Raw genomic sequence first — 57,671 nt, forward strand, 5'->3', positions numbered from 1 at the left:
GTTATTATAGCACCTGCAAGCTTTCCTGAGGATTTTCCCTCCTTAATGCTGTTATCAAGCTCAGCTGCCTGCTCCAAAACCGCTTTTTTATCGTAACAAATAACAGCATTACAGGATTTATGCCTTTCCAACAGCGAAAGTCTTTCTTTAACAATCTCGAGAACCGTTATCTTTTTTTCTTTAACATTTTTTATCTGCCATATCATTTTTGATTCCAAAAAAAACACCTCCCTTATTCAATTTAATGAATCCGGAGGTATATCGCTATTCATTTCTTGCTATTTTTTGTTGGCACACAGAAATTAATATAAATATCTCCATCCGGCATCCTTTCATAAAATTCCACAAACGGACGGTTGTCAGGCGATAATTTATGCGCCACCATATAAAATCCATAAAGATAATCCATATGTCTAAAAAAATACGTTGCAAAGTCCTTTATACTTCGGTTTATTTTACAGCAAATATACTTTCCGGATGTTTGAAAAACTCTGTAAGCCAAACATTCATCAAGAATATATGATTCTGAAGCAGCACAGGCATAGTACCTGCATGAAGATAAATTTTGCACCTCAGGGGTATCCATGGTAACCCCAAAAATTTTTGTATTTTCTGTTAACCTGTTACTTTCTTTCAGCCATGTAAAAATCATTTCGTAAGCCCTGTTAATCTCAGGATTTTCCCACACTTCCGACAGCCCGTTTACACCAATACAAACAGCCTTTAAATCGGGAAGCACTATTTCATCAAAGTGCTTTTCCAGTTCCGGATCAAATGAAACCTGTTGTATAGGTATTTCTGCAAACGCAACCGGATACTTGCGCTCTTTTGTTTTTTTATACTGAGTCGGCGTACATCCAAAATATTTCTTAAAACTCCTTGCAAATGAACTTGATGATGAGAATCCAAAATCCATAGCAATATTAGTAATATCACCTTCTTCATATAGAAGCCGACTGGCACAGTTGTTTAATCTGCGTTCCAGGATAAACTGATGCAAGCTTTTCCCTGTGACAGAATGGAAAATACGGTGAAAATGGTAAGGTGAAAATCCGGCAATTTTTGATAAAGTATGCAATGATAAATCTGAACAAATATTATGTTCTGTAAATTCCATTACCAACTCAATCTGCTTTTTATATATAAGATTATCTGTATTCACATTAAAGTCTCCTACGTGTATTCATCAAGCTATCTTATGTTTACGAAATGAATTATAGGCAAAGGGTAATAATATAACAGCTAATGTGCCATATAAAACAGGAAGCACTTCATAAGGTGTAACTACTTTTCCTCCGATATCATAAAGTATGTACGTTCTGAATATATTCCACCCTAACAGCATCTGATGTGGTAATATATCAATTATTTTATTCCATACGCTCTCAGTAATCAGGGACTTACCTATTGTAGCAGGAACCATGATAAATATGAATATCAGGATAATTGTTGCAAAGGAAGTTTTTACTTTTGAAGAAAGAAACATTGTCAGGCTGCCAATAAACATACAACCAACATAACCCAAAATCAATACCATCCAAAAAGATTGGATATTCGTAACATGATAAAAACTTTTCCATCCTGAAAAAGATGCTTGAATAGGGCAATCACCACCTTCAACTCCAAATACCGTAAACATAAAGCAGTAAACTACGCCTGCAGTAATCCAATACACAAGTGAAGCTGACAATAATCCGGCAATCAGCTTATATACAATTCCTTTTCTCTTTCCATGCTCAGTGGAAAGTAAAATTGCATCACAGCAGGTTTGATACTCTACAGAGAATATTGGTGCCAACAAAATACAAATAACAAAGGCCAAAGCGAACAAAACTGTTGCGCTCCTCTCCAAAGCGTTCAACCAGCCATCTGCATAGGAATAATTAAATGGTGTAAATAGCGTTTGAGCAGAATTAATCAAATAATTTTTTTCGTTTTTTGTAAGGTAGTCTGCTTCCTGAGAAGTCGCTAATGTTTTTATCTGGCCAACCCGATTTGTATAAAACGTATTTGCTACATCGGGACTCAACCTGTCAATTAAGTAATAATCATATGAATGAACTTCTCCATAAGATAAATTGATGAGCTCACGGATGTCCATAAATCCTTGCTTTCTTGAATATTGCATATTGGAAAGCTTAATGTCTGATTCCTTCATACCTTTGTATTGACTGTTTGAATTGATGGCGCTGTTTTTTGTTATAACTTTTCTCACAGTCTCAGGTGATATAATCCCATTCCACTGCATTTTTTCACTTTTCAGCAGCCGTACTGCCTTAATTCCATTAATATGATTTCCTTCAGCATCAGTATATGAAATCTCTGACAAACAGGAAAACAACATAAATCCCATGCAAATCCCCAGTACTGCCAGACTAATAATTGAACTTTTTTTATAAAATATTTTTTTAAGCTCATATTTCAAAATCTGCAATTTCATTCACCTCACCAAAATAATATATAAATAAATCTTCCAAAGCAGGCTCAACTTGGATTGCAGAATTTGATGGTTTTGTATCTGATATAATTCGGAGTTCGACCTTGTCACCACAATTCTTCTCATTACTGAATAAATAATTGGAACGCAATTCTTTCACCTCTTTGAAATCAGTAAGGCAAGTCCATGTCTTGTCTTTTACTTCTGATAGTAACTTTTCTACATCCCCCTGTGCTATAATACTTCCTTCTTTCATTATAAGAATTTCTTTTGCTGTAGATTCTAAATCTGACACAATATGTGTAGACAATAAAACTATCCTCTCCTCTGCAATATGGCTTATAAGTGTTCGAAAACGTATTCTTTCTTTTGGATCAAGTCCTGCAGTTGGCTCATCCAGAATTAAAATTTCAGGATCATTAAGTACTGCCTGTGCAATTCCCAGCCTTCTCTTCATTCCTCCTGAAAAGGTTTTAATCTTCTTTTTTCTTACTTTTGTCAGCGAGACTACTTCCAGCAGCTCATTTACACGCTTCTTTGCAGTTAAACGTTTTAATCCTTTTAGTGAAGCTATGTATAGCAAATAATCCTCTGCTGAAAACTCCGGATAATATCCAAATTCCTGAGGCAGGTAGCCTATAATTCTTCTATACCTTTCATCCATAGTCCAAATATCTTCCCCATCGTACTGTATTGTTCCACCGGTAGGAGTAATTAAGGTGCACAGCATACGCATGAGTGTTGTCTTCCCTGCACCATTAGCCCCTAAGAGACCGTATACACCTTTTTCCAATGTAAAGCTAGTACCTTTTACAGCTATATTTTCTTTAAAGCTTTTACATAAATCCTTTACTTGCAGCTTCATTTACACACCTCCAAATAACTTCTGCCGGATTCCACAAATCTTTTGCAGGAAAAAATAATATATACTAATGAAAGAATTAAAAGTACACACCAAGTTTTAGTCTGCAGTAATTCATAAACATGATAATCCTTAACCAGTACATACCAAAAGACTGCACCGCCTATACAGCCGCTTGCAGCTACAAGTTCTGAACTTATTCTTCTGATGCATAGTAGGGAAAAGCAGATACAACTATTGAAATTAAAAGGGACAAAGAAATAAATTATAGCTTCATAAGGTGAAAATCCACCTGCTTTCACTGTTATTACAGTTAGTATGGTCGCTAAGATTAAATCAAGCATACCTACCAGTACAATTCGTGAAAAATATATCTTATTCAAATTAAAATATGTTGAATTTTCGATTTCATAGGTTTTAGCAGATATATTTTTCCATAGTTCGGGTATAGAAAATATAATTAGCATAGGAGCATAAATTGCGCAATAGGTTATTTTTTTATCATTCATACCCTCATAAGAGTTCAAAAACCCCAAACTAATAGCAGCCGCAAAAAATACAACAAGCTGCATAAGCCAATATCGTTTACTCAAAGACAGCATTTGCTCAAATAAAAACTCCAGTCCGCTCATGGGTTCAAGCAGCATTTGTCTGTGATACTCCTTTTTAGCAGCATGGATTGTTTCCAGCAGTTTTTTTTCATCATACGCCGGAACTTCATACTTAGCTGCTACTCCACGGTCAATATGTGTATTCATAGAAGTCCTCCTTGTCCAACATTTTTTTAAGCATTTTTTTACTTTCGGAGAGACGATATTTTACTAATGAAATACTTATGCCAAGTATTTCAGAAATTTCTCTTATCTTAAGATTCTGAAAATAATATAAAAGTATTATTTCTCTGAATTCCTCTGGAAGAGCTGACATCTCCTGCTCAATATATAGCTTAAGAACAATTTCCTTTTGGCCTTCCTTTGTATCAGCCATGGATTCTTCAATGTCAATGGCTGACAGGTCCTTACGCTTTTTATACTCATTTTTGCACAAGTTTCCGGCAATAACATATAGATAATTTTTTGCCTTCCCTTTATGACTATAGTTGTTAAAGTGTTTGAATAAATTGATAAATGTCTCCTGTGTAACATCTTCTGCTTGATATTTATCAGATAATTTATAATAACAATACTTATATACTTGTCCATAATATTGCTTAACGAAATCATTGACCGCTGTTTCGTCACCCTGCTTCATTCTTAAAATCAGGAAAAAGTCCTTGTCCACCATTTACCTCCTTTTTTGAAGATTAAAAAGTACTTTTCATTATGTATAACAATTTATTTTTAAAAAAAGTCAGAACAAATAATAATTTTTTCAAATTAATAAAAAGGCTAAGCCAATAGGTCGTTTGCGTTCACCTAAAAACTCTGCCTCTTAATTTATAACTTATACATTAGTACATACTTATTTGTAGTAGTATATATCAAAATTATTCGAATCAAAGTAAACTACTTCCTTATCAGGATATATCTTTATAGCTTGCATGACGCCAGGTATCAGCACACCATTCTTCCCTTTGTAATTTTCATATTTAGCCTTCCAACCTATGGGAGTCATAACTCCATTTATCTCCTCTACCTGTCTTTCATCACTTTCAAAGCCCAATAATCTTCCTTGCTCATCGAAGCTAAATACTCCTTCTCCTTCTACTCCATTATATTTAATCTTTGCTTTTACATGAGTGGAATCAATTTCTTCATATGTTACATAATCGGATAATAATATACTGGGATTTACACCCGCACCCTCTGCCAACCAAGATATCAATCCAGCTTTGTACATTTGTTCATTACTGACATCAAATATTTCAATAGCTTTTCCAAGCATGCCTTTCATTCCACCCACCCTGTCATCAGAGCAATAATCAATACCGTCAAAAGGAACCCCAAACATACTGGATTTACAAAAAGCACTCCTGAAGGGTTTATCACAGAGTAACCATAAATTATATTCCATATCAAGTATAGTACCTTTATTACTGTCAAATACAAACTTTGTGTCGTGAAACACTACATTTACTGCATTATTTTTTTTACTTCCAACCAATCCAATGTACTTGCAGTGCCTTTTAAAGGCTTCAGGTAAACTATCCACTTCAGCTTGAGTGCAAACTTCTTCATTTATCGCAATTTCTGAAATCCGCCTTTTCATATCCTTGTGAAAGGAACTTTCAAACGGAGAATATGGTATATTCCAGTATATTAAAACGATTCCGATTAATACGAAAACAATTCCGATAAAAATTATGATTTTATTTCTCCTTTGTACTTTCATCCGATAACTCCTTATATATTTTTATGTTAAAGAACAAAGCAAATCCGCCTAATGCCACAAAGGACAGAGACTTTGTAACTAATACCGGCATTGCAATTTCAGCTCCTGAAGCAACCTGTAATATGGTTTGTGGAATCATCATGATTCCAACTATAATGCAGGTCTTAAGAAGAATTGCTAAGAGCATTGTCCCCAAGCTTTGTTTCTTCACCAGCAAATACAGGCAAACAAAGCACAAAGGGCTAATGATTCCCATATCTAATACATATGTTATTTCTGTTGTGTAGACCTCTATAAGCGATAATGTTCCTCCACCAATTAATGTTGGAAGAATATCCGGCAACCATGCAACTAAGAGTGCTAGTCCGCTTAAAATCAAAAATGCTTTTAATCCTTTTGTAACTTGAATTGTTTGATTCCATTCTATTTTTTTTATATGCTTGAACATTCCAAATAGAGATACTGAAAATAAAATGATATATGCTATAAATAATCTGTTGTATGTAACTCCAAAGGCAATACTTGCTGCATAATATAAAGCTACCGAGTATACAGAAATCAATTTTAATTCGTCTAGTGAATTACTACTTTGGGGATATTTAATATATGTATATAAAAACATGGGCACCAGTATAAAAAGTATACAAAAATCTGTTCCAATTAAAATAGGTGCCTTAAAATAGCTATCAAACGCATATATCCCATATCCATAAATTGATACTGTTTGACCATATTGATTTGTGAAACTGTGGGCATGAGAGAAATCTATGGACAAGATACCATGAATCGCAGTAACACATAAAAACAGTAATGTAATTACTGCCAACAAATCTTTTCTTTTTGTCATTCTATAATACCTCCAATATTCTTGTCCATTTTCATTAATGTATTTAAGGTAGTCACAAGATCTTCTCTGGGAATGTTTTTATAAAGCTGTGACATGAAAACTATCGTTTTTTCAGGGTTGGAATCTGCCATTCCTTCTAATTTTCCCGTGGACACAAGCAACAATTTCCGTTTGTCCTTGCTGTCCTGTAAAATATTTAAGTACTCTCCTTTGTGTAGATGCTCTGCCATTCTTTTTACATTCTGATAAGAACAACCAATTAGCTCAGCCATTTCTTTTAGTGTAGGTGGTTCTTCAAACATTCCAAGTGCTATCATCAAAAAATGTTGTTTCATTGTAATATCTGTAAACTCTTTGTCACCAATTGTCTGAATTCTGTTTGATAGAGAAAATAGAGTCCCATAAATTGCATATTCTTCACTTATACCTTTTAACTTCATATGTCCCCCGAATACATAACATGTTATGTATTTAATATAGAGCATGTTATATATTATGTCAATATTTAAAAAATTAAATATAACAGTGAACAATGCTGTTGCAAGTGTATTCAAAGCCTGCTCCATAGCGAACTTTCACCGCCTAGCTATGTCCCCGGGTGACACAAAAAAAGAACAGGAGAGATATGATTTATACCTCTTCTGTTCTTTTTGTAATATTATTTCACTTTACTTAAAACTTCTTTGCCTTTTTCATCTAAGATGTATTATTTGTTATCTACGAATAAATCTGGCAATATATTGTATAAATAACGATCCACGCAGGTCCAGTTATGAGCTCCGCCCTTCAAGGTTATGTAATAGAAGTTACCCTTTCTAAGATCTGCTGAATAAACAAACGTATCAGTAAGTTTCTTCATTTCAGCAATTTGGGTATTCATTCCACCGTAAGCTAAATCAGCTGTACCTGTTGCACAGAAGATTCGTATATCATCTTTTGTATAACCCGCTCTTTTAGCGACTTCAGCTAAATACTTAGCTTTGATCTCATCATCGGTTCCTGTGAAATTATATCCTTCTTTCTTTATTGAGTCTATATCCTGCCAGCACCACAAACTAATTGGAACATAGTATTTAAAGTAGTTTATACTGTAAATGTAGTTATACCAAGTGCAGGCTGAACCCATAGAGAATCCGGCAACAGCTCTGTGATTTCTTGCTGCAAGCAAGTCTTTTTCACTGTTGGACTTAGCATATACATTAAATTTTCCTTCGATTGTAGGTATGATATCCTTCACTAATTCATTATGGAAATTCTTAATACGGAACATTCCATCTTCCTTCTGTCTTTCAGGAGTGTATGGAGCTGTATTATACCAAGTAGGAGTAACGATAATCATTGGCTTCATCTTACCGGCAGCAATTAAATTATCAACTGCTCTCATAAGCTCGGAATTCTGACCAACACCGCCAAAAGCAGTATTCTGACTCTCAGCATTACCATGAATCAGGTATAATATATCATATTTCTTAGTTTTATCGTTGGCATCATATCCGTGAGGAAGGTAAACAAGCATATTCTTGTCTAAAGCTTTTGCTTCTTGATCGTAAGTATTTGTTTTGTAGTCAACTTTTACGATAGATCCTCTTATGTTCTCAGGATCTGACATCTTGTATGCCTTTGGTATATCTCTGCACTCTTTTTCATCAAAGGATAAGTCGTTATGTACCAAATTATCAATAGTAGCTTGTAATTTAACGCACAACTCGTCAAATTTTGCTTGTGTTGAAGCTTTATCAGCAATAGCTAATTCTGAATCTTTAATTAGTTTGTCAACTACATTACCGTTAGAATAACGTTGCAGTTCGATATCCTTTGCACTCATAACTAAGGATTTCAAATCATAAAAGTTTGGTTTTGATACTGAATTGAGACCTTTACCGGTTAAAAGCATCTGACCGAACTTTTTAGTATCCTGATAAGCAGTACCAGTGGAATCAAATATATTCATAGTAGCTATTCTTTTATTTCCTGTTGCATCATTAATCTGACCTTCTATACCCATTACCTTACCGTTTGCCGGGATCTCAGATAATGCAACACGTCCTTCGATTACATAACCGCCTGCTACTTTCTTTGCAGCTGAATATAGATTTGTTAAATCACCATGGTCAGTGGATCTTTCATTTTTAAAATTAATTCTAAACTGACTATCATCGCCTTCATATGTTCCGATTCTCTTATTATCTTGGTCTAAGAAAAATTCAACGCTATCTTTTTCATAAACATTACCGGAAGCATCTGAAACGTTAGCATCCTTTACTTCAGCCAGGAAATACACAGCCTTATCATCCCACATCACCTTTATGGTTGCTGTTGTATCCGTACTACCGGAACTTATCTTTGTAAATTTTACAGGTTCAGCTAGCTTCCAAGCATCTTCAATGTCTCCGTCAATACTATCGGGTGAACCATAGTAAGCAACAACTCTTCCGTTGGCATCAAAACCATTTGCATCAACTGTAACTCTTTGAGCCTTTTCATAGCCCAGCGTCTGAGCAAGAGTATTTGTTCCGCCGACAACCGGTGTATCAAGAGTTTCCTTAAGTGCAGTTACCAAATTAGCATTACTTATCTGACCTTTTACAGTACTTATCTTGGTAAGACCCTTTTCAGCCGCAAACTTAATTGTGTTTGCATATGTAAAGTCTTTTCCTGATTTGTAACCTAACGCTTCAAGCATTAGCTTGTAAACCATCTGAGCGGTAGCCGGGCCGTTAGGATCAAATTTGCCTCCGCCTACACCAGTCCATCCTAACTGCGGATTAGCCTTAAGATATGCTAAAATATTTCTTCCGTCTTTCCATGCTAATGAATTAGCATCGGCAAAGTTCTCTTTAGATGAAAATTTAAGAGCCTCAGCATCTAATCCATGCATTTTAAGAATGATTACTGCCACCTGAATTCTTGTAGTTCCTTTTGCAAGGTAATCAGCATTTACACCATTCCCATCGCCTTTGATTAAATTAATTTTTTCCAAATACTGTGCATCAGCATTAGCGTTACCACTAGCAAATGCAGGTACGGAAAGTGTTGCGAGTACACTTATTACCAAGACTATTGCAATTAACTTTTTGAGATTTCTCATACTCTCAAATCCTCCTGATAGAATAAATATTAAGATTACCTTTTATAGCCCTGATTTTCATTGAATATCAAAACTATATAATCTATCTTTAAGCAATTACTCCTAGAGCTCTTCAGAGATTGCCTCAAAGATCCTTCTTCAAGTGTTTCCGCAAAGCCAAACGCAAGTCCTTATTTCTTTATAAAATTCTAATTTTATTTTGCAACTATTACTATTTTTAACTAAATACCATAGCTTTTGAAGTATAAACGCAACATTTTTTAGCTTCTGACTTAATATGATTGTATTTATCATATTGTCAGGAGATTTTTTAAATTTTTTTTATTTCTTGTACCTATTGGAGATTTATATCCGTCATGGGTATAAGAGTTATTTTAGGAATAATTTCACGTATTTTATCCATATTTATACTATCACAAAGTAATTGGAAGCTCATTTTAAAAATCATACTATTTGACCTTGTTACAACAGATAGGCACAGTAAATCGGCATTTATCTAGTATTTACATAAAATATTACATTTAATTAACTATTTTATAAAAGTTCTATTAAAACTTTTTTTCAGCTAAAATATTTATAATATAAATAAATATTGATTTGGTCCACGTACTCTATCAAACTTAATTGATAGTTTGCTATGCCCCTTGTAGCTGTTTCTAATGCATTCTTCAATTTTTCGCATTCTTACTTTGATTTAAAATAATTCCGTTAATAACTGCTAAAACAAGGAGTACAAACAAAAAAGGTAAACGGATATTCTAAAACAGTGAGTAGAATATTTACTCACTGTTAATATGTTATTGTGTAGCCATATATACAAGTAGAACTCAGGAAGTACCAAAATGGTAAATACATTATTTAAGACTAAGGAATAATTTTTTGTCATAAAAACAGCAAAATTTTAAGCAGAAAGACTCAATATTAATTTTTCACTACTTCATGGTCATATTTAAATAAATTCTGGTATAATACATTATCCTCAATTAAGGATTTGTGGGGACCATTAGCTACTACTTGGCCTTCGTCAATTAAAATCACTTCATCGCATTGTTCGATTGATGATATTTTATGACTAATAAAAAGTACAATAGATGATTTAGAAATATCCTGGACAATCTTTACTATCTCTTTTTCTGCTGATCCGTCAAGGTCCGATGTGATTTCGTCTAATAGTATAATAGGGGAATGCCTTATAAGCGCTCTCGCAATATTTAGTTTTTGTTTCTGTCCGCTGGAAAGAAATGACCCGTTTTCACCTAGTTTAGTGTCATAACCGTCCGGCATTTTGTTAATTAAATCTGACAAGCCCACTATCTCACAAACTTCTACTATCTTATCAAACGTGGCAGATGGATTTGCCAACATTATATTCTCTTTTATTGAACTGTTAAATATAAATGGCTCCTTTTGAACAAATGTAATCTGATTTCTTAAAAAACTAATTGTATACTTATCTATTGAATAATCGTTAAAAAGTATTTCACCTTCACTAACATCATAAAACCTCAAAAGCAGTTTAACTAAAGTGCTTTTACCACATCCGTTTTTACCCACTATAGCATAAAAACCAGGCTTATTGATACTTAGGTTGATACCTGCCAAAACATCCTCGTCTATGTATTTAAAACTTAGATCCCTAATAGTTATTCTATCCAAGGTATGCTCGTCTGATATGTTATCAAACGAATAATCTATTTCATCTGGTTCGCTGAGCAGGCTGTTTATTCTATCAATAGATATGCCTATTGATTGAGCATCTAAGTTTAAATTTAACAGCCTAGTAGTAGCATCGAACAGTTTGCTTACATACATACTAAAGGCAACCATATTACCAACACTTAATTTGTCATCTTGGATGAGCAAGCCGGAGAAACATATAATCACTAGGGTAAAACAAAGTGAAACAAAATTGTTTAAAAAGCTCATATTATTACTTAAAAAAACTGACCTTTTTACTAATCTAAAATTCTCTGATAGATATTCTCTAAAGTTGTTAAGCATCTTGTTCTCTATTTGATAAGCCTTAATACCTTTTATATTTGAAAAACTTTCGTTTGTAAATGCATAATATTTATCGGAATATTCCTTTTCTCTTTTTGCTAACGCTTTGTATTTTGATCTGAACAAAATTGTTATCAAACCCGTAATAGGTATAAACAAAATAGAGACAATAGATAACTGAGATGATATCGAAAACACCAGATAAACCGAGATAAAAAAATTAAATAGTATAAGAGCTATACTTGTCGCTACATCAATATAGTAATTAACGACAGTGCTTGCATCAGATTCTAATCTTGAAACAAGTTCACCAACAGAATAAGAATCAAGATTTTTGACCCTCATACAAATGATTTTATTAAAAATTTTTGTTTTAACTTGACTTGAAACTATGAACGATACTACTTGACCCATATAGTTTTCTATTATACTAACAACCAAAGAAAATACAGTGATGACAAAATAAAGAATAACATGGTTTTTTAAAATCGACATATTTCCTGTTGTTATTACGTCAATCATTTTACCATAAATTATTGGCGTAATATTGCTTGATGCTACACCTATAACAATTATCAATAATAGCCATATTATTTTTACAGAATGGGTTTTGAAGTATTGCAAATAGAATATGTAATATTTATTATGTTTTATTTTATGTGGCAACAAAGGAACTCATCTCCTAATTATATATTTTATGACATGAGATTATGTATTTAAAATAAAAATTTGGCGTGCTCACATCGTGATTCGTCTTGCCGCCACGCTGTATACCGCAGCTTTGAGATACCAACCTCTTCAAGGACTTATTCCCAAAGATGAGCCGAACAAGTTAATCCAACCAGCCTTGTCCTCTTTTATTCCCTCATCGGCACTAATAATCTTACAGTACTTCATCCATAGCGAAGGCAATCAATTTATCTTATACATATCTTTACTTCACTCTTCATGGCTTCCAAGAATAGATGGATTTCAGAATAAAAAAGAGGGGAGCGGGGGACACTTCTCCCGCTCCCCTCAGCCATTTTTCAGAGCGTTATCTGGAAGTTCCCTGGCAGGAGCCTGAGCAAGAGCTACTACATCCGGTACAGATGTTAGAGCAGGAGCTTTTGCAAGAAGAGGAACAGCCGGTGCAGCTGGTGCAGACGTTGGTACAACCGCTCTTGCATCCGCCAGAGCATGTGCTACCGCAATTTGCAAATGGGGTAATAGTCAGAGTAGTATTAATTTTACCGTTATACATAATGAATCTCCTTTTTATAGTTTATTTTTTTGTAAATGTACAACTACCATAGCAAGTGCCGGCACATCCTATGCACTTTATCTGGCTCTAAATGCACAACTACCTGTGCAAGTGGCCTGGCAAGTGCCCACACATGTGGATCTACAATTGCCGCCACATTCCGTACAGCAGCCTCGACACGTTCCAGTACAGGTGTTACTGCATGCCGTAGCAGGTGCGATAACGATGTTGCTATTGATCTTGCTAGAATACATATCAGATCCTCCTTTCTCCTTGGGATAGGAACATATTAGGGCGGTATATGTATGCCATTACTAATTACCCAAGCATTATTCATAGTCTCCACCCTCCTTTCACTATAACCAATTATTTGCAAGAAACTCAAAAGCTTCTACAAACCGAGACTTGGCAGTTTCGGATAAATCTAACTATCCTCTACTTTAGCAATATGATTTAAGGTAGTTATTGCAATAAGTATAAGTAAACTGGTTAGACTACCTTAAAAATATGTATCAGCTAAACCCAAAAAGTAGTTTATATCTGAGCCGGCCGAATCATCCGTCTGATTCAGCCACTTTATCCATAAAAATTTCTCTCGATTCAAAGTTGATACTCCAATTGCCACCTTCCCATTGGTACTTCTGGCTAGTGACCTTCCACCACCGATCAAACTGCTTAATGACGACGCCATAATCAGATATGATCTTATTATAGAGAGGTTCATTTTCATTAACATCAACTATCTTCATTAGATTTTCCAATGCACACTTTTTTTCAAACAGGCTCTCAATTTCATTTCTTTCTTCTTCTGTTACGATACCGACTGTTTCAGTCATTTGTATTCCCTCCTTAATGTTTCTAAAATATCTTCTGATTTCTCGGTTAATCTTAGCTCCATTATTTTTTATAAGAATAATATCCTAATTCATTGTGATGGTGCGCCTTATTAAAGTATTCATTTATTGGGTCTAAATAGTCATGCATTGCCATTGCATCGATTGTACCGCGTTCTGTTTGAAGCTGTTGCGTAATGCCTCTTTCAATGTTGCTTTTTCTACATTGAAAAGACGGAGAAACATTTACCTCATTGGTATATTTCTTATTGATATAAATACAGTTCATGCATTGGTAAGCATCGCAGTTGGCACATAATGGGTGGTTTTTGGATTTGAACAAGTGAGAACTATTATTGTATAAGCTGGCATCCTTTAAGCTATGAGACGGAATACCATCAGTTCCAAGACTGTAAAATGCAGAACAAGGATAAATATTCCCATCAGGGGCATAAACAAAGGAACGATCACCGGCTTTGCAGTTTGCATGTTCTAAAAGATGCGGCAAATCTGTTATGAGGCTTACCTCGCATATAATACCTTTATCGAAATAATACCCAATAAGGTCTTTAATAATCGCTAACTGTGCTATATATTCATTTTCATCAAAGTTCTTGTCGATCTCTTGGATATTTAAATTGATCCGATAAGGGCTTGTGTTTAAAACAGCAAACACTTTTTTTACATAAACGGAAAGGTTGCGTATGTCATTACACATTACGTTAAGCATACAATTGCCCATCTTTTGGTTGCCGCACACAACGGAATCAATATTATCCTTATCAAATACTGGCAAACACTCTAAGTCCGAAGATTCCTCAATAAAGTTGGCAGGCAAGATGTGTGTAATTAAATACTTACCGTAGACAGGTTTGTTGGTAAAGCTGAATTCACTTTTTGAGTGAACGAAATAAGGCACGAAAAAGTTTCTTCGAGCGTATTCCAACCCCTCTAATATTTGTCTGTCATCCATGATTTTGTTTTTCTCTGAGATATTATGGTACGAACAATAATCAACGAAATCATCCGCCAAAAGAAAGTATAGTCTTTTCTGTTCGCGCACCATTGACCTGGCTATTTTGTATCTATTGTAAAGTCTCGAAAAATAGTAGTCATTGGCGCGGACTCTGGCTTTATGCATTTTACATATGTACTTTGTGCGATAAAAATTTGTTCCTAGCTCTGATTCATCATAACAAAGCCCTTGGCAAAATCCACAGCCTACTGCGACTTCACAATTCAAGCACTCCTGATCACTTTGATTGCTAAAAGTCGCCAGCATGAATGGTCTTACTTTTTCCATATCGATTCCATTTTTAACATCACCAAATTTAATAGGCTCTTTTTTATTTAGTGAGTAAGGTGCATATCGATTGCATGGATACATAGTTCCATCTGTTCCAATAGCCAACATTTTACCAGCGCCACAACTGGTCATGGCAAGATCGGGCTCAACTTGATAGCTACCAAGAGTGTCGTCAAATAAAGTACATTTATATTTATCAAATAATTCATTTTCAAGGACATAATCTGCCAAGGACTTCAATTGCTCTTCATAAATAACATCATCTCCTTCAGACCATCCATCCTCGAAGATAACATTAGCTGAAATGTCTGTAAATCCAATCTCCCATAAATGAACGATGCTGTCTTTGAGCAAATGTAAGTCAGGACTGGCAAAGGTTACTTTTGTTGCTTTAGCAAATTGTGATAGGTAGAGGTCAAAATTTGATGAGATAATGTTATAAGATCCATCACCATTTGGGAAAACACGTTGCATGTCATGTTTCTCTTTTGTTCCATCAACCGTCATTGTAATGGACAATTTGTTTAGATTTTTTTTGATAAAATTCTGTACTGATGCATCTCCATAATTCACACCGTTAGTAGTGATTGAAAATCGATAATTCCAATACCAATCATGTCCCAATTCATATGCTCGGATTTTGAAATAATCACATACTCTATCAATGAGCTCCACCTCTATTAAAGGCTCGCCGCCGATAAATTCGATTATTACAGGTTCGGATTTCCTTTTTTCCATAGAGGTCAGCAGACAATCCACGGCCTGTTTTGCTGTATCAAATTCCATTTTGCTATTACTTCTTTTATGTACTATATAGCAATATTTACACCGCAGATTACAGTCCTCGGTAATAATAAACGTAACAGTTAGAGCCCGCTCCCTTCCCCACGCGTCTATCCCTTTACCTAAAGTATACTTTTTTTCAAGCATTTGTTTTTCACCTACCTTTTCAATGTATTAATGCTTTTATAATTATAGATAACCAAAATTAAAGTTAAAATTATCCTCTATCCAAATTCCCAAAGAACCTTTAAAATTGAGGACTAAGGGGGGATATAAAATGGGTAGAAAATGCATTAGGTTAAATCATTGTATGGGCTAACGGTTGCAGACTTATGTGTTGCGGGGACGGAGTTATTGACATTATAATACTTTGTATAGCTTCAATTCTTGCATCTGGCACTCACACCCAAATAAAATCAGCCATAACATGCCTTTCCATTCAAAGACCACCTACTGATAGCATAATCCCAGAATGCTTTAATACTTAGGTCCAAACCGTTTTTACTATTTTTACTATTTTTACCATTTTTACCATCAGTATACTTTATTTTACACAACATGTCAATTATTTATAGATTTGTTACATGATATTCCTGAGCTTTCCACTGCTAGCTCCCACCAGTAGAAAGGTATCTTGCTATATGCTACAATAACAGTGAGCAAGAACTTGATATTGAATTAATATAGGAGCGATGATACTATGAATTTTATTGAAATACAAATGGAGCAGTGGGCAAGAAAAGCTCACTATGAGCACTATAAAAACAATGTTCGATGCTCATATAGCGTAACGGTAGATATTGATATTTCCAATCTGCTGAATCGACTAAAAGAGCAAGGAATGAAAGCCTATCCTGTGCAAATCTATATGCTTTCAACTGTGGTAAATCAATTTTCAGAGTTTCGAATGACAACCAATGCTGAACAGCACTTGGGATATTGGGAGGTCATTGACCCTATATATACTGTTTTAAATCCGAACACGGAAACGTTTTCAGCCGTATGGACAAGGTACAATAGCTGCTTTAATACATTCTATCGAGCATATTTGCAAGATACGGCAAAGTATACGAGCGGAAGTCTTTTCCCGCAAGAGCATGTTCCACCCAATGCTTTCAATATTTCAAGTGTTCCCTGGTTGGATTTTACAGCATTTAATATCAATGTTTTTTCAGATGGAAACTACCTTTTGCCTATCTTCACCATTGGAAAATATAAAAAAGAAAATGACAAAACAATGATGCCCCTTGCTATCCAATGTCATCATGCGGTTTGCGATGGCTACCATGTAGGAAAATTCGTAGAAGCATTGCGGGAAATGGCAATCAACTACAATAAGTGGTTGCTGTAGTCAATTGAACTATTCTCTGATTACAAGTAATTAGAACTTTAAATCAGTTAGAGGAACAGACTGGCTTCACAAGATGCCAGTCTGTTTTATTTCTTAGACAAGTCCCATATTTTTCAAGCAGGCGAAAGATAATATCTCTAAGGCCTTTGATAGCAAGCTAGTTTTTTATGAATGCAACTAACTCAGCAGTAGCCCCCAACCAATCAGTCTTCCTCTTTGACCCGACTTCTTGCGCGTGCCTTGCATGGCTGGCACATCACCTTCTTCAGTAGTTTCTGTCCTTCACAAGTTATGTTACCCATTAAACATACCAAAAAGATGTCGTAGGGAGCTGGTGGTGCCTTAGCTGTGGTTGCAAATGTGTTAATTTCCTAAATCAATATCATATTCCATCCTTTTTGCTGTGATTTTTGCAACTTTTAAACCTAATAATTTTTTTACAATATAAAAAGACATATTTATTCCCGCAGATATTCCGCCCGATGTAATGATAGGAAATGCGTCAACAAATTTGACGTCACGTATAACTCTGACTTGTGGATAGTGTTCTTCTAATCTATCAAGATCCATCCAGTGCGTTGTTGCTTGTCTTCCATCCAGTAAGCCAGCTTTAGCTAATAAAAATGCACCAGTACACACAGATGCCATTATTTGCACTTGAGTAAAACTGCTTCTAATCCAATCGATGGTCTCTTGATTATGAATTTCTATTTCTTCTGCACCATACCCTCCGGGAATAATTAAAATATCAAATTGAGGCGCATCATGAAAGTCATAGTCAGGTTGAATTTTTAATCCGTTTCGGGCGATGATTAACTCTTTTTTTCTGGCTATAGTATGCACCTCGAATGCTTTTTCCTTTCCCACCTCGTTTTCTGTAATGGAAAACACCTCAAACGGACCCGCAAAGTCCATTACCTCAACCTCGTTAAAAAGCAATATTCCTATTTTTCTGCATGACATATATTTCCACCTCTTTTCTTCTCAAACAAACGGCCTCAGCAGTAGCCCGAGAGGACAAAATTGATGTTATTGAAACAGTCCGTTTGAGGAAACATATCGACTGTCACCCTCATTATCTCATCTATAGAATTGGAAACAAACAATACATCTCAGGATACTCAAGTTCAACCATTTGCTTTGGATAAACTTCCACTGTAAATTTATTATTTAGTTTAAGCTTCGCATTCTTTGCCCATTTCTTAGCTTCCTTTTGTCTTGCCATTAACTTAGTATCCACCATATCCTGATGATTTTCTCCATTAAATTCTACCTTGACATACTTTCCTGCTGGAATTGTAAAACTCTTGAATCCTGTCTTCTCCTCTTGGATTCCAGTTATTTCAACACCAACTATATAGTCAGGTACTTTATTCAAACAAACTGCATATTCAATCTCTTTGTCCGCACGATTCGGAGTACTATTCTTCATATCCTCCGTGTACTTGTCCCACATCATTCCAAGACTATTAAAATTAATCGGTAAGCCAGAACTCTGTAAATTCAATCCATAAACTATAATAGCTTCCTCAACTGTTATAACCATGACATTACACTTTTCATTATACATATACATATTCCCTTTCTAAATGACGTGATTATTAGTTATACCTATATGGCTATTTTTTCTCTTCGTAAGATGTGATGCATTCACATGCTCATCAATATCTTTATTGTACTTAGCCCTTAGATACGCTAATTCATCATATTACTCATGCTTCTTTTATTTTCAACCATATTTCCATCTTTGTTGTTTCTGGAGTATGCGTTTCATAATATTCCAGACAAAATGCCTCAGTCTGAATATTATGATTAGGTAACCATGTACTAAATAAATATTGTTGTGCTTTATATAGTGCATCTGTAACTAAAAAATGAAAATTCTCTGCTTCAAATGAACAAACAATGTATTCACCCCGTGGCTGTATCCATTGAGCAATCTCGCTTTGCATCTCACTATTATCTACATCAGCACGTACTCCTGCAAAGTAATTGTAAAATCCATTTTCAGAGCAAGGTAACATAACTCCGACTTCTTCTGAACCTACTACCATTCCCTGTAACTGATTTTTATATGAATGTATCTCTTCCCATAGATTACCTAATACATCAACACCTGGGTCGATTCCAAGTCCAGCTCCATATTCAAGCGGCAATTTTTCTGTAAAACCTATATATGTAACATCCAGATCAAAATGTTTCCGATTAATCTCAATCACTATGCCATCAGTTATTAATGGTACGCCTTCGTCAATAAGCACATAATTCAATAGAAGCTCGGTCTTTGTCATATGATTTAAAATTTTAGGATTTTTTCGGTATTCGTTTGGAGTCATACCATAGGTATTTTTAAACGTTCGTGAGAAATGCTCATGTGTTTCAAACCCAAGTTCCAGTGCAATATCAAGTATCCGTAGTTTTTTATTAAGCAAAATGTCAGCCGCTTTTGCCATGCGTCGAAGTCTGATATATTCAGCAACAGGTTTCTTTACTAACCTATGAAATAATCTCTGGTAGTAAAACTGTGATAACCCCGCTTTTTCCGCTAAAGCTGCAATAGTAATTTCTTGATTCAGATGACCTTCAATGTAATTAATTGTAACTTGTATTTGTTCCCATGCCGGCATTTGATGTGTACCCCCTTGAGCATATAATATCAGATAATTGGAATATGTGCTTGTCTAAGAATGCTCTTTTATCATAGTAAGTTTTTTACTATATACTTAATACAATCTCTTAATCTAATCTGTCAACTCAATACTACTCAATTTAATACCAAAGAAGAGCTTGGGAGTTAATACTTTCCAAAAGTTATTCCCAGTAATTCTGACTGATAACCGAACTGAATTTCAGAATCCCTGAGAACTTGAATGCGATCAGTATGGAACCATTTATACTAATATTCCTGCAATTTAATTCTTGCCCAAACAAGTATATATGAGTTCTCTTAGTATTAATATATAAACTATTAACCTGTTTCCGAAAAGGAGGATAAACTTGGAGTCAATTACAAAGGATGCGCTGCCATCGATCAGCCCATTGAAGCTGCCAAAAATGATTGACCAACTGGTGAAAGGCATTAACTCTATTCCAAAGGTGAAGAGCTATTATCCTGAAGCGGAAGAGAACAAGTAAGCCCAACCCATTTTCTAAAATTGCCAAATAAAGCATTGTAGTGGAAAAGAGTCAGCGCATTGTTGGCCCTTTTCCTACATACTCTGACGAATCATTTTTTAAATCAAATAAGTTCATTTGCTTTGGAGCACTTTGTGCCTTTTCATGCAGGGTATAGTTTGCAATTAATATTTCAGGAAATTGCGCACCATTGTCATATCTCTGCTTGATGTTGTTGATTCTTGTGTAGCTTTCAATTACAATTCCGGGCCTATCGTAGAGATCTCTAATAAACTCACAGTCGTTATATGACAACAGAAACTTTCCTTCAATAGAAATTAGCGTATCCCTTAGCCGAATGTGATCCTCCTTCCTAAAACCCTCCTCTCCAACATTTTTGTAGTACTTTTTAAAATCATTGAATTGCCTTAAATCTAAAGATTGAATCATTATTTCTATACGTTCATATCTATCCATTACTAAATCCACAACATAGCTTCTATCTATTTTTTCTTCAGGCCAAAGATGCTTCTGCAATTTTAATTACTTCATTTCGAGAAACAACCGGCAAATCATAGCTAATATTTTTTTCAGCAGTTCACCAAATAGCTCAATGAGGAAATTCGCTGAGTTCTTTGCATTTTCACTTTATTTCATTTTCATCACTGAAAACATGCATTTTAACTTACAATATCCACCACCACTTTACATCTCAATCCTGTGGCGACAGGATCATCAAACCAAAGAGTATAAACCTGAAAGACATCAGTGTTTAGTAATTGATTAAGATTACTAAGATTCTCAATAACAAAGATACCATTCTTCTCTAGCATTCTGTCGGCAGACTCATGCTCTTTTCCACGGCGTATTCCAGCGCAGTCAATTCCCAAAAAACAAAGTGGTTGATTAGAAAGCCACTGTATCAACTCATTAGATAACTGCGGATGCTCTCGAAAATAATCAACTGTACCGTACTTCTCTTGTTCACTTCGACCAGTACGTACTAGAAGAAATGCATTTTCTGGTATATATAAATTTTCAATATCTGAGAGAGAAATCTCACGATTATCTGCAATATTTGATACATCCCAAAGTATCCCTTGGCATATAATGTAATCTAATGGGATATCACTTTTCTCATAGGTATCTAAATGTGTACCCACATGTCCAGTAGCTAGATGGCGATTCTCTTTGGTAGAGAGCCATTGCTCCATTAAACCCACATCCACTTGTGTTGTCAAGTCATATTTCATCGAGATTCCTCCTGTATTTTTGCTTGTAGATAGTTATTAAATTTTTGTAGAAATTCGAGTACTACTTGTTGTTCCTTTATTGGAACAGAGGATAAAAAAGCAATATCTCGTTCTTCCCATTTTGTATGAGCAACCTCATGTTGCTTATACAGAACTTCGCCTATAGAGGTCAATCGATAGTAAATTTCTTTTTTATTATCAGAAAGAGTATAACGTTCTATAAGACCATCTTGTAGTAATCGCTTAGCTAGCTTTGTAACTGCACCTCTAGTCATCGATAGAAGCGCAGCGAGTTGCACTCCATTTGGGCGTTCAAGCTTTCCGATAGCTTCAATACAGTGCAATTCAGAATTAGTATATCGTGAATTTAAACCACTATTTATAAGATTGCTAAGTATATCTTGATTGTTATAAAGCTGCGTAAACTGCCGAAGCATTGCTCGTTCCATTTTGCACCTCCTTATTGTTTCCTGGTAAGCAATAAGATAGTAACATGTTTAAATATTGTTGTCAAGTAAACAAAAGGGGGCAAATATTTAAACAATCTACAGAATAGGAGCTGCATTGTCCTATTCGATATATTATCACTACTTTTGGAGGTAAATAGAAATTACCTTTTGTGTGAATGTTGTCAGGTGGTGTTCCCCTGAGAAACTGTGCCTCAAGAGAAGATTGGATGGTATTACAAATGTTATGTTATCACAATCTTTAAAAGAGCTAGAAACGTCTGGAATAGTTTATCGAGTACAGTATAATGAAGTTCCCCCACACGTAGAATATTCCTTAACGGAGAAGGGTGCCAGCATTGTACCTGCTTTGACGCAGATTGGTCAGTGGGCGATAGAAAATATACAAAGCGAAACTACTTACGGAATTTTGTGCGACAAACCTTCTTTAAATCTGCCATTAGCGATTTCAAGTCTTTGTACGAAACAAACTTTGTAGTGTTACGTATTTGATGAATTATACACTGTTGAAGCTCTGTAGCTGGATATACTGCTGCTATGGCAGTCGGGAATCGCGTAAGTCCATCAACACAAGCAATTAAGATATCCTGTACTCCACGATTTTTCATATCATTCATTACAGAAGTCCAAAAATTAGCACTTTCATTCTCGCCAATCCACATTCCAAGGGCTTCACGAAAGCCTTCCATGTTAATACCGATTGCAATGTATACTGCCTTCTTGATTATTCGTCCTTCACTTCTTACATGAAAGTGGATTGCATCCATAAATACAACTGCGTAAAGAGGTTCTAATGGCCTACTTTGCCAATCTTTTACCATTGGTAGAACTTTATCGGTTATTCTGCTAACTGTAGAGTCAGACATTTCTACTCCGTACAAATCCTTAACATGGGTTTCAATATCTCCTGTACTCATTCCCTTGGCATACATTGATATGATCTTTTCCTCTATGTCTTTTGGCAGAACAGTTTGATGTTTCTGTATAAGCTGAGGCTCAAATTCGCCATTACGGTCTCTTGGAACATCAATGGCAATGTCGCCGTAGCTAGATGACATGGTTTTAGAGGAATATCCATTTCTGCTGTTATCAGTAGATTTGTTTTTGTAGTCATATTTAGAATAACCTAAATTTGTTAATGTCAATCGAAATTTAGGCCACTTGCTGGTCAAATTTTAGGCCACCTATACATAAAAATTTAAACATTCTCAGTCTGTTTGGCAAGGGCCTGTTTAAACCGATAACTGTCACCATTAATATTTAATATATGGGCATTATGGGTTATCCGATCCAATAAAGCCGCAGTCATTTGTTCATCTCCCAACACCTCCGTCCATTTTGGAAATTCCAAATTTGTAGTTATGATTAGACTACCTCTTTCATATCGGGAAGAACAAAACTGAAACAGCAATTCCGCACCTACCTTACTGAATGGTACATATCCCAATTCATCCAGAATAACTAAATGTGGCCCCAACCACTGTTTTTCAAGCTTGTTTAAACGATATTCCTGTTGTGCTGCAAGTAATTCGTTTATCAATCCTGCTGCCGTATAGAATTTTACTCTCATACCCTGACGGCAGGCTTCATAACCTAGAGCCGTTGCAATATGTGTTTTACCTACACCAGAGCTACCTACAAGTATTATGTTTTCCCTGTTCCCAATATACTCCCCCTGCATTAACTTCAATATTTTGGGCTTGCGTAGGGACGGGATTACTTTAAAATCAAAACTTTCAAGTGTTTTAATTACTGGAAAGCATGCCTGACGTATGCCTCTTTGAATACGGTTGTTTTCTCTCTGGTGAACTTCCTGTTCCAATACTCCTAACAAGTAACCCTCATAATCAAGATTGTTATCTGCGGCTTCTCTCGCTAAAGACTCGTAGATCTTGGCAGCCTGAGGCATTTTTAGTTTTTTAAAATATGCTTCTAGAAGCATTTTGTTAACGGCCATTAATGATCACCCCCTGTCATCAGTATGCTATATTTATCAAGATTAGGAGGTGTTACAATAACTTCCGGAATGCTCTGAAGCTTGTCCTTGTTAATGGGATCTGCTTTATGGCTTAAAACCAATGTCTGCCCCAGTATGTTAAGTACCCCGTCATATCCGTAAACATTGTATTCCATTGCTATTTCAATAGCTTCAGTTACCTGTGAAGGATGGTAATCTCTATGGAGCATAAGTATTTTTACAAATTCCCGGTTACCTCTGGGATTCCTTGCTAACAGGCAGCGGCGATATTGTTCATAGATAGGGGGAAGTGTCTGAGGGTTGTATACTTTTGTATTTCCTAATGCTCGAGATTTGAAAAGCAAAAGTTCCAGATAGTGATCCAGTATGATACTATCCTTATTGCGGCCATGTATTCTGAAATGTTCTGCGATTGTAGAGCCTTTTGAGATAATTTTAATCTCTTCAGCAGTTGCCCTAACTGTCACCTTTTCTCCAACATATGAAGTAGGGACGGAGTAGCGGTTGGTTTCAAATTGTATCATTGAATATCGGTTAACTTTAGCCTCTTTATACCTTGCTCCATCAAACCTTACTGTGGGCAATGGCCTTAATGCGGATTTTTCAGCTTCCCATTTTGAGTTTTTCTCTAATAGCTTAATACATTCATTATGTAAGTAATGATTTAATTCCTCAAAGGAATTTACATCCGGATAAGGTACAAAGAATCTTCTGACTACTTCTTTACCTGCATTTTCTACTCCGCCTTTTTCATTACCCCTAGCAGGTCTGCAGAATGTAGATTCATAAAGGTAATGAGTGCGAAGAGATATGAATTGCTCCTGTTCTTCCCGATTACTGCCCTGAAGTACCTTCTTAACTGCTGTTTTTAAATTGTCATAGGCTATCTTGTAGGGTACACCCTTCATAAACTCAAAACATTTAATATGTCCGTCAAAGAATGCCTCCTGCTTCTCAAAGGGATATGCCCTTACATAGAAGCCTCCAGAGCCTCTCAATTTCATAACAAAAATATGAGCCTTTGTTTCCTTACCGTTCAGATAGAAATATGCCTCTGTCCAATCTACTTCCGCATAAGTTCCGAGCTCAAATTCCAACGGAAGAAATGCTTCTTTTTGTTTTCTGTATTCCTGCCTGAGAAAGTCAGAAACAGTGTTGTAACCACCGCTAAAGCCTTCTTGCCTTAAAATTCCAAATATTTTTGTTCCGGTATGCCGTTGTTTACGATGCCTTTGCTTATCATCTTCGATAATTTGCCGAATCATTGGTATATATGGTCCTAAAACAGGATGGTTGCGTTCTTTGGTTAGCTTATATTTAGGAGGTTTTGTCTCCTCCAGAGATAAATACTTTGAAATTGTATCCCTGTGAATTCCGGTTCTGCGGCTTATTTCTCTGATACTTAGGTCTTCCATAAAGTACATTTTTCTGATATCTTCTAATTGTGCCATCTTAATCATACCTTTCCTCCTGTACGATAGTGTCTGGATAACAAAATCATACAGGAAAATTTGATTAAGGTGGCCTATTTTTTTACCGGTAAGTGGTACAATTTTAGAATAGCATTAACATAAATTCTCATCAAGCTCAGACTCTAAGCCTGTTTCAATAACTTGAGAAATTAACTCCTTGACTAATTCGTTGATGTCATTAAATCCTGTTAAGGGATTTTCCTTTAAAAATTCACCAATAAGTTTACGACTTCTTTTTTTCTCTGGACTTTCATTTCTTCTTCCCATAAAAAAACCTCCATAATTGATATTAATTTTAACATCAATCATGGAAGTTTACACAAACTTTGAAACGGACTCTATAAAGCTATTAAATCAACCCAAATATCTTGTACTTAAGATTATGCCATAACATTTTAAATTATCCTGACAATCTGCAAACAAATTTTACATCAGTTATGTATAACTATACGAAACTTGATTTTTCCCAGAGGGGTGTAAACCTAAGTACCGATCAGGACAGCTTATGATATACAAATTGCTTTAATAAAATTTCTTCTTTAAAAAAGATACCCAATTGTTTATTGTTTCCCTCTTCAATACTAAGTAACATTGTTTGTTCTCCTGAGGTACTTATCTTATGCTTAGTAACAAGCAACCTAATGAATACATACTCTGAAACCTTTTTTACAATTTGTTTTGCCTGTACAGTGAAAAACTTACTTTTATGTAATATTGCCTGTTCTATCTTTTCCCCCATTCCATTATCACTTATTTTCCTTCCAAATAAGTCAAAAGAATCACTTGTATATAATATACTGTACGGTATATTATATTTATTAGTATGTGTATATGCATAATTTCTCATTTCAATATAGTTATCAATCTTTTTTTCAAGGTTAACATTTTTAAATAATATCCCAGATATATTCTTTATATCGTTTATAATACTCTTTAAATTTGCTTCTATTATTTTTTTTATTTCTTCATTTACTATGTCATCATGCCTTACTTCAATAAGTTTAAAATTTATCGGTTTATGTAGGGGGCAGCTTTCATATTGACTTTTATTATACTCAGCCAACCCCTCAATATTTTTTGTAAAATGCCTAGCATGTAGTCCCTTACGTCCAGTTATCTCCTCAACATACTCATCTTTATATAAATTAATTACTTGAATTGGATTATTGCACATTGGACATAAAGCAAAGTGTGGGCTTTTATATCTTTTTTTATCGTGATAATATGGCTTGCTCTTATGTGAATGCTGTTCGTAGTTTTCAACAGTCAACTCATATTCTTTGCCATCAAGAGTTTTAAATACATTCATTCCGTCCTCCCTGATACTCCTCATTCATAGAACATACTGCAGCACGAACACATATCATTCAAAATTTACTCATTATCAGTAAATGTCAAAGTCCATATGCGCTTTAATGGTATCTCCGCTTTTATTTCATCGTCTAATTTTTCATAATTCTCCAAAAGCTCATTAATAATTTCCTTTTGATCCCAAAGCCTTACATTAAAAAACTGGGACGGAATTTCTTTATAAACAGAGCTTTTGAATCCACTCCAGGAAACCAACAAACCATGATCGGCTTTGTAATTATGCATTGTACCTACTAACTGGTCGAGAATTGGTCTATCAACTTGGGCATCAGTTGTTTTAACCTGAATACATAATTTAGGACTTCCAAAGCCTAGCGGACCTTGAGAAGCGAGGATATCAACACCTTTATCGGGGCCTTCCGGACTGCGGTAAGTTACATAACCTTTGGCCTTCAATATAGCCTCAACAATTCGAGCCATACCATGACCTTTAAATTTTCTCATAAGGTGTTTTGCTATGTGATCCATAGCATATTGTTCAAAATCAAAACCGTTTTCATTAAGCTCATCATCAACATCTTGTAGATTTTGAACATCCATTCCTTCTTTAGGCAACCATTTATTTTTTTCCATAGCCTTTATTCTATTCTCTGCATCATTTCTACTTATGCGGCAAACAGTCATAAATGCTCCAAGAGAATAAAGAATGTCTTGTTCAAAATTCACCCTAGGAATATCAGTAGCAAACCACCTTACAGCCCTATAATGAAAATATGGGTCTTCTTGCTTTTTATCGAATACATATTCACTGGTTATTTCTCCGATATGTACAGATGCCTTCATTTTACTAGGCAGCACAATCCAGTCTCCAATCTTAATCTCATGTGCTATAGGCCAAATCTGAGAAGCCCAGTTTCTAGCACGTCCAGGAATCTCTGCACCATAATCCTCTAAGAGGTAGTTATATAAGTCCTTCTTACTTTTAAATTTAGTTAAATCAAGCTTAAGTTCCTCCCATGTAAGATATACTCTATTATCTTCTAGAAACTTGTTCTCATACTCTCCTGAACTACCTGCACGAAACAGCCATATAGCCATAATTGTATCCTCCTATCAATTGGTCCCTATTTACTTTTATTTCTAGCTTAATCCTTTGTAGTAAATTAGTATATCTAACACAAAACATAACATATTATGGGTTTATTTTCAACTATTGTAAATAGAGATATTCTAAATTCAGCCACTGAATACCTTTCCGCAAAACCCTCTTCCCTTCCGCATATTTCTTTAATTTTGCGAAAAAGTACCCCCCCTATCCCCCTCCCCCATCAAAAAAAGTGTGTCCACGGAAACATGAAACACACAACAAAAAAGGGGCATATCGCCCCGAACCTTTGATATATATTTGTTTTTTTAGGAACACATTACTCCGCTACGCTCCGTAATGCGGGCTTTCTCGCTAAGTTCAGACTTCGTAGCCTCGTCTTCACTAAGCTTTCAATGCCTCTATCAACGTAACTGACTCAACGTGCCTAGAGTGTGCAAAATAGATGCCGATTGGAGCTGGTCGGGCCTTGACGGAATGGTACATTTTTCATTCTCTTGAAGTAGCTCTATATAAAAAATCTTTACCATCCTGTGGGAGTATCAATTCAAGTATCATTCTGAACAAATGATACTTTGAACAACCTTGCAATATTATTTTCATTTATCCAAAGTAATACTTCATCCGTTATATCGGCAAGAGTTACATTCCCATCTTCCACAGCTACAAGAAACTTCATTATCTCATCATCAAGGTTTAACTCTTCTATTATTTTTTCAGCATCCTGTAAGCCAGAAATAAAATAATCTATATTTTTGTTAATAGTTGGCCAACTTTTGCCTTTTTCGATACGATTTATAATTTGTTTTGTAACCTCTTTACTTGGTGTTATATCCATAACTGTTTGAAGCGTGCTAAGCAATTTACTACTTTTTTTAGAATAATATACATTCCACGCTTCCTTTACCTGAATATCAACACTATTTTTATATTTTTGTAGTTCAAGATTAATACTTTCGTTTCCAGCTTTGATATCAATAACCTTACCAACAGCTTCAATAAACTTCTTAACATCGCTTATGACTTGACTTGATATAACAAAATCAGTATTTGCATTTACTGCCTCTATTTCGGAGAGCAAATTTCCAAATTCAAAATTTAATGTATTGAATTTTTTCTCTATCTGCTCTTTTGCCTTGTTATCATTTGCCAAAGCAACTAAACTATTATAACTTTCCATTTCCTCAATACTCTCAAGTAATAATTTACTTAACATTTTTTACCCTCCAATCTTCCGCAAATATCCATATACTCATTTTTTTTGATAATAAGCTGATTTATATTCTCATCACTCATTTCATTTAAGGAATTAACAACAAGTTTCTCTTTTTTCTTTATAATATTATTTTTTAAATCATTAGCATCCTTTTCAACTTCATCTAGTAGATCACATAACCACTCCATTTTTCTAATTGGATCATGTGAAAACAACAACAAGCACTCTGTAGTATCTTCAGCTTCACAAGCCTTTTTTGCCGTCTTTATAGCTGTTGCTATTTCTTTACTCTTTACCTTTACATTAGATATCATTCCATTCTTCGGTACATAATTGATTTGATTCTTTGCCAAGTTCTTATAGAATGTATTAATTTCCTCGCAAATTTCTTTTATTTCAAACTCGTAATCATCTTCACATTCAAGGTGATTATAAATTTTGTCAATTATCTTCCGAGCCTTGGCCTTTTCCTCCATACAAACAGCATTGAGCCTTTGAAATATTCTAGACAGATAATCTCTTGGCTCGTTTCTAGAAGCAATATCATCAACAATATTCAAATAATCTTCATCCAAAAGTAAGTTTGACTTTAAAATTAAATTTAGCGCGTTTTGAAATTTCTCATCATTTAAAAATATCTGTGCTGAATGAGTTTTTGCTATTTTACCTTGGAATGTATTATAATATTGGCGAACTAAGGTCTTATTTTCTTCATCTTGATTATTGCTTGTTATTATGGACACCAAATCGTTCCACTGTTTTACATGGGAATTGTCTTCGATTTTTTTTATGTTTTTACCAATTACTAAATCTCTAGTAATACAGTTAAGAGTAGAACCGCCATTTAACCCAAGTAATATCAATCTATATATTTCAGCAGTACAAGCACACTTAAAGTAATCCAACTCTTTTCCATCAACCTCAAGTATACTTCTTATCAGATCATCTTTGATTTTCTGTGTCCACATTGCTACACGATACTGCATATATACTGCGCCATTAAAACTCCATTTACAGTTACCTAATATTCTCCACGCTAAAAAAGCCTCAATAATTTCCTGTGTTTCTCTGTTAGCTGGCAGGTTTACCAAGTTTTCATTACTTGCTCTCTTTTGCCGTTCAAAACCAATAAGGTTCCTACTCCGGATGACTCTCATAACTGCATCGTAAGAAACACCTTCTGATTGCCAGTTAATAGCCGTCACCAGGTAGTCACAAATGTCATCTCTAACTTTACGAAATGATGAATAAGTACCCCCTGCTAACCAAACTTCAACATTTTTTCTTTCCTCTTGAAATAGTTTGTCTTCCACGCTTATTTCAATTTTATTTTGTGTCTTATCTTTTCCTATATTAATATTTTTCTGTGCAGGATCTTGCAAATTTGTGATTCCCTTATTTGCATTACTATGCGGTGATGCCTTTTTTTCTGTTGTCTTTATTCCTCTTGCGACTGGCATATTCAAATCTTCAAATATGCCTATATGAATACCACCCAAATATTCAATCCCATTTTCTTCTGTTCTAAAAAGGTTGGCATTTCCCCAAATTCTAATAAATTTTTCTATTCTATTGAGCACTATCTCGTCAGTAATCTCATCAGCAAGAACATGACCGTGATTTATTGGATTCCAATTAGGTAAGTATGTGCATTGAAATCCGGGGAAGCTTTTCTTGTTATATAAAATATCATTAACAACTTTCTCTATTATTTCTCGTAGAAAATTTCGTGGAGTTTTTAATTGTAAAGCCGCATATAGATTGATAATTGCGTTTCTACTAAATGGATAAAAACTAATTTTTCTACCATTCGTAAACTCATAAAAATCCCACCGTTCATCAAAATTATCAGATGAAACAGGGTATTCACTAGATACACAGCCTTCTTTAACCCAATTTTCTATGTTGCTTTTAGGTAATGACATTGCATTAATGTATCTTGCAACAAATTCAAATAAATCATCTTGGTTGTTTCCAAATACATTGTCCGGAATAACAAATTGATTTGTTATTCTATCTTTATAATTATCTCGAAATTCATCATAATAAGCATCTGTTGTACCAACTATGGATGAAATTCTACATAGTTCCTGACTTTCATACATCCCAGTATGCTCTGTTGTAAGTACATTTAATAATGCTTTATTAATACCCGTAAAAGCAGTAATATCCTCAATAAGCAGTATTAAGTTCTTACCAGCTAGTTTTAATTCATGTCTAATATCTTTGAAAATTTGTTCAAAATCTCCTGGTTCAATTCCAGCACAACTTTGTATTACCTGATCAACAAAAGTATTAAGGTATTTTGCAATATCGGCTGCTATCTCTTCTTCAACTGGAATTTTATTTGCGATCTTAATGGCTTTCCTATCAGCACCCCTCTTCTCCAATTCCCGGCAAAAATCAATATCAATTAAAAAATCATCCTTTTCAAAAAGAGCAACTACGTCTTTGTACCCACCAGAATCCTTACTTGACACCTTAGCATATATCCTATCTATTGGTCCACCCACATGCTTAAGTCTCTCTTGAAACATATCATTCTGTAATAATGCCTCTAAATTCTTTTTTGTCACAGTAGATAAAACTTCAGTACTGTCATCATTTTTTATCTCAACAATAAAGTTTTGATATATCATATCTCTAAATTTATTATCATCTACCGTTACAGTAGCTTTAAGCAAACGTTCAATAATGTCCTTATTAGGAATATTGCTCACCGCATCAAGTGCTAACAACTGTTTAATTGTACCTTTTAAATTATTATCACTTCTACGAATAAACAATATTTCTTCATTCTCAAGTTTCGACTGCTTGATTCTAGCTGCAAACCACCTAATAAGGTGGGACTTTCCAGCACCACTTGGACCACGAACAATTATGAGTTGATGTTTATTCTCTTTATTAACAATATATTTTTTGTAAATATTTTCTTCTGTATCAAGTTTAAATCTATCACCGACTTCTTTTTCTCCACCTTTAATAACCTTTACATTTTTAAAGGCAACATGGGTTGCTAAAAAATCAGCTTCTGAACTTGTAATAACATCTGTTCTAATAACTTCCTGCATTCTCTCTATCGCAATAGAAGTATTCATCTAAAATCACCCCTTTATCAAAACATGTGTAATAGCTGATTGAATGATATGCTCTTCCATTTTAAATAGATACCATACATCATTTGAGTCAGGCATATATCTTAATTCAATCCTTCCCGAATCATGCAGCTGCCTAAGTCCATTAGAAAACCCCATATTAAATGACTTGTTCACTAAACTTGAAAGCCCTTCTTTGCACAAAGGTTGAATACTTTGAATTAACTCTGTTATAGTCAATTCCTTGTTCTTTTGAAACTTTATTGCATTTAATATGTCGTTTATACGTACATACATATTAGGGATAACAAACATATCATGTATTATGCCAATCCCCAGGTATGCCGCCCAAAATCTCCAAGCCCTCATATCGTCTTCAAATACTGTCATCCCATTAGCTAGTTTACTTTGGATGAAATCGCTCATTTTACTCACATTATCAAATCCTAATATTTCCTCATTCGCACCTAAATAGGCTCTGCTAACTTGAAAGAAAAGACTTGTATCATCATTAAATGCTCTAAGTGATATTTCCTTTCTAAATTCACTCATGTTCGTTAATTTTTCTTTCCCTATTAGTAAACTAACTTGTCCTTCACTTTCATTTATCAAATTCAACTGAATAGCAGCTGCAAATACGTTAGGAAAGTATCTCATTGAAGAAGATGCAAATTCATCTGGTTCAACGCACTCACGCAAAGCATTGCGACTAAGCGATTTTTTCTTTAATGCACAGCATAATGCATAAACCCTTTCTGGTATAGCATCTGTTTTCATCCTATCTTTAAACATCATTAACCTCCATACTTTCTACAATATAACCCGCAATATGAGGACCATTTATTACATCTGAAGCATTTTTACCAAATTGCTTTACATAGACATCCTGATTAAGCAAATGAAATACCCTGATATTTTCCTGGCCAACTAACTTTCTTGTTATTAACAACATTTCACAGTGACTATCTAAATACCCTTCTCCATAAATAATTAGTACATTTCCAGAAAGGTAGTACCATTCTTGCATATTTACTAATGCATCAAACTCTTTAGTTCCCATGAAGTTTACGTTTATTTCTTCGGATAAATTTAAAAGAATATCAATAAATTTCTTTTCTGAATTCTCATCTATTACAATGGTTCTTACACCCATTTCAACTAGTTTCCGGATAATAGAAATGTCATTGCTATCCCCATATATCTGAACCTCTTTCGATTGTGGGAACAGGGTTTTAATTCCTATAGCATCATTAACTATCTCACCAATTTTTTTTACCAATGGAAAACGTATAACATCCGTGTACTCAACTTCAGAGTGTTGAATACATCCTGCACAGTATTCAGATACCAAATCATAGGTTTCATAAAACATTTCTGACCAGCAGAAAAGCTCCACATTGTTTATAGCATTACGTATTACTTTGAAATCACTTTCAAACTTACTCCACTCTTTTTCACGTATTTCATTAAGTAATTGTTTTGAAGCTTGCGAATCATTATAGATCTCATAATTAATAATATTGATATTAATGTAATAAACCCCTGTCTGCCTGTCATAAATCATGTCATTAATTCCAATAAGCTTATACCTTCTTAGAAGCAAAATTACGTAAATATTCCACTGCATATTCTTTTTGTTTAAGTCATTTTCAATTTCCATTTTAAAATCTTCATCTATGTTATAATTTGGCTTAACGGAAGTATCCAACAAGATTCTTTCATCTAACCTTTTTGATGTAGGGCTTTCAAGCATACTGAACCACCGGCCCACTAGTTTTTCTGTTGTTATAACTTTATCTATCATGCTAAACGCAGCAGCTAAATCTCCCTCTTTCTCAATACACATAACACTTAAGCTTGGTAGTCCGTCCCGTCCTCCACGTCCCAATTCCTGATAATATTTATTGGGATTTTCCGGTATGTACAAATGCAAAACTGTCCTCACATCACTTTTGTCAACTCCAACCCCAAACGCTGAAGTTGCTATCACAATATCAAATTCATTATTTGACCAATCCATAATTATTTTTTCCCTTTGGATTGAAGTTGTTCTACTCGTAAAAGTAACAATGTTTTTGTACCCTATATCAATTAGCTGTAGTTTTAAATTTTCAGCATCATCTGGTGAAAGAACATATACAATTATTGGTCTGGGCAACTTTTCAATTAATTCAATAACTTTCCTCTTCTTATCATACCTAGATTTAGCCTCAATTACTATGAACCTGGGTTCCTTCCTCAATGCATCACACCGAATTTCAACAAACCTGTCTTCACCCGAAAACATTAATTTTAAACTTTCAACAGTCTTTTTCTCAAATGTTGCAGAAAGAAGAAAAGTGCGGATATTTCTATTTGTATAAATTAATCTTTTTCTCCACGCCTCCAAACATTGATAATCCACTCGAAAAAATGCGCCCCATTCAATTACAATATGTGCCTCATCAATAATTATATTTTTCAAACGCTTTTCTTTGTTAGCCCTATCAATTGCATTTCCAAGTTTGGCATTTTTAATTAATGCTTCTGGTGAAGTAAATAAAATTCTTGTAGTATTGCTATCAATATCATTTATTATTTGTTCTAGTTTTTCGTCACCTGTCCCACTGTAATAGCAATATACCTCATGAGATGTATCATGTTTAATATTTACTTTTGCTGCCCTAACTTGGTCAAGTGCCAAAGAAACGGTTGGAACAATAACTACTGTTAATCCTTTCTCCATGTATGCGACTGATTGTGTGATTAGACTTTTACCTCCGCCAGTAGGCAATGAAATTAGCGCAGTAGAGCCGGAAGATAAAGTTAAAGCACCACTTACCGCTAACTTTTGTTCTATAGATTTATAGTATTTAAATGAGGTCAAAGCATTAATGTAGGGGCTTGTCCCAAGGAAATACCTATCATCATATCCCTGCCCTGATTGGGTATTATCCCCCATAAATGCTGTTTCGATATAACTATTCTTTCCAACATGCTCTATCATGTCTAGTACTGCATACACTCTTTCTTCGGCATCCAACCTCAATCCAAATTGATTTTCGTGATTGCGTATTTCTGTTTTGATCTTGTTACTTACCGAAACAGTCAACTTAAACACTAGCAAATAATTTCTAAGACTGCAAAGTAAATCACACGCAGAAATAATCCCTTTATCGTATTTTACAATACACTTGATAAGTCTTATCGCCGTTTGTAACTTGTATTTTTCTAGATTATTATATTTTGAGTTTTCATCGAGTACCTTTTGAAAATTGTAATTGGCTCTTGGATAATCGCCTACTAAATAGCTATTAACATTATTTATAATATCTATCATTCCTTCACCATCCAAACAAAGCATGCTGACCTTAGTTTAATTTTTGCTTCTTTAAGGCTTTGGTAAATAGCTTCGTATAAATCCTCACATTCTCTAATTTCCACTTTTTCATGGGTATAGTAACAGCTCGATGCTATCTTAGCATTGATAACCCGTTGAAGCTCATCCTTTACACCTCGAATATTCGACTTTTCTTTGAACTTAATAACTGCATTTTTCCTTGCACTCCTATATGAATTTAAAACAAATTTCTCCCATTGCTCTCTAATATACGTTTGCTTAAACCATTCTATATTTGATACATTATATTTAACATTAATATTTAGAAAACTACCTCTCTTTGAACGTTGTCCCAAATGAATAATATCCTTCTTTATAAATTGTGAATCTATAATTTTATTGTAAGAATACAGAACTTTACTTTCGGGAACATCTTCAAAGCTTGGAAACGGAACAAATGTTGTAACCTGATCGACAGCTAGAAAATTTCGAAATTGACTTAAGTTAATCAGCGGAATATTTTTCTCTAACAATACCGTTTCATTGGGAGTAACGGCCCATGTGAATGCTAAACCTTTCCATGCAATATCTGATTTAACAGCAAATGCAGCCGATTGTCCTTTACATGATTTCAGTGCATTATTAACAATACAATCAAACACATCGTCCCCTGGTGCAAAAAAATGAAGATAATCATTCTCTATCGCATATTGGCGATTGAAGGTGCCTTTAATATTTCTTGTTAACACTTTTTTTGTTGGATTCGACCGACTCTTTAAGTTTTCGTACATTTCAACAACATTGTTCACCTGGATGTTTCTTTCACTATTGATGTAATTATCCCAGTTTGGCGGTATCAACATTGAATTTTCAGCAGATTTCGGCGAAAACGAGTGTTCATCAAAGGTAATAACCGACATTTCAGCATTTGGATGGCCATTCAAGCCTGCTAAAGAAGCCCAGTTCATCATTGTTTTTGCAAACAGTTCATTTTCGTTCAAATTATAATAACTGACCATTTTATCAAGTTCAGTAAATAATGGCCGAAATTTTATGGCGGCTGTATCGTAATGCTGTTCCCTTTCAACTGCATTTTTCATATCTTTTGATAATTGAATAATTGTATCTATTGCACCTGATAATCCATATTTTGTATCTTTCTGAACAGCACTTACGATATTATCGTTTATTTCACTCATAATTATTTCTAATCCGCTAAGTGAATGGTTAAATACATTTAAACCTTCATTCCAGAATCTGAATAGCTGCTCCTCAATAGTATCATGTGTGTAAATAACAACTGACTTAACATCTCTATTTAAGTCTCTACCTATTCTGTCTAACCTACCTATTCTCTGCTCAATTGCATTAGCATCCCAAGGTAAATCAATATGTAACACGCTATCTGCACATTGAAAGTTTCTACCCTCACCACCAGACTCATCACAGAGCATAATGAAACACGAAGTATCGTTCTGAAACCTAAAAACATTCAATTCCAATTCTTCTGTTGACATCTTTTTATTAAAGAATGCACAACATTCTTGATTAAAATAAACTTCAAAAACCTCTTTATACTTAGTGAACGTTTCCTCATATTTCGTAAATACAACTATTTTTCCCTTTATCACTTCTTGGTCAATAAAATTCACTATTCTACCAATTCGGCAATTAATATCATCCGGATTTTCAAGAACCGTATCAATTGTATTAACAACTAAATTTTCATCATTCAACCATCGTTCAGCAAAATAAAAAATGTTACTAGTATCTCCTGCCATGCTCGCTTTATTTTTTCCTATCACTTCTATAAATGCCCAGGGCGAACTGAAGTAGGCCATTAGCAATGGCAATGCCAATATCCTAAAAGTTTCTTGGTTGAAATTCTGTAATTCTATCCATTCAACCAATGAATAATATGTATTCATTTCCGCATTATTATGGTCTCCCTTGAGTTGATGTGGTACTTGTTCAAGAGTTCGCAATGCCAAGGTTTCCTCTAAGATATCCCGTCTATTTCGAATAATGCTTTTTTCGATCTGGTAATGCTCGCATATATAGGAAATAGATATTTCAATGCCCTGCACTCCAAAATCCGTATTTTTAAATCGAATTTTCTTAACAAATTCAGTGTAGTTGTCATCCTTAATTATGCTATCTATTTTCCTTAAATCATCTATCAATTCCTCAAATAACTCTTCACATTCTTCATTTTCATGTAACGCTCTATCTACACCAACAGATGCTTCACTATCTTTCAACTTTTTAGACTCTTGATCAATGAATTCTCTATAATCCTCAAAGTCATTAAGAATGTTATAAACCTTACCTGTCAGTAGGCTTTGCTTTTCTAGCAATACAGAGAATTCATCTTCTGTCATTGAATTATATTTTTCAGGCATAATTAGCTTCAGCAGTTTTAGGTATTCATTTTTTTTCTGTTGGACCGGAGTCGCACTTAAAAGCAAAATATTATCTGTTGAAGCACTGATTTTATGAATTAAATTGTACTGTTCAGGTTTTGATAGGAGCCTATGTACTTCATCTACAATTACAAAGTCCCACTTATAAATATCCGAATTAAGAGGTAAGTTTTCTATTGAAGTTATTACCATGTTCCCATTGACAATATCTTCATTTACCATAATGTCAAATTTCACATATAACTCAACTTTCCATTGATTGAGAAGTGTGTTTGGAACTATTATTAATACTCTTGCATTGAAATTTTGGGATAAAAATATCTTTAAGACAGAACAAGCCTCTATTGTTTTTCCTAATCCTACTTCATCAGCTAGCATATATCGGCATTTGGTCTCTTGTAAGCATCTCATAATGGTATGCAATTGATGAGGCATGAGGAATATTTTACATCCGGCTAACACCTTGAAACCATACACAGAATTTTCAAGAATCTGCATTGTCCGGTCAACAATTGTCCTGCCAATATACCATATTGGGTTTTGAAACTCATAATTCATGAGCTGAACGTGTGGCTCAACTTCACATGAATTAAAAGGCGCAATTATGCTATCTTCACGCACTTTTTTAATTATTTTGTCATCAACAGCCTGTAGATAGTAAGTATACCATCCATTTTCACCCTTTATTGCCTTAATTACCTGAAAACTTTTGAAATCATACTGTACAACCGTTCCTTCAAATATTTTACACCTAGTTACCGAATTTATGCTGCACTTAATAGTCTCAGGAAAGAACTCATAGTATTTCCTGAAACTATATGGATCGTTAAATTTTAATGTTACTGTCTCGGCAAACTTATCAATTTCAGTAATTTGTCCCATTATAAATATTCTTGGATTTCTAGTATCTTTATCAACAGGACACCTCACATACATTTTGTTTTCAAGCACAGCTATTCCCCCATGTACATTAATCCGCAATAACTTTAAAGCATTCTAGGCATATCTCTCTATTTGCACAATACTGGCACCACAGGTCAACCGATGTAGTAAAATCAACATTTATTAGCGTATTGTTATTAAGTGCTGCATCTATTTCCTTTTGATTGCATGTTCGTAGTTTATCTCTCAAAATATTTGTGTCCTTGTCTTCTTCGCGACTTAACTTAACATTAATAAAATCACATTTCTTTCTCATATGTGTTAATGAATTATCATCAATTACTGGGAAGATATTATTATTGGGATTTACAATATTTTCAATAATATATCTCTTAGCCCTTGCAATTATATCTATTTTATCAAGTTCTATAGCAAATTGAAACTTTTCCTTAATGCTTTCATATGAATCATCTAGTGTTTTATCTAAATCCTGTTCCAAATATCGTTTCCCTTGCAACTCTTCCCTTACGTAATTCTCTATTAGAACTTCCATGTACTTCAGTATTAGAAACTTTTCTTTATACTTTGTACCTCCTTCAATAATACTTTCAAGTGCAAACCTGTATTTACATATACGCCATCTATAATAATCATTACTTTCCAATCGCATGTCCACCTTCAAAGGGCTTTGGTTTACTTTCACCTTTTGCTTCTGGCTATTCTTTTCATTACTTGGACTATTCCCTGGCCTTAATCCTAATATCTTAAATGCGTAGTACATTTCATTGCATATTTCATTTTCATTTTTCACATAACTCAATTTGAATTTGCGACGATTAAATAGTAAACCATACACTAACGCATACTTTTTAAAACTCTTATACTCTTTTAATGATTTTATAAAAACTTGATATTTCCAATCATATGGTAAATATGCCAGCTCAAAAAAATGCAAGTCTAAAGGCCAAGGCATCTTTAGCCCAACAGATGTGCTCATATCTGCATCAGAAACACAGCAAAAATGATATATAATATCATCGGGTTGATTTATACTTTTAAGTACATCTCCATCAATTTGTTCAAAATCTCTTACAATCCAATTTGCACTGTTACCCTTCTTGCTTTCTTGCTTCAAATAAAAGCTCATTGTCTCTTTTAAACACGAAAATGTTCCACTGGTCTTAATTCTTTCTGACTTCTCTAAACGACTTAATAATCGAACAATAATATCTTTAAAATCTTTTTCAAGTTTATCTTCTATAAGAATCTTATTCTGAATAAACTCCTTTACTCTTGAATAAAATGTTTTAAAATTTGCTTCTTCCTGTTCAAAATCTTCATAAAATAGATGTGCAACTTCATTTAATTCTTCAAGTCCGGTAATCAATCGGCTCAGTTCCTCGACTGATACATTATAATAGTTCAGTCTACTTAACTCACCTTCATTACTATCATTCCGTAGTGATTTTCTTCCGATTCTCTTAATTCTGATTTGTAACGCTTTCAATTTACTAATAATAGCCTCGATGTTTTCTTCTCTACTAAAATAGATGCTTGTCTTATTAAATACTGATACTAGTTCTCCTTTTCTCTCTTCTACGATAATGCCAGAATTTAAGCATTCCACAATGCTATTCATATTTTTAATAAGCAGCTCTCCAGTTTCTTCATTCCACATATCTGCTATCGCAATAAAAAATTGTCCAATGGGGTATGAGAGGAAATGCCGTTCCCCGAACTGCTCTGGAAAGTATATTTTTAAAATATCATTAACTTCATTGTTGACTGAATAAAACTGTTCTTTCATATAAAAAAGGACAGAGCGCCTTTGCTTTTCATCATCATTTGCTTCATCGAATATCTTGGCTGCACTCTCATACTCTTCAGCAACATATCCAGCAAACTCTGTAACATTATCAAATTCCAAAACGCTAATATTACTAAATTCAGCTTGAAAAAGTTTATCGCTGCCTTCTGATAATTGTCCAATTTTTTCACCTAACAAATTACCTTGATAACTTAGCGGAAGCAAAGCTGTTGCTTTAAATTCATTATTAAATTGGCTGTGCAGCGGAATATCAAATGCAGAATATACATCTATCCAAGTTTGATATATATTTTTATATTGTTGCTGATAGTTAAATAGAAGGACTACATTTTTATACTTACTGACTTCCTCTATGCTTTTTAAGATCATAGGTGTAAATTGATGTATACCATGAAACACAATCGTGTTGGTATTAATTTCATCACTAATTGAACCCTTATTGGCATCCATAAGTGCAGACTTTATTGCAGCCTCAATTTGTGTATTTTTTCTTTCCTTATCGAATTTAAATATGCCATAGCTTTTTATAACTCTATTATATAGCCCAACTAAAAATAACTGTTGTCTACTTAATTCTACTCTATCTATTTTATTAACTTCTATACCCAATTCACATAAAAGCCTAATGCTATCTAAAAGATCCTTTTTATTAAAAGACAATGAACGCCTTATGTCTTCTGATATTCCTTTGTCTTTTGAAATAATATTGTCGATAGTCGCATACTGCTCAATATATAGTTCTGTATTGTCATACCACTCGTCATATAAAGATGTTACTAAGCGGTCTACTGTAGAAAGTTTACCATGCCTTAGTTCTAAATAGATTTCACTTAATCCATTTACCATTGTTTGCGATACACAAAACTGAGGACAATTTTTTATCAAATTCCAAAACGGTTCTCTATCAATTTCGTATGGATTGCTATATGTATATATTTGCATTGACATCACGTTTTGCCCTCCAATAGTTTACTCCAGTTTAGTCCTGCCTCTTCGCTAACATTTCTGAACCATACAAAATTATGTATTGCCCTTGTTAAAGCGACATATAGTACACGCGCTTCTTCTTGTATTCTCTGGCTTATCTCAAAATTTCGGTTATAGTTATTATTGTTGTACTTCTTCTTATTAATTTTTACTGAATATCCCAGTTTTCCCTCATAATAAATAACATCCAGATCAGCCTTTTTATAATCATCAATCCTATGATATGTATAGGGCAACATGACACATCCATACTCGAGACCTTTTGACTTATGAATCGTTGTGCATAATACCGTGCATTTCACTTCATCTCTAGAATCAATAATCTCCCTTGCCATTTCCTCTTGTTCGGTTGTAATATTGATTTTAAGGCTGTTACAAATATAATTTAATGTAAGGTAATCAACACTATGACTCTTGATGATTTTTTCCAAAACAAGTTCATAGTTAACTTTATAGAATCTCTGCTCATCCACATTATCACTATAATTTAACCAGGGTTTACATTTATCAAAAATACGCTTTAGCACCATTAAAACCGGATTATTCTGAAGGCTCAGTATTATGTCTCTCCAACTCATCTGAAGAGTAGCTAAATAATATTGGTCCAATATATCAATAAGATATATAATCTGTTGTTCTTTTGTTTTCTTATAGAGCCCCTGAATATCAACTGTTATACCAATGTTATTTGAACATATTAAATTAAATAAATATATAGGCTCAAGCGGATTGTTTAAAGCTAATACAAGTTTATAAAAATCAATAGCTGGAGATAATTGAAATAGGTCACCTCCAACTTGTGTTTCCACCCTAACGCCTCTTTTTTTTGCCTCTTTGATAATGCTTTCAATTTGCCAGTTTTCCCGCACTAAAATAGCAACAGTGGCCTCTTCACGGTTTAGTTTCTTTTCTCTCCCTAGCTTTTCCATCAAATCACGTTGATGTTCTATCTCATCAAATAATTTGTTATATAAGTCAACTGTATCTTCATCACAGTCAATGACTCGAATTAATTCACTCTCTGAAAAATCGAACTCCAAGTCACTATTAAGCGAATCATTATTCTTAGAATTATCTGTTTTTGAAACAAAAGGCAAGTATCCCTGCCTACCTATTTGGGCGAAGATATCATCATACTTTTCTAATAATCTTCTATCAGTTCTGTAGTTCGTGTTAAGTGAATACTCCTCCCAAGTATCATACGAATAATTTAACTTATCAAAAGCTCCAATGGTTGCACCCCTAAAGCGGTAAATGCTCTGTTTCAAATCTCCAACAACAAAGAGTTTAAATCCAACAATGTCCTGCAAGCCCAAAAATGAACTAATCTGAACATCATCCGTATCTTGAAATTCATCAACGAATAAATACTTGTACTTAAAATCATCAAGTGTTTTGTAGTTTTCATTAATTACATTATTAAGCAGTATCATATATTCACTAAGGTTAATAATGTTATGCTCTTTCAATTCTTGGCTGTATTCATTTTCTGCTGCAATAACCACTTCACTAATCATTTCATTTAAGAATGGCATTACTTCAATACTTCCACCAAGTGCTGAGGTCGGAATACTTTTTATATCTATACTTTTGTTGTATAATTGCTTAGAAAAGCGCACAAGCAACTTTTTAAGTACATATATGGGAATTGATAAACTATTTATGAAATCCGGGGTTTCATCTTTTTTCCTTTTTACATAAGCATCTAAGTATTTCTCATAAATTTTCTCTCTGCTGAAATCGCTGGACGTGACTGAAAAAGATTTACCAAGTCCCAACTCAAATCCTGCAGTTTGGATAATTTTCTTTGCAAATTTATGAATTGTGGAAACTTGCATTTGTTCCACTTCTTCAATAAATTTTATGTATTTTGGGTTCTTTGTCAGATTGAAATAATTAATAAATAATTGTTTCAATCTTCTCTTCATATTATTAGCTGCTTCATTTGTGAATGTAACCATTGCAATTGAATCAGCCAAACTGATAACGGGTTTATTTTTATTGTTACACAGATATGCGATTCTCGAAACCATTGAATATGTCTTACCTGTTCCTGCCCCAGCCTTTACCAATGTGTTTTTCTCTGAATCTGCATGCTCTATATAAAACTGATTATTATTAAAGGAAGTATACACACTCAATATGTCTATCAGATCCTTTTCACTATCATTGTACTCACCTTCATAAATAGTTAAATCCTGAATCTCTTCTGACAAATTTTCAATCAAGTATACTTCAAAATTAAAACAGCGATAACTAACAATATTATCATTTTCAAAATTAGTACATATCTTATTTACATTTGCAATTATGTTGCCTTTTTGAGGACTCAACATTTTCTCAGCAAGTTTCTTATTCAACTGTCTTCTTACCTTGAGTAATTCACTCTTAACAGAAACAAATAGATATATCTTACTTCCGTAAAAATACAGCTCATATAATTTTTCAAGAAGAGCTTCATCTAATTCACTTTTAAAAACCTGTAAGACAGAATACGGAATGCTTTTCGTGTCTTGTGACATTTCTTTATTGTCATCCTTGTATAACCCAAGCGGTTCAAATAAACTTCTAATACTCCATACCAGAGCTTTATCTAAATAAGTATGTGGTATTGTTTTCATAGAGTTATAAGCAGCATTAATTTTGCTACCCAAAGAAATACTACTCACTAGATCTTCTTGAAATATGGTGAATTTTTTTTCAGATACAATATCTAGTCTTTTTTTCAGATAATCTTTTTCAGATAGAAATGGATAGCATACCATACTAATCACTAAAGGACTTATATTATAAGTATCCTTAATCATATTTAGTAAATTATATCTGTACACATTAGCCTGTTTTTTAGGAGAACCAACTGGTTCATTCTGCCCTAAAAGGTATATCGTATCCGCGTTTTCGACTCGTTCAATTTGGGGCAAATTCCAACCTTTGACTTCAATAATTAAGATTCCAATTTCCTTAGAAATGACACAAAAATCGAATTCTCTACCATTAACTTCAAGATTGTTGTAAACAACTATATCATCCGGCAAGTAAGCTTTAAGACAATCCCAAACCCTTTTTTCTCCTTCATATTCAGTTCCTCTGTTATTTATCATTAAAGCCATATTTACCTCCCGAAAGCAGCAAGTATTTTTCCAAACTTATATAGCTGTTTTTTGTGTTTTTTAATCATTTCTATTTATTGCTTATATCAGTATACTTGATGATTTTAATTATCACAGTATAAATCTTCATATTCAATCCAAAATAAATTAAAAGCGTTTAAAGGAATGAATTTATAGCTTAGATCCTTGTAATATTCTTCAAAATAATAAGGATTGTTAAGGAGTTTATTAATTTTATCAATTGGATATCTACTGATTACATTAAATAAATAATCAGTAGATACAACAGGTATATCTTCGCTATTATTCCAGCCTGTAAACATATCACTATTTGAAACAACCAAGGGAATTATTTGTTTAATATCATTGAAGCAAAGATTTTTAGCCTTTAGCAAATTACGATAACTTTCATTATCATTCAAAAAATATTTCTTAGATATTTGGGCTTGTGTAATTCCTTCTTTAATCCTTTCTTTTGCCTTATAATGACTGTATATATCTTCCGAACGTATTACAGATTTTGATTGTATAGCAAGCAAAAATCCTTCTTTAAATAAGATTGCATCAATATCAGAAAGTATCTTCTTCCCTTCTTTAACTTTTACATCTAATTCAATAAGCTGCCAACCATAAGACTTCATCATTTCAACGATCTGTAAATTGAATTCATTTCCGTATTTATTTGATAAATCTGGATTGAAGAACTGTTTGCTTATTTCACTTTTCGAATTAATAAAATTTAAAATAACGCTAATTACACCTTCAGAACATATAGGCAACGAATGAAAACATTCAAAGCTGCTTTCACCTACTTTTATTAGCGGTAGTAAAGATAATTTTTTATATATCTCACCTACCTCAAGTTGATTATTAACTATGAAATATTTAAAAAATCCTTGTATTTGGCTTTGAGTTAAAAAACTATTCTCCAAAACATACATGACAAAAAAATTCATATCAAATATAGAGGCATACTCATTTTTTACACTATTCCTTTTCTTCAAAAGCATACCGTCATAGAAAAAGAACATACATATCCCAATGATTACTCTCATTAAAACTTGCACTTGTTTTGAAACCTTTAAAAACAATAATTCATTTTCGGATAATCTAGTCAGAACTTTTATTTTATCTAAAACCAAGTCTGTTTCATTCTTTGTACACTTAAGATATTTACCTATTTCAATAATGTCATCTATTACATCGGGCATATAGTCCAGAATATGCAAATGTTCAGAGTATAGCCTTTGGGCAATACCCCGTCTTAATGAGATATATTTAGCATTCATCAATTGCCTGTCTTTTATGTCAATAATATACTTTAGCAAATTCCCTTTTTTGTCTATAGCACTGATTTTATATTCTCCAAAACAAAGCTTATCATAAATCGTATTAATACCCATAATTAATTTAGTCAACTCGAAAACTTTATTAAAATCACTTTTATAGTTAATATATGGATCACAGATAAAATCTCCTGTCAATAAATCATTCTGTAAATATTTTATTGCCATAGAAAATATGTATAAATTTACACGTTCATTATCAAGTCTTCTACCAAGCGAATAATGCGTTTTGGGTAGATCAGACAGATTAGTTAAGTCTCCAGCGTTATATTGCTCATTTTCTCTAGCACCAAAAACTGAAACAAATTTTCCCAATGAAGAATCAAACATTTCTTCCATCACTTGGCTGCACAATTTATTATAAGCAAGATTACATGAAACTAAATCCTCGGTGAAGGTCCATAAAAACATCTGCTCTTGCGAAAGCTGAAAAGATATTTTTTCAACTGCATTAATATAAGCATCAAACATTTCATTTCTATAAGTATCCAAAGACGGATTTTCACTAATCATTATATAAAGCTTTAATATTATTTTGTTTGATGTTAGCAATTCAACTTCATTACTTGTCTTAATAGAACTTAAAGTAGCTACTATTTCCTTGTAATCATGAGATTCAATTAATTTTTTTAAATGTATATGAATCTTACTTTTAGCCAATTCTGCTCACCTCTGTGCTCTATAAGCGATTAATTATACTTAACAACTCACCTATATCATTTTCGTTTACTAAATAACTGACAGAAATTCTTAAAACCTTTCCTGTATATTCACCAAGTCCAATTGCTTTTAGCACATGAGAAGGTTGACCTGCAGTGCAAGCCGAACCACTTGATAAAGCAATTCTATTACCTATTTTTTTGAGAAACCTTTCATTGTTAAAGTCTTTTTTATCCACAATAATACTATAAACACCAGGTATCCTATTTTCTAAGTCACCAATTATTTTTATGTTAGGTAAATCACTAATGATTTTGATGATCTTTTCATCAAGTTCTTTATAAAACTTATTCTTAGCTTCTCGTTCTCGCAATGCAATTTCGGCAGCCTTGCCAAATCCAACAATATTATGTACTGCTAATGTGCTGCCACGCATACCACTTTCCTGTTCTCCACCATGTAAAAGAGCTGAAAAAGGAGGGATTCCATAATCATCCGATTTTATATAAGCAGCGCCTATACCTTTGGGACCATACAACTTGTGTGCAGAAAAAGACATAAAATCAACCGGTATATCTTTTACATCAATACCAAGCTTTCCAACAACCTGTGTTGCATCTGTATGAAAAAGAACACTGTGGTTTTTGCAAACTTGATATAATGTTGATATATCATTTAAAGAACCTATCTCGTTATTACCCCAAATAATTGATGCAAGAATAGTTTTATCCTTAATAGCATCCTCAAAATCCTCAATCTCTATTTGCCCGCAATTATTAACATCTAAAAATGTTACTTCAAATCCGCGATCAACTTTTAATGGTTTTCCCCCTATTAAAAAGGTAGCATCACTATTCGAATAAATTTCACCATTTAAAAACTTACAAGTATTTATTGTAGCCTTATGTTCAACCTTAGTCGTAATAATATGGTTACCTTTTTTTTCATAATACTTTTTATAATCAGAAACACCTTTGATGATCATATTAGTACTCTCTGTTGCACCAGAGGTAAATATGATTTCTTCAGGTTTTGCATTAATTAAGTTAGCAACATTTATTCTTGCTTGTTCCACTGCTTCTTTTGCTCTAATTGCAAGTTCGTAGTATTTGCCAGATGGATTACCATATTCTGTTGTAAGATAAGGGATCATTGCTTCAAACACTTCTTGTGCAACTGGCGTTGTTGCGCTATTATCAAGATAAATCATACAGTATCACCTACCCCTAGCGTTTGTTTAATATACCTGTCTAAACTGCCAGCATGATTATACATATCGAGTAAGATTAAAGCGCCTCTATCAATATGTGCTTTTACAAAGAAAGGAAAGTAATCATCCTCGTTGATTTGACGGTTTTCCACTTGCTCAATTAAAACCTTAAAATATATATCATAATCACCAGTGATTGTTTGACGATTTAATTCAAGTCCCAGTGAATCTGATTTAAAATCTGCAACAGAGGTATCTTCTTTCACTGACCAAGCAATGGCGTGTTTTACTAGAGTGAATGGTTTTAAATGTGTACGACTTTCAAGTTCTTTGAAGATTTGCTCTGTTTTTTTTGATGTTTTCAGTCTAAAAACCACTCTCATCACCCCTTAAAAAAATATTTGTTTGATACTGTAGTTTTACTGTTAGCCTCATCATATTCAAGAAGATATTCTTTTACAATAAAAGGCTTCATTACGGAGTAATAATGCTCTGTAATTTCCTCATCAGTTGAAAGTATAATTACCTGTTTACTTACGGTTGGAAAAAACTCCTTTGAAATTTGCTCTCTATGTTCTGTATCTATACGAGCATAAGGAGTATCAATTATAAATGGAATATCATTACCTGAAACCTTGATAATTGCCCAATATAGAGATAAAACAAAAACTTGTTTTTCTCCCTTAGAAAGTTGATTAAATTCGATTTTTTTATAAAGCTCTATAGGGGTTTCTTCAAATAATGCTATTTGGTCGCCAGTTCTCTTCAGACTATTTTTAAGTTTGGCAATTGAATCTATACTGAAAAATTCAAGTAACTTTTGCACCCCGGTATTTCCTATACGCTTTGCTAATTCATCATGTCCAATGTTTTTAATCAGATTAGTAAGATCTTTGTGGGCATATGTTTGTTCTTTATAAAGGTAAATATTAAAATTACTATCAAGTTCAACTAAATCTATAAAATTTTCTTTACGCATTATCTTTTTTAGTATAGATAGCATATTTATTTCAATCTCTTTAAATTTAGAAACTGTTAGCTCCTGTACCATTTTATTCATAAGCATACTTGTTCTTTGTGTAAGCTCATAAACGTTTTTATCCTTGGTCTTAGATTTTAGCTGTTCAAAGAGTTGCGCTTTTTCATTTTGTAGACGTACTAGATTTTCTTTTTTCATTTCAAGATTCTGCAGCATACTTTCTAAAATCTTTTTACTCTCAAACTCATCCTTGGTAAGACTTGAAAACTTTAAAGAATATTCATGAGCATCTATATCAGCCATAGAGTCACGAAGCTTTTTACTTATTAACATGGATTCTGAAGATGCTTTATCTTTGGCTATTATATTTTTAATAAACTTGTTACTGTTAAACTTCTTAATTGTTTCAAGTACAGCGGCTACTTTACTTTGTTGCTCTTTTGATAGGTCATGCAAATACACAAAATTATCTACATCTACATTTGGCATTGCCGATGAAGTAATAGCAATTGTAAGTTTACTTATAAAGTCTTCTCTGTTTATGTCCGATATACTAAGAGCACTAATTGTTGAGTGTATAGCGCCAAAAACCTCTTGTGAATTAAGCTTATTAACTAGAGCTTGGTATTTTTGCATTTCATCTTCAAGCTTTAATTGCTTAGTTATTGAGGGTACAATATTTTTTGCAATTATAAAAGGCATAGAGCTTTCCACAAACGATTTTATTCGCAAATTACATTCATTTTTAATTCTTTCTAAGTCTTTTAACTGCTTATTAAGCTCACTTATTTCTTTTTCTCTTAATCCACCAGAGTTTTTAAATTGATTTTCTAGCTCTTCCTTCTTATATTGTATTTTTGTTATGTTTGCATTTTTATTTATAATTTCTTCTTCTAAGGTTGCAATGTTTTTAATAACATTTCCAATTTCATCTGTTATTTTCTGATATTTTGTTGCGACTTCATCAACTTCTTCAGTACCATAGCCTCCATTAACATAGTTATCACAGAATTTTCTAATTAACTCAAAGGTATCGAATGAGCAAAGTGTTAATAAAGCATTTTTAATATGTGTGTTGTAATTATTTGCTGCAAAAAAGTCTGCAATCTGCTCACCATCAAAAAAGAAAAAGTCAAATAAATTAGGAGGTAAGATTGTAAACAAATAATTTTGGAAGAAAATCATATCATCTTCTGCAAGAATGTTCCCAGCTTTTAAAACTATCAATTCTTCATTAAGCTTTTGGGCATCATAATTCCATACCCTTTTTATTACATAACTAATAATCTCACGTTCATTTGGAATATCGAGGTTCACTTCTATATAAGCATTGACTTCAGATGAAGCAAACGCATCGTGATTAATTAGTTCTTTTACTTTAGAAAGGTAAATATTACTGTTGTATTGATAATTAAAACAAAGTGGACCATAGAGGGCAAGTTTAATAGCAGTAAAGAGAGATGTTTTCCCCGTACCGTTTAGTCCACCTATTAGAACAACACTCTTTTTATCTGTCACAGTAAAATCAAATTCTTGTACTCCAACAAATGAGCTTATATTACAAATTTTTATACCATTAATCTTCATCTTCAAGCTCCTTTAAAACACTGGCGTGCAACCATTGCTGAGTCAAAGACTTTTCTAAATTACCCCTAAGAATTTTGGGGTTTGAAAAATGCTTGTTTTTGGTTGTCACAAAAATCAAATTTTTTACTAAATCAATGGGTACATCATATTCCTCTGCATAATTACTAAGTTTTTCAATTGTAGGTATATCAAACAATGGCTTCTTAAGGTCGTGCCATGGCAGCTTTTTACCAGTCACATCATAATATAAATTGACCAATTCTAAGCGTGTAAGGTCAAGTTCATCATCCCAAATTTTATCTATAGCTTTAAGCTCTGGAATTGTGATAAGCTCATAATTAATTTGTTCTTGCAATCTCAAAAGTCTTGTTAAAATTTCTTTACGCATTTCCCATGTGAATGGTCCGAGACCAATCTTGCCACTCGGGGTAAAATATACTTTACCATCACGCCGTTTTTTTTCTCTGTTAGCTTCAATATCTCTAATTGAAATTAGCCATTTTCTAAACTCAGCAAGAGGAATAAGTTCTCTATGCCCTGATCGAATAAACCCATTGAGTGACTTGTCCTCTTTTACAACAGTGCAAATCCAACAACCGAATCTTGATTGCCCACAGCTCTGAGTTTGTTCATTTTTACTAGATACTCCGGCAAAAGGACATTCACCACTATCTGCGCCTGCGTAAAGTTCTATAATACGAGAATTACTTGTTCCCCAAGCAGCTATATTATTGTTGGATGATATAATATCCCATACATCCTCTGTTGTAAGCTCAACAATAGGAGGGTAAACATACGCATCCTTAATAGTTTCATGCCGATTAAGCAGTTTACCAATTATTTCTCTATCTTCAATCCTTTTTTTTCTTGTAATACTTTCGTCTTTTCGTACGCCAAGAAGTATTACAACCTCTGAATTATGTTTATTAATTATATTCTCAATAAAAGTGCCACTTGGAGCTATTTTCAGTCTATCTGTACACCATCTAAATGACCCATTTAACCTTGGAGTTGGAAAACCACGGCCTATCACATTTGCCCAAAATGTATTTGATGGATCAGGCTGTACTAACTTACATGTTAATGGTACCTTATCTCTTTTTGCCGCATTTCCAATAGCGGTAATCATATCTGAAAGATACTCTTTTATTAGCGGATTTTCAACCATAGTATCTGATGACACAACATAAACAGGCTTGTGACGTTTTTGAGGGTCAAGTTGCAATAGCATTGTATAAACTAAATGCACAACGACAGTTGAATCCTTGCCTCCACTATAGCCAATTATCCAAGGACGGTTATCTGATAAATATACGTATTCTATTTCTTTCATTAAGTCTTCAAGCGTGTTTTCGTTAAAGTAGCTATTTGACATATTACAACTCTCTCTCCGATGTATCTTTTAATACTCTCAAAATTTCTATTGATGTTACCTTTTTGTTATGTGGAAGTTCATCGAATATTTTAAGCAAATCAATAGCTTCTTGAGACAATCCCGTATGATTCGGGTCTTTTTTATAATCTATTAGATAATCAACCGAAACCCTAAAACAGTCAGCTAACTGTGTTAAGGTTTCAATATTCGGGGCAACTAGACCCCTCTCATAAAGACTAATATTTTGCTGAGTGGTTTTTAACTTTTCAGCTAAATACTCCTGTGAGTACTTATATTGTTTTCTGAGTTTTTTCAAATTATCTGAAAAGCTCATTTTAACACATCCACAAATTATATATTACAATAAAAAATTGTATTTAGATACAATTTCACATAATTTATCTTTAAGAAAACACAATATAATTGTTTAACCTACTTGAATTACAATAAATTATTGTGTATAATATCTAAATTACAATATTTAATTGTTTATTTTTTTAGATGGGGTGAATTTTATGATATGCAAAATTTGCAGTCAAAAAATTGAAGAAGGTCTTGGTTATGGCAAAGGCAAAATATATTGCAAAGAATGCTATGAAAAAAAGCGAGAGTTTATAAAAAGTAGGAAGTACAAGCTAGAATTACTAAAATCTCTACCTCTAGACTTAAAGATTATTAAAACAAAGATTCTTATACAGGAAGCTTTTGATATATATGGTTCCAACATTTATGTATCATACTCAGGTGGTAAGGACTCAACAGTATTATCCCATTTAGTTCGACAGTTACAACCTAATATACTACATATTTTTTCAAACACAACCTGTGAGTATCCTGAAACATTACAGCATATTAATTGGGAAAAAGAGCATAATGGTATGAATATTCTTATTGTTAAGCCTTACGATAAATATAAAAAGCCCTGGAATTTCAAGAGAGTTGTAAAAGAAGATGGATTTCCGATGTATTCTAAAGATGTTGCAAATGCTATCAGGACTTATCGACGTGCAAAATCTGATAAAACACGTCAAAATTCTATTGACTATATTACAAGAAGATTTAAACGTTTTTTAAGTTACAAAGACCTAAATATTTCAGATAAATGTTGTGAGAAACTAAAGAAAACACCAATTAAGCAAGCTGCAAGAAAGCTGGGTATGCAGTGTGCAATTTTAGGTATATTAGCTGAAGAAAGTCGGCAGAGAGAACTGGATTGGATGAACTATGGTTGCAATGTATTTAATGTAAAAAAAGACAATCAGTGTAAGCCCCTATCGTTTTGGACAGAAAATGATATATATGAATATATAGAACTATACAATTTAAAAATTTCAAAGCTCTATGAAATGGGTTATGAGCGTAACGGCTGCATGTTTTGCGGTTTTGGTATTGAATACGATTATAATCAAGGCAAGAATAGATATGAACGTTTATCAATAACCCATCCAAAAATGCATAAATATCTACTCAACAATTTTAAAGATATACTTGACGAGTGTAATATTACATATTGACAGCATTTCACTTCTAGTACTATAAGTGATGCCTGAGCTTACTCCATAGGAGACTTTAAATAATTTTGTGTACGAAGCTTCAAAGGGTGCGTTTAAAATTTTGTGTAAATATGGTTACCAATAATTTGCCATAAACCACTTGATAACATATAAATTAAAAAACACAAATTAGTCAAGGCCGGATTATTTCCGTTATATATAGCCTTGATGGATTTGTGTTTTTTGATACTATCCCAAAAAGTGGTTATGTTAATCATATACAGAAAATGAAACGTTCTCCTTTCAAACTTTATGATGGCTTAGTATTTTCCAAAGTATTAACTCTCAAAAATTTAATATAATTTTTAATAATATTATTTCTGTGCCTATACCTGTATTTTGAGGGTCTAGTCCGTCCGGCGATGAGGACAAGCTATTGGTTTGTGAAGGCTTAAATATAATAGTCAAGCCTTCCATCATACATAATTATTAATTGACTCATGACTTAATCCCAGTTCCGGTATCGTTGAGTCCATTTTTTTTATTACATTCATTGATGCCAAATAAAGCATTTTTTAAGCGAAGTATCAAAAGGAAAAACGGCTTTAATTTTAGTAACCTTTCTGAACTTTCGGTGTAGCCTCAATTATGTTGGTTGTATAAATTATTTTTCCTATCTGCTTCGGAACCTTGTAATATGGTGATAAGACTTCCCAATTGGACTCCCAGCTTTTAAATGCAGGATGGATAATCCTTACCCCATTTGTTTTTTAAGTCCTCAAGACAGTTCAATGCAATTTCTTAGTTGATGAATTATACATCTCTGAATTTCGGATTTTGGGAAAGCGGCTACAATAGCTTCTTTGAGTTCTCTAAGTCCGTCTACACAGAATATGAGTACATCCTTTACACCTCTGTTTTTAAGGTCATTAAGCACATCTAGCCAGAACTTCGAGGATTCGTTCTCTCCAATCCATATTCCAAAAATATCTTTCTTACCTGAAACATCTACACCCATAACAACATGAGCAGCCCTATTTACTATATGTCTTGTCCATCAGTTCTTGCCTTGTAATGAATGGCATCCATGAATACAAAAGGGTATACAGCCTCAATAGGTCTGCCTTGCCATTCTTTTATTTTAGGAAGAATCCTTTCAGTTATTTTACTGACCATCTTAGCAGAAATATCTATTCCATAAAGGTCTTTAACCTGGTCGTGAATACCTCTGGCATAAATAGAAATCACTTTATCCTCAATTCCTGATATATCGCTTTTGTACGTGGGAACTATTTTAGGCTCAAATTCACCTTTTCTGTCACTTGGAATATCAATCTGCACGGGTCCAAATTCACTCTTTAGTTATTTATTTGAGTAACCGTTTCTGCTAATATCTGCGATTTTCTGTCGTGAATCATCCCGGAAATACTCGAGATAAACATCCATTTCAGCTTCAATCATCTCCTGACGAACATCTTTAAACGCCTCCTTTAAGAAGGATATTATTTCTCCGGGATTTTTAAAATTGTTCTCCTCAATTGTTTCTTAAACAAGCTCTTTTGATAAAACGCTCAAAAAAAATACTCCTCTCTGGTTAATACTTAAATTGTTAACCATTAAAGAGCATTTCCTATGTTTCATATACAAAATTGTTTACAGCGTCTGTGTTTCTGAAAAATTATCCATCTCTTATTAAAAGATACCCCATTACATTAAGTTTTGCCTACTTATATATATGTTATTGGTAAACATAGCTCTCCATATTTTCTTTTTCCGCTATAATAAACTACTTTCAACCACTTTCCCCGACTTAAATTGCACAATCACCTTTTCCTTAGACACTACGTTAATACTTTGAATAAGCCTACGTACAAGCTCATTATCAAATTGAGTAATTCCATTACTGCTGTCAAGGAATTGTGATATATCATCTACCCTTTGTTCATAATTTGCTCTTAGCTTTTCTTTCTCTATAAACTCCTTTTTCTTCTTTTGCAGGACGGATATTTTCTTTGATATTTGCTCGAATTTAGTATCATATGCGTTACTACCAGAATCTGCTTTTGCATTGAGCTCCACATATTGAAGCAGCTGTTCTTGCAAGGTATAAAGTCGTTCATCTATGCTTTTTTGTAAAGGTAGCTCAGTTTTTTCGTTTATAGCAGTTAATATATTTCCCTTGAGGGTATCTGTAAACTTCCTATGTCCATTTATTACTGAGTTTATTACCTCCATGACCGTCACTTCTACGCTTTTTTCCTTAAGTGTAGGAGAATACTGGCACACCTTGGTTCCATGCTCTAATCGATTTATACATCGCCATACTATCTGTTTCTTTCCGTTTTTTGCCCAAGTCGTCCTACGATAATGGCTTCCGCATTCAGCACATGTTAAGATTTCTGTCAATGCAAACTGCGAGCTGTATTTTGCTTTTCCTTTCTTTCCTTTATGAAGCTCTGCACGGCGTGATTTTTCCTCCTGTACACGATAATACAGAGGCTTTGGTATTATTGCTTCATGGCTGTCCTCCACGTAGTACTGAGGAACAATTCCATTGTTTTTTACCCGCTTTTTTGTTAGATAGTCTACAGTATAGGTTTTCTGCAGCAAAGCATCCCCCATATATTTTTCATTGCTCAGCATTTTGTCTATTACAGAGGTTGACCATTTTTCTCGTCCCGTAACTGTCGTTATTCCTTCCTCCTCAAGCTTTTTCTTTATGTTTATGATACTTTCTCCCTCAAGGTACAGTCTGAATATCCTTTTAACAAGAACAGCCTCCTCCGGTACTATAACCAAATCTCCATTTTCATTTTTGGTATAGCCTAAAAATTTGTTATGGTTAACATATATTTTCCCTTGCTGAAAACGATGGACAACACCCCATCTGGTATTGGTGCTTAATGAACGGCTCTCCTCCTGTGCAAGGCTTCCGAGAATGGTAATTAAAAGCTCTCCTGCTCCGTCCAAGGTGTTTATATTCTCTTTTTCAAAGTATACTGCGATGTTTCTTTCCCTTAGCTGTCTTATATATGAAATACAGTCAAGCGTATTTCTCGCAAAGCGGCTAATGGATTTGGTTATTATCATGTCGATTCTTCCTGCCATGCAGTCCTCTATCATCCGGTTGAATTCTACACGCTTTTTGGTATTTGTTCCGCTTATACCCTCGTCCGCATATATCCCTGCAAATATCCACTTGGGATTTGTCTGTATTGCTCTTGTGTAGTGATCCACTTGTGCCTGATAGCTTGACTGCTGTTCCTCAAGCTCGGTACTGACACGGCAATAAGCAGCAACCCTGAGCCTTATTTCTTCTGCACGATTATGAATATTATATGAGGGATCTGCTGGTATTACGGATACTGTTCTTCTTACTCCCGGCATGACAATCACTCCTTATTGTTTTTTCTCCTTGATTTATATGTTGTTTCCATTGCAGCTCCGTTTATGAATTCAAACCGTAGTATGCCATTGGTATATATAGTTATATGCTGTATTGTCTGCAAAAATAAACCCCCATCGAAGGTTTCGACAGAGGTATGTCTATTAAGTATTTTTTTAAGTTTATTGGTCTGATATGTAAAGTCATCCACTGAACAGCTCATATACTCCTCTGCTGCTTTATCAAACAGCAGCCTTACTGCTTCTCTTGGGTTTGAACAACTCTGACCTAATTTATATGTAGGTTCAGGTTTATCATGCCGTTTTCTTATTTTTGATTTATCAGTGAAGATGTCATGTGACTTCTGGCACCTTGTATATATCAATTTGAAGTCCTTTATTACCTTGCTTAATATATCTATAAAAGCCTGCTCCAGCTGTGCATCATCTATAACAGCACTTCTGCAGCATACTCTATTGTTTACAATGTATCTCTTGCATTTCCAGTTGCATTTCTTATTTTTATTATGATGCTCTGTATACCGCTTAAATATTGCACCGCATTCTCCGCATATTAGTTTACCGCTAAAAGGGTATACATCTGTCCTGCTGTTTGCCAGATAATTATTGCTATGATTGAGATGTCTTGCCTTTTCCTCTCGTATTTTTTCAGCAGTTCTGTAATCCTTTTCTGTTATTATAGCAGGATGGTATTCATCACCGATGTATTTTATATTTTTTAGTATATTACCAACTGAGCAGTGATTCCAAGATGGACTGCCGTTTGCATTAGGTACTTCGCTCTCTGTAAGCTCCTGAGATATTCTCATCATTGATTTTCCTGATGTGAAGCTAAGAAATATTCTCCTTACTATATCAGCTTTTTCTTTATCAACTGTTATTTTTCCATCTGTTATTTTGTAGCCTAACGGCATATGTCTTTGCATCCTGTTTCACTCCAATCATAGGTATTCTGTAAGCTCCAGTCCGCTTTT

General features: G+C 33.9%; 44 protein-coding genes and 3 pseudogenes (2 of these 47 cut by a window edge). 4 read left to right on the forward strand and 43 right to left on the reverse strand.

Going from position 1 to position 57,671, the window contains the following annotated elements:
* From P0092_RS18955 to P0092_RS19020, 14 genes are all read right to left on the reverse strand, one after another.
* Window positions 1-227 carry the 5' portion of an amidase gene (locus tag P0092_RS18955; RefSeq protein WP_276186998.1) on the reverse strand. 1,123 nt of this gene lie to the left of the window's left edge, so 227 of the gene's 1,350 nt are visible here — the first part of the coding sequence; its start codon is at window positions 225-227; the stop codon falls past the left edge of the window.
* A gap of 41 nt (window positions 228-268) precedes the next feature.
* Entirely contained in the window at window positions 269-1,162 is an 894-nt protein-coding gene (locus tag P0092_RS18960; protein ID WP_004620441.1) for an AraC family transcriptional regulator, read from the reverse strand.
* 24 nt (window positions 1,163-1,186) lie between these two features.
* Complete coding sequence (locus P0092_RS18965; RefSeq protein WP_276186999.1) at window positions 1,187-2,440, reverse strand: ABC transporter permease subunit; 1,254 nt, start codon at window positions 2,438-2,440, stop codon at window positions 1,187-1,189.
* On the reverse strand, window positions 2,415-3,302 hold the full coding sequence (locus P0092_RS18970; RefSeq protein ID WP_004620437.1) for an ABC transporter ATP-binding protein: 888 nt from the start codon (window positions 3,300-3,302) through the stop codon (window positions 2,415-2,417). The genes P0092_RS18965 and P0092_RS18970 overlap by 26 nt, the downstream gene beginning before the upstream one ends.
* The gene (locus P0092_RS18975; RefSeq protein ID WP_004620434.1) at window positions 3,299-4,057 is read right to left on the reverse strand and encodes a hypothetical protein; all 759 of its coding nucleotides are present in this window, start codon (window positions 4,055-4,057) and stop codon (window positions 3,299-3,301) included. The genes P0092_RS18970 and P0092_RS18975 overlap by 4 nt, the downstream gene beginning before the upstream one ends.
* On the reverse strand, window positions 4,041-4,583 hold the full coding sequence (locus P0092_RS18980; protein WP_276187000.1) for an RNA polymerase sigma factor: 543 nt from the start codon (window positions 4,581-4,583) through the stop codon (window positions 4,041-4,043). Before P0092_RS18980 ends, P0092_RS18975 begins: the two co-directional genes overlap by 17 nt.
* A 177-nt stretch (window positions 4,584-4,760) precedes the next feature.
* Entirely contained in the window at window positions 4,761-5,630 is an 870-nt protein-coding gene (locus P0092_RS18985; RefSeq protein ID WP_004620431.1) for a DUF6544 family protein, read from the reverse strand.
* Window positions 5,608-6,477, reverse strand: a complete 870-nt coding sequence (locus P0092_RS18990) for a hypothetical protein (RefSeq protein ID WP_004620429.1) — start codon at window positions 6,475-6,477, stop codon at window positions 5,608-5,610. Before P0092_RS18990 ends, P0092_RS18985 begins: the two co-directional genes overlap by 23 nt.
* Complete coding sequence (locus P0092_RS18995) at window positions 6,474-7,031, reverse strand: MarR family winged helix-turn-helix transcriptional regulator (RefSeq protein ID WP_242831774.1); 558 nt, start codon at window positions 7,029-7,031, stop codon at window positions 6,474-6,476. The genes P0092_RS18990 and P0092_RS18995 overlap by 4 nt, the downstream gene beginning before the upstream one ends.
* A gap of 152 nt (window positions 7,032-7,183) precedes the next feature.
* Window positions 7,184-9,565 carry a sugar-binding protein gene (locus tag P0092_RS19000; RefSeq protein WP_004620424.1) on the reverse strand — a complete coding sequence of 794 codons (2,382 nt, stop codon included), beginning with the start codon at window positions 9,563-9,565 and terminating at the stop codon, window positions 7,184-7,186.
* A gap of 921 nt (window positions 9,566-10,486) precedes the next feature.
* Complete coding sequence (locus tag P0092_RS19005; RefSeq protein ID WP_004620423.1) at window positions 10,487-12,235, reverse strand: ABC transporter ATP-binding protein; 1,749 nt, start codon at window positions 12,233-12,235, stop codon at window positions 10,487-10,489.
* A gap of 348 nt (window positions 12,236-12,583) precedes the next feature.
* The gene (locus P0092_RS19010; RefSeq protein WP_040759108.1) at window positions 12,584-12,766 is read right to left on the reverse strand and encodes a hypothetical protein; all 183 of its coding nucleotides are present in this window, start codon (window positions 12,764-12,766) and stop codon (window positions 12,584-12,586) included.
* 597 nt (window positions 12,767-13,363) lie between these two features.
* Window positions 13,364-13,645 (reverse strand): CXXX repeat peptide modification system protein, encoded by a 282-nt coding sequence (locus P0092_RS19015; protein WP_004620420.1) that lies wholly within the window; start codon window positions 13,643-13,645, stop codon window positions 13,364-13,366.
* 61 nt (window positions 13,646-13,706) lie between these two features.
* Window positions 13,707-15,878: a radical SAM peptide maturase, CXXX-repeat target family gene (locus tag P0092_RS19020; RefSeq protein WP_004620419.1), complete on the reverse strand. Its 2,172-nt coding sequence runs from the start codon at window positions 15,876-15,878 to the stop codon at window positions 13,707-13,709.
* A 553-nt stretch (window positions 15,879-16,431) separates the two neighbouring features.
* On the opposite strand from P0092_RS19020, the gene catA reads away from it, so the two are divergent.
* Window positions 16,432-17,082, forward strand: coding sequence for a type A chloramphenicol O-acetyltransferase (gene catA, locus P0092_RS19025; protein WP_004620416.1), 651 nt, complete (start codon window positions 16,432-16,434; stop codon window positions 17,080-17,082).
* Window positions 17,083-17,445: 363 nt separating this feature from the next.
* Here catA and P0092_RS19030 read toward each other — a convergent pair whose 3' ends face one another.
* From P0092_RS19030 to P0092_RS19040, 3 genes are all read right to left on the reverse strand, one after another.
* On the reverse strand, window positions 17,446-18,045 hold the full coding sequence (locus P0092_RS19030; RefSeq protein WP_004620415.1) for a DJ-1/PfpI family protein: 600 nt from the start codon (window positions 18,043-18,045) through the stop codon (window positions 17,446-17,448).
* A 121-nt stretch (window positions 18,046-18,166) separates the two neighbouring features.
* Window positions 18,167-18,652, reverse strand: coding sequence for a GyrI-like domain-containing protein (locus P0092_RS19035; protein WP_004620412.1), 486 nt, complete (start codon window positions 18,650-18,652; stop codon window positions 18,167-18,169).
* A gap of 142 nt (window positions 18,653-18,794) precedes the next feature.
* A complete protein-coding gene (locus tag P0092_RS19040) occupies window positions 18,795-19,709 on the reverse strand; it encodes an AraC family transcriptional regulator (RefSeq protein ID WP_004620410.1) in 915 nt (304 codons plus the stop codon).
* Window positions 19,710-20,079: 370 nt separating this feature from the next.
* On the opposite strand from P0092_RS19040, the gene P0092_RS19045 reads away from it, so the two are divergent.
* Entirely contained in the window at window positions 20,080-20,217 is a 138-nt protein-coding gene (locus tag P0092_RS19045) for a hypothetical protein (protein WP_158498422.1), read from the forward strand.
* Between the two features lie 51 nt (window positions 20,218-20,268).
* On the opposite strand, the gene P0092_RS19050 is transcribed toward P0092_RS19045, so the two are convergent.
* The 3 genes from P0092_RS19050 to P0092_RS19060 all read right to left on the reverse strand — a co-directional run bounded on the left by P0092_RS19050 (window position 20,269) and on the right by P0092_RS19060 (window position 21,898).
* On the reverse strand, window positions 20,269-20,733 hold the full coding sequence (locus P0092_RS19050; protein ID WP_479692059.1) for a hypothetical protein: 465 nt from the start codon (window positions 20,731-20,733) through the stop codon (window positions 20,269-20,271).
* 143 nt (window positions 20,734-20,876) lie between these two features.
* The gene (locus P0092_RS19055; protein ID WP_004620409.1) at window positions 20,877-21,449 is read right to left on the reverse strand and encodes a cyclase family protein; all 573 of its coding nucleotides are present in this window, start codon (window positions 21,447-21,449) and stop codon (window positions 20,877-20,879) included.
* Complete coding sequence (locus P0092_RS19060; RefSeq protein WP_004620407.1) at window positions 21,446-21,898, reverse strand: MarR family transcriptional regulator; 453 nt, start codon at window positions 21,896-21,898, stop codon at window positions 21,446-21,448. The genes P0092_RS19055 and P0092_RS19060 overlap by 4 nt, the downstream gene beginning before the upstream one ends.
* Before the next feature lie 244 nt (window positions 21,899-22,142).
* On the opposite strand from P0092_RS19060, the gene P0092_RS19065 reads away from it, so the two are divergent.
* Window positions 22,143-22,394, forward strand: coding sequence for a winged helix-turn-helix transcriptional regulator (locus P0092_RS19065; RefSeq protein ID WP_242831783.1), 252 nt, complete (start codon window positions 22,143-22,145; stop codon window positions 22,392-22,394).
* Here P0092_RS19065 and P0092_RS19070 read toward each other — a convergent pair.
* The 19 genes and pseudogenes from P0092_RS19070 to P0092_RS19160 form a co-directional block, all read right to left on the reverse strand.
* Window positions 22,336-23,049: pseudogene (locus tag P0092_RS19070) on the reverse strand (IS256 family transposase); the annotation flags it as partial. The gene P0092_RS19065 and the pseudogene P0092_RS19070 sit on opposite strands and share 59 nt — an antisense overlap.
* Before the next feature lie 65 nt (window positions 23,050-23,114).
* Window positions 23,115-23,873 (reverse strand): IS21-like element helper ATPase IstB, encoded by a 759-nt coding sequence (gene istB / locus P0092_RS19075; RefSeq protein ID WP_004616432.1) that lies wholly within the window; start codon window positions 23,871-23,873, stop codon window positions 23,115-23,117.
* Window positions 23,873-25,354, reverse strand: a complete 1,482-nt coding sequence (gene istA / locus P0092_RS19080; protein ID WP_004616428.1) for an IS21 family transposase — start codon at window positions 25,352-25,354, stop codon at window positions 23,873-23,875. Before istA ends, istB begins: the two co-directional genes overlap by 1 nt.
* A 111-nt stretch (window positions 25,355-25,465) precedes the next feature.
* Window positions 25,466-25,633 (reverse strand): annotated as a pseudogene (locus tag P0092_RS19085) (IS256 family transposase); the annotation flags it as partial.
* Between the two features lie 226 nt (window positions 25,634-25,859).
* Complete coding sequence (locus tag P0092_RS19090; RefSeq protein WP_004622510.1) at window positions 25,860-26,675, reverse strand: hypothetical protein; 816 nt, start codon at window positions 26,673-26,675, stop codon at window positions 25,860-25,862.
* 65 nt (window positions 26,676-26,740) lie between these two features.
* Window positions 26,741-27,775, reverse strand: a complete 1,035-nt coding sequence (locus P0092_RS19095) for a restriction endonuclease (protein WP_004622507.1) — start codon at window positions 27,773-27,775, stop codon at window positions 26,741-26,743.
* A gap of 554 nt (window positions 27,776-28,329) precedes the next feature.
* Window positions 28,330-28,998 (reverse strand): hypothetical protein, encoded by a 669-nt coding sequence (locus P0092_RS19100; protein WP_004622505.1) that lies wholly within the window; start codon window positions 28,996-28,998, stop codon window positions 28,330-28,332.
* Window positions 28,992-32,096 carry a hypothetical protein gene (locus P0092_RS19105; RefSeq protein WP_276187001.1) on the reverse strand — a complete coding sequence of 1,035 codons (3,105 nt, stop codon included), beginning with the start codon at window positions 32,094-32,096 and terminating at the stop codon, window positions 28,992-28,994. Before P0092_RS19105 ends, P0092_RS19100 begins: the two co-directional genes overlap by 7 nt.
* A 6-nt stretch (window positions 32,097-32,102) precedes the next feature.
* Entirely contained in the window at window positions 32,103-32,888 is a 786-nt protein-coding gene (locus P0092_RS19110) for a hypothetical protein (protein ID WP_131451657.1), read from the reverse strand.
* Entirely contained in the window at window positions 32,878-35,412 is a 2,535-nt protein-coding gene (locus P0092_RS19115; RefSeq protein ID WP_051132035.1) for a DEAD/DEAH box helicase, read from the reverse strand. The genes P0092_RS19110 and P0092_RS19115 overlap by 11 nt, the downstream gene beginning before the upstream one ends.
* On the reverse strand, window positions 35,409-38,786 hold the full coding sequence (locus P0092_RS19120; RefSeq protein WP_004622497.1) for an SNF2-related protein: 3,378 nt from the start codon (window positions 38,784-38,786) through the stop codon (window positions 35,409-35,411). The genes P0092_RS19115 and P0092_RS19120 overlap by 4 nt, the downstream gene beginning before the upstream one ends.
* 19 nt (window positions 38,787-38,805) lie before the next feature.
* Window positions 38,806-41,493, reverse strand: a complete 2,688-nt coding sequence (locus tag P0092_RS19125) for a hypothetical protein (protein WP_004622496.1) — start codon at window positions 41,491-41,493, stop codon at window positions 38,806-38,808.
* The gene (locus P0092_RS19130; protein ID WP_004622495.1) at window positions 41,493-44,642 is read right to left on the reverse strand and encodes a UvrD-helicase domain-containing protein; all 3,150 of its coding nucleotides are present in this window, start codon (window positions 44,640-44,642) and stop codon (window positions 41,493-41,495) included. The genes P0092_RS19125 and P0092_RS19130 overlap by 1 nt, the downstream gene beginning before the upstream one ends.
* A gap of 104 nt (window positions 44,643-44,746) precedes the next feature.
* Window positions 44,747-46,648 carry a hypothetical protein gene (locus P0092_RS19135; protein ID WP_004622494.1) on the reverse strand — a complete coding sequence of 634 codons (1,902 nt, stop codon included), beginning with the start codon at window positions 46,646-46,648 and terminating at the stop codon, window positions 44,747-44,749.
* Between the two features lie 19 nt (window positions 46,649-46,667).
* Window positions 46,668-47,858 (reverse strand): cysteine desulfurase family protein, encoded by a 1,191-nt coding sequence (locus tag P0092_RS19140; protein ID WP_004622493.1) that lies wholly within the window; start codon window positions 47,856-47,858, stop codon window positions 46,668-46,670.
* Window positions 47,855-48,241, reverse strand: coding sequence for a DndE family protein (locus P0092_RS19145; RefSeq protein ID WP_004622492.1), 387 nt, complete (start codon window positions 48,239-48,241; stop codon window positions 47,855-47,857). The genes P0092_RS19140 and P0092_RS19145 overlap by 4 nt, the downstream gene beginning before the upstream one ends.
* Complete coding sequence (locus tag P0092_RS19150) at window positions 48,241-50,424, reverse strand: AAA family ATPase (protein ID WP_004622491.1); 2,184 nt, start codon at window positions 50,422-50,424, stop codon at window positions 48,241-48,243. The genes P0092_RS19145 and P0092_RS19150 overlap by 1 nt, the downstream gene beginning before the upstream one ends.
* Entirely contained in the window at window positions 50,414-51,799 is a 1,386-nt protein-coding gene (dndC, locus tag P0092_RS19155; protein WP_004622490.1) for a DNA phosphorothioation system sulfurtransferase DndC, read from the reverse strand. Before dndC ends, P0092_RS19150 begins: the two co-directional genes overlap by 11 nt.
* Before the next feature lies 1 nt (window position 51,800).
* Window positions 51,801-52,133, reverse strand: coding sequence for a helix-turn-helix domain-containing protein (locus P0092_RS19160; protein WP_004622489.1), 333 nt, complete (start codon window positions 52,131-52,133; stop codon window positions 51,801-51,803).
* Between the two features lie 181 nt (window positions 52,134-52,314).
* Here P0092_RS19160 and P0092_RS19165 point away from each other — a divergent pair, with 181 nt between their 5' ends.
* Window positions 52,315-53,313, forward strand: a complete 999-nt coding sequence (locus P0092_RS19165; protein WP_004622488.1) for a phosphoadenosine phosphosulfate reductase family protein — start codon at window positions 52,315-52,317, stop codon at window positions 53,311-53,313.
* A gap of 484 nt (window positions 53,314-53,797) precedes the next feature.
* Here the strand turns inward: P0092_RS19165 and P0092_RS19170 are convergent.
* The 4 genes and pseudogenes from P0092_RS19170 to P0092_RS19185 all read right to left on the reverse strand — a co-directional run.
* A pseudogene (locus tag P0092_RS19170) lies at window positions 53,798-54,831 on the reverse strand (IS256 family transposase).
* 237 nt (window positions 54,832-55,068) lie between these two features.
* Complete coding sequence (locus P0092_RS19175; RefSeq protein WP_004622487.1) at window positions 55,069-56,679, reverse strand: recombinase family protein; 1,611 nt, start codon at window positions 56,677-56,679, stop codon at window positions 55,069-55,071.
* A 5-nt stretch (window positions 56,680-56,684) separates the two neighbouring features.
* Entirely contained in the window at window positions 56,685-57,623 is a 939-nt protein-coding gene (locus tag P0092_RS19180; protein ID WP_004622486.1) for a recombinase family protein, read from the reverse strand.
* 15 nt (window positions 57,624-57,638) lie between these two features.
* Window positions 57,639-57,671, reverse strand: partial view of a recombinase family protein gene (locus P0092_RS19185; protein WP_004622485.1) — the final stretch only. Its footprint extends 1,545 nt past the window's final position; 33 of the gene's 1,578 nt are visible here — the last part of the coding sequence; its start codon lies beyond the right edge, outside the window; its stop codon occupies window positions 57,639-57,641.

Source organism: Ruminiclostridium papyrosolvens DSM 2782, from assembly GCF_029318685.1.
Lineage (GTDB): Bacteria > Bacillota > Clostridia > Acetivibrionales > DSM-1351 > Ruminiclostridium > Ruminiclostridium papyrosolvens.

Excerpts from the sequence above, each read along its gene's own strand:
- P0092_RS18965 (WP_276186999.1), bottom strand. The coding sequence starts at position 2,440 with ATGAAATTGCAGATTTTGAAATATGAGCTTAAAAAAATATTTTATAAA.
- P0092_RS18970 (WP_004620437.1), bottom strand. The coding sequence starts at position 3,302 with ATGAAGCTGCAAGTAAAGGATTTATGTAAAAGCTTTAAAGAAAATATA.
- P0092_RS18975 (WP_004620434.1), bottom strand. The coding sequence starts at position 4,057 with ATGAATACACATATTGACCGTGGAGTAGCAGCTAAGTATGAAGTTCCG.
- P0092_RS18980 (WP_276187000.1), bottom strand. The coding sequence starts at position 4,583 with ATGGTGGACAAGGACTTTTTCCTGATTTTAAGAATGAAGCAGGGTGAC.
- P0092_RS18985 (WP_004620431.1), bottom strand. The coding sequence starts at position 5,630 with ATGAAAGTACAAAGGAGAAATAAAATCATAATTTTTATCGGAATTGTT.
- P0092_RS18990 (WP_004620429.1), bottom strand. The coding sequence starts at position 6,477 with ATGACAAAAAGAAAAGATTTGTTGGCAGTAATTACATTACTGTTTTTA.
- P0092_RS19000 (WP_004620424.1), bottom strand. The coding sequence starts at position 9,565 with ATGAGAAATCTCAAAAAGTTAATTGCAATAGTCTTGGTAATAAGTGTA.
- P0092_RS19015 (WP_004620420.1), bottom strand. The coding sequence starts at position 13,645 with ATGACTGAAACAGTCGGTATCGTAACAGAAGAAGAAAGAAATGAAATT.
- P0092_RS19020 (WP_004620419.1), bottom strand. The coding sequence starts at position 15,878 with ATGCTTGAAAAAAAGTATACTTTAGGTAAAGGGATAGACGCGTGGGGA.
- catA (WP_004620416.1), top strand. The coding sequence starts at position 16,432 with ATGAATTTTATTGAAATACAAATGGAGCAGTGGGCAAGAAAAGCTCAC.
- P0092_RS19030 (WP_004620415.1), bottom strand. The coding sequence starts at position 18,045 with ATGTCATGCAGAAAAATAGGAATATTGCTTTTTAACGAGGTTGAGGTA.
- P0092_RS19035 (WP_004620412.1), bottom strand. The coding sequence starts at position 18,652 with ATGTATAATGAAAAGTGTAATGTCATGGTTATAACAGTTGAGGAAGCT.
- P0092_RS19040 (WP_004620410.1), bottom strand. The coding sequence starts at position 19,709 with ATGCCGGCATGGGAACAAATACAAGTTACAATTAATTACATTGAAGGT.
- P0092_RS19055 (WP_004620409.1), bottom strand. The coding sequence starts at position 21,449 with ATGAAATATGACTTGACAACACAAGTGGATGTGGGTTTAATGGAGCAA.
- P0092_RS19060 (WP_004620407.1), bottom strand. The coding sequence starts at position 21,898 with ATGGAACGAGCAATGCTTCGGCAGTTTACGCAGCTTTATAACAATCAA.
- P0092_RS19065 (WP_242831783.1), top strand. The coding sequence starts at position 22,143 with ATGTTATCACAATCTTTAAAAGAGCTAGAAACGTCTGGAATAGTTTAT.
- istB (WP_004616432.1), bottom strand. The coding sequence starts at position 23,873 with ATGGCCGTTAACAAAATGCTTCTAGAAGCATATTTTAAAAAACTAAAA.
- istA (WP_004616428.1), bottom strand. The coding sequence starts at position 25,354 with ATGATTAAGATGGCACAATTAGAAGATATCAGAAAAATGTACTTTATG.
- P0092_RS19090 (WP_004622510.1), bottom strand. The coding sequence starts at position 26,675 with ATGAATGTATTTAAAACTCTTGATGGCAAAGAATATGAGTTGACTGTT.
- P0092_RS19095 (WP_004622507.1), bottom strand. The coding sequence starts at position 27,775 with ATGGCTATATGGCTGTTTCGTGCAGGTAGTTCAGGAGAGTATGAGAAC.
- P0092_RS19100 (WP_004622505.1), bottom strand. The coding sequence starts at position 28,998 with ATGTTAAGTAAATTATTACTTGAGAGTATTGAGGAAATGGAAAGTTAT.
- P0092_RS19105 (WP_276187001.1), bottom strand. The coding sequence starts at position 32,096 with ATGAATACTTCTATTGCGATAGAGAGAATGCAGGAAGTTATTAGAACA.
- P0092_RS19110 (WP_131451657.1), bottom strand. The coding sequence starts at position 32,888 with ATGATGTTTAAAGATAGGATGAAAACAGATGCTATACCAGAAAGGGTT.
- P0092_RS19115 (WP_051132035.1), bottom strand. The coding sequence starts at position 35,412 with ATGATAGATATTATAAATAATGTTAATAGCTATTTAGTAGGCGATTAT.
- P0092_RS19125 (WP_004622496.1), bottom strand. The coding sequence starts at position 41,493 with ATGTCAATGCAAATATATACATATAGCAATCCATACGAAATTGATAGA.
- P0092_RS19130 (WP_004622495.1), bottom strand. The coding sequence starts at position 44,642 with ATGGCTTTAATGATAAATAACAGAGGAACTGAATATGAAGGAGAAAAA.
- P0092_RS19140 (WP_004622493.1), bottom strand. The coding sequence starts at position 47,858 with ATGATTTATCTTGATAATAGCGCAACAACGCCAGTTGCACAAGAAGTG.
- P0092_RS19145 (WP_004622492.1), bottom strand. The coding sequence starts at position 48,241 with ATGAGAGTGGTTTTTAGACTGAAAACATCAAAAAAAACAGAGCAAATC.
- P0092_RS19150 (WP_004622491.1), bottom strand. The coding sequence starts at position 50,424 with ATGAAGATTAATGGTATAAAAATTTGTAATATAAGCTCATTTGTTGGA.
- dndC (WP_004622490.1), bottom strand. The coding sequence starts at position 51,799 with ATGTCAAATAGCTACTTTAACGAAAACACGCTTGAAGACTTAATGAAA.
- P0092_RS19160 (WP_004622489.1), bottom strand. The coding sequence starts at position 52,133 with ATGAGCTTTTCAGATAATTTGAAAAAACTCAGAAAACAATATAAGTAC.
- P0092_RS19165 (WP_004622488.1), top strand. The coding sequence starts at position 52,315 with ATGATATGCAAAATTTGCAGTCAAAAAATTGAAGAAGGTCTTGGTTAT.
- P0092_RS19175 (WP_004622487.1), bottom strand. The coding sequence starts at position 56,679 with ATGCCGGGAGTAAGAAGAACAGTATCCGTAATACCAGCAGATCCCTCA.
- P0092_RS19180 (WP_004622486.1), bottom strand. The coding sequence starts at position 57,623 with ATGCAAAGACATATGCCGTTAGGCTACAAAATAACAGATGGAAAAATA.